Origin of the sequence: Amycolatopsis sp. NPDC059027, from assembly GCF_042739735.1 — a bacterium.
In the GTDB taxonomy this organism is placed as follows: domain Bacteria; phylum Actinomycetota; class Actinomycetes; order Mycobacteriales; family Pseudonocardiaceae; genus Amycolatopsis.
In genome coordinates this window covers 92,992-148,945 of sequence record NZ_JBHYIK010000005.1, presented here as the reverse complement: position 1 = coordinate 148,945, position 55,954 = coordinate 92,992, and the positions used below count along the sequence as shown (strand labels likewise).

The window sequence follows — 55,954 nt, the reverse complement described above, 5'->3', positions numbered from 1 at the left end:
GCGGTGTCACCGTGGTCCGGCGTCACCCGTACGGCTGACGCCGGACGAGGCTCAGCTCAGTTCCTGGATGCGGAGCAGGTTGCCCGACGGGTCGCGGAAGGCGCAGTCGCGAATCCCGTACGGCTGGTCGGTCGGCTCCTGGACGACCTCCGCGTCGCCGGACTGCAGCCGCTCGAAGAGGCCGTCGAGGTCCTTGGTGGCCAGGTTGACGCTGGCGTAGGTGCCCTTGGCCATCATCTCCGTGACGACACGGCGCTCGTCGTCGGTGAGCCCGGGGGTGGCGGCCGGCGGGTACAGGACGATGGACGTGTCGGGCTGGCCGGCGGGACCGACCGTGATCCAGTGCATCCCGCCGTACTCGACGTCCTTGCGGACCTCGAAACCGAGGGTGTCGCGATAGAACGCCAGCGAGGCGTCCGAGTCGTTGTGCGGAAGGAAACTCGCGTGAATGGTGATGTCCATGGCGGTCACGCTACGTGCGGCCCGAGGACGGCGCTTCTCGATTCCTGATCGGTCTGGTCACCTGCTTCGCGACGCACGGCGGCATCCCCTCCGTCGCGCCCGTCGCCTCGCGCCGATACGCGCTCGGCGGCATCCCGACCAGCTCGGTGAAGCGCGTGCTGAAGGTGCCCAGCGACGAGCAGCCCACCGCGAAGCAGACCTCGGTGACGCTGAGATCGCCCCGGCGCAGCAGCGCCATCGCGCGCTCGATGCGCCGTGTCATCAGGTAGGAATATGGTGACTCTCCGTAGGCACGGCGGAACTCGCGACTGAGGTGCCCTGCCGACATGTGCGCGTCGCGGGCCAGCGCCTCGACGTCCAGCGGCTGCGCGTACTCCCGGTCGATCCGGTCACGGACGCGGCGCAGCCGGGCGAGGTCGTTCAGGCGCTGCTCCGCGGCGGGTCTGCTGCTCACCTGCGAGATCGTACGTCGCGCGGGCCCGTTCGGACCTGATTGGACCCGCGGGCGCTCTTCGCAAGCCCTGCCCAGGGATAGGCCACGCAGCGGAACCCCTTGTGCCACAACGGCGGTGTCCGACAGGCCCTCGGGGCTGGATCCTTGTCTGGCGGCCTCTTGACAGCGATGGAGCCTCTAGCCGGGAGACTGGTGCGGCCCCGGGACGAAGGCCATCCGCCGGCGGCTCTCCGCCCGGAACGGGCCGCGACCAGTACGTCCGGCGATCGCGACGCCGGACGGTATCGCGCCGCCATCACCACGCCACCGACGTGGCCCCGCCATCGTGTGCCGAGCCACGCCTGTCCGCGAGTCCGTGCGAACGGGACAAGGAGTGATCACCATGAAAACCGCCCGAGCCTGGGCCGGAACCATCGCCGCCGCAGCGTCCGCTCTCGTTGTGCTGGCTCCCGCCGCCACAGCGGCCCCCAATGCGGCGACGCTGAGTATCACCGGCGCCGTCGTGGCTGCCAACGACACCGTCAACGTGGACGTCACCTACACCTGCGACGCGGGGTACGCCGGCACGCTCGTCGGCTACGTCAACGACACCACCGCGTCGGCGTTCGGCGTGAGCAATGACACCGCCGCCACGTGTGACGGCGCCAGCCACACCGCCGTTCTCAGTGTGGACAACGAAAACGAGGCCGCGGACTACAAGGCCGGGGATTCGGCGGTCGTAGCCGTGTCGCTCGACGCGACGAAGGCGGGATCGCCGGATCAGAACGCGGCACAGGATGTGACCCGCACCCTCGGCTGACCCCTCGCTCCTCGCCGGTGGCGGTGGGCGCGCGACCACCGCCACCCGCCGAGACGGCGTTTTCGCGTTCCCCAGCGGGAAATCCGCGAAGGAAGTCGGCTGCGGACGCCCAGTAGTCCGTGCTTGACTGGCCCCATGTTGCCCTGGGAAGCCGAACTCGCCGGCCGGCTCGACCGGCACATCCTCGACTCCGCGCTGCTGCGGGACAACCCGCTCGGCGATCCGCACCGGCGGCCGTTGTGGGTCTACGTCCCGCCCGGCTACGACGAAAGCCCGGATGTCCGATATCCCACGGTGTATGTCATCCAGGGGTACACCGGGCACCTGGCGATGTGGGCCAACCGCACGCCGTTCCGTCAGCCGTTTCCCGAGACCGCCGACGCCGTTTTCGCCGGCGGCACCGCACCCGGATGCGTCGTGGTCTACGTCGACACGTGGACCAGGTACGGCGGTTCGCAGTTCGTCGACTCGCCAGGCACCGGGCGGTATCACTCCTACCTCTGCGACGAGGTCGTGCCGTGGGTGGACGAGCACTACCGCACGATCCCGGACCGGGAATCCCGGGCGATCACCGGCAAGTCCTCCGGCGGCTTCGGCGCGATGATCACCCCGATGCTGCGCCCGGACGTCTTCGGCGCGCTGGCCACGCACGCCGGGGACACCCTCTACGAACTGTCCTACCTCGCCGACTTCGGCAAAGCCGCGCGAGCCCTGCGCGACTACGGCCAGGACATCACCCGCTGGTGGGCCGACTTCGAGTCGCGCACCGCGTTCACGAAGCCCGAAGATCCCTTGCTGCTGTCACTGCTCGGCGTCGCGGCCTGCTTCTCCGCGCGCGAAGACGGCACGCCCGAGCTGCCGTTCGACCCGCTGACCGGCGCGCCGCGTCCCGAGCAGTGGCAGCGCTGGCTCGACTGGGATCCGGTGCGGATGGCGCCGCGGTACGCGGAGGCCATCCGGTCGCTGCGGGCGGTGTGGATCGACGCGGGCACCCGTGACGAGTACTACCTCGATCTCGGCGCCGAGGCGTTCCGCGCCGAGATCGCGAAGATCGGCCTGCCGGACGACCGTGTCCACTTCGAACTCTTCGACGCCGGGCACGCGGCCATCGAATACCGCTACCCGCTCTCGCTCGCCTGGCTGGCCGACCGGCTGGCCCGTTGACTCCTTGCCACACAAGGGAAATCCTCGGCGTCACACCGGATAGCCGACTCCGGTGAGTTCACTGGAAACTTCCCACAGACGTTGCTGCACCACGACGTCGTGGGCACGGGCGCCGGCGTCCACCCGCTCCGGGTAGCCACGGATCTCGAACAGCCCACCGGGGCCGTAGTACTCGCCACCCTCGGCACCGGGATCCGTGGCCGCCCGGAGTGTGGGCAGCGCGCCCATCGCCGGTGTGCGCCCGAAAACGCGAGCGATCAGGAGGTTCGGCACGCGGAACCACGGCGAGGAGTAGCGGAAGATCTCGGTACTCGCGCCGCCGGGGTGAGCGGCCAGCGCGACGGTGTTCACGTCGCGCAGCCTCCGGTTCAGTTCGTGGGTGAACAGCAGATTGGCCAGCTTCGACCCGGCATAGGTGCCGGCGGAACGCAGATCGTCCGGATCCAGCCGGCCGAAGCGGTGCCCGATGCTGCTGACCGTGACCACCCGTGAGCCCGGCACCGGCACCATCCGATGGAGGAGCAGGCCCGTCAGCGCGAAGTGGCCGAGGTGGTTGACCCCGAACTGGATCTCGAAGCCGTCCTCGGTACGTCCGGTCAGACCGGTCACCCCGGCGTTGTTGATCAGCAGGTCGATCCGCTCGTAGCGCGCCGTCAGCTCTTCGGCCGCCGCTCGCACGGACGCCAGCGCCGCCAGATCCAGTCGCACCACGTCCACGTCCAGGCCGATCCGCCCGGCGGCGTCCTTCGCCTTGTCCCCATCACGACAGGCGAGCACGACTCGCGCGCCTCGCCGCGCCAGCGCACTGGCTGTTTCGAAGCCGATCCCGGTGTTGGCACCGGTGATCACCGCGACGCGGCCCCGCTGATCCGGAATGTCCGCCTCGGTCCAGTCACCCATGTTCACCCCCTAACATGAACCGCTCGTTCATGTTTTATAGTGAACCAGTAGTTCATCTTCTCGGCAAGGGGTGACATGACCAGGCGAACGGGCTTACGGGCGGACGCGGCGCGCAACCGGGAGGCGATCCTCGAAGCCGCACGGACCGTCTTCGTGGCGCACGGTCCGGAGGCGGGGATGGACGACATCGCGGCGAAGGCGGGCGTCGCGGTCGGCACGCTCTATCGCCATTTCCCGACCAAACAGGACCTGATCCAGACCATCGCGGAGGGCCTCGGCGCCGCGATCGCCGCGACGCTCGACGCCGCTGTGCTCAGGATCGCCGACGGCCACAGCACTGCCCTCGACGAAATCCTGGCCCTGATCCGGCGGGTGGTCGTCGAAATGGGGCACGAACGGCTCCTCCGCGCCGCGCTTTCCGAAGTGGCGCCGGATCCGTTCCAGGCGATGCGAGAGCAGGCGAAGGAGTCCGTCGAGCGCATGATCGCCATGGCGCATCAGGCGCGAGCCGTCCGGCCCGACCTCACGGTCGACGACGTGATCCTGCTCCTGAACAGCTCACCAGGCGTCGAGACCGCGAAGTCCGATCGGGAGCGTTGGCTGGAACTCGTCGAAGGCGCGTTGAGCGGTCAGACCCGGCGCCTGAGCGCCAAGACGCCGTAGGCCGCGAAACCGAGGGTACCCAGGCCGCCGACCGCGACGAAGATCCAGTTGCGGCCGGTGTTCTCCGACGCCTGCTCGTCCCTGCTCCGTGTGACGCCCGAGGAGGCGCACCGGTCTCCCACATGCATCGTCTTGCCACCGCAGGTCACGCCGTCGTCCGACGACGTCAGCGACAGGATGCCGAGGACGAGCAGGGCGAGACAACCAAGGCCCAGAAGCCACAACCGGATCTGCGGCCAGTACTCGCGCATCGAGACTCCTCTCCCTGTTCACCACCGAGTCAAACAGTCCGTTTCCCTTGCCAGGACGGGAAAACTGACCTCATCGCGCGACGGAACACACAGAAAACGGGCCCCTCCCGGCATTTCGCCGGAAGGGGCCCGCTCGGAATCCCCGGTCAGGATTCGCGACGCCTGCGCCGGATCGTCACCGCCACCAGGGCGCCACCGAGGGTCAGCAGGAAGACCCCGGCGACCAGCGTGCCGCGGATGTCGGTGCCGGTCGACGCCAGCGGCTGGTCACCGGACGGGCCACCGCCGGGCCCGGTTCCCGGCCCCACGCCCTGGTCCGGGGTGGTGCCGGTGGTCACCCCGGGGGCGGGCGTGGTGCTGGACGTACTGCTCGTGCCGGACGTCGTGGTGCCGCTGGTCGAGGTCGTGCTCGTCGTCGGACCGGTCGACGTCGTCGGCGTGGTGCTCGACGTGCTGGTGCTCGACGTCGGAGTCGTGCTCGACGTCGTCGAGGTTGTCGGGCTGGTGCTCGTCGTCGAGGTGGTCGACGTGGTCGAAGTCGTGCTCGTCGTCGAAGTCGTCGGACTGGTCGAGGTCGTGCTCGTCGTCGGACTGGTCGAGGTCGTGCTCGTCGTCGAGGTGGTCGACGTGGTGCTGGTGGTCGGGCTCGTCGACGTGGTGCTCGTCGTCGGGCTGGTCGATGTCGTCGAAGTGGTCGAAGTCGTGCTCGTCGTCGGCGTGGTGGGAGTCGTCGGGGTCGTGGTCGGCGCGGTGGCACAGTCGGGCAGGTCGCCGGTGAACGGGTAGTTGTGGAATTCCTGACCACCGCCGCCATTGGGCTCCGAGGTGTGCAGGAGCGATCCGGTGGTGAAGAAGCGGCCGTTCATACCGGACGGCGTGATCGTGGCGAGGCTGCCCGGATTGCCGATCAGCACACTGCCCTGGAACTGCGCGCCGCCGGCGATTCGCACGCTGGTGGCGTCCGGGAAGTTCCACAGCAGCCGCTGCCGCAGCTTGTTGATCGGGTCCTGGTCGCCGAGGTCACCGCTGTAGGTGTTGATCGTGCGGGCGCCGCCGGTCATGTTGACCAGCACGGTGGCGCCGTCGGGAATGCCCTCGAACGCGATGCCCTGCATTCCCCCGCCGCGCCCGGTGATGTCGAAGTCCACGTTGAACACCTGCAGCGTGGATTTCCCGTCGCCGGTGAACAACGTCTGATAACCCTGGTTGACCGCGGTGCCCGTGGCGGGCCTCGGGCGGGTGTCCTGGCGCGCGTAACACTGACTGGCCAGGCGCAGTTCGGTACGTAGATTCGCGTACGGCTTGGCAGCGTCAGGATCGGCCTTCGGCGTGCCGACGACGGTGCCGGTGAGCGTTCCCCCGTACCGGACTACGCCGCGCTCGGCAAGCAGCCGCTGACCATTGGCGATGCTCACGTTGCCGCCGGTGGTCAGGTAGTCCGCGCCGTCCGGCGGCGGCACTCGCGATCCCACTCCGGCCTCGCCGACGTTGTAGATGGAGGAGGCACCGGGCCGTTTCGCCATGTCGAAACCACCGAGGACCACGACGCGGCCCTCGGCCTCCGCGGCCGCCTCGCGCACCCGCATGTCCCCGCCGACGAAGACGTTGATGCCATTGTCGTGGCCGGAAATCCCGCCGTTGTGCACCGGCGGGAACGGATTGGGGCAGTCACTGCCGACACACGGGCCGAGCCCGCCCGGCAACGGCGCGGCGACCGCGCCACCAGGAGTGACCACAATGGCCACCGCGCACACCGCGGCGGCAACACTGGCTGAGATCGAAGCAAACCGCCGTGCGCGCATGCGGGAGATTCTTGTGCGGATCGGCGGCAAACACCCAATCGGACTGCGAAAATACCCCCGACCGGGCGAGATGGCCACCACAGCCTATTCGCCGGTATCCGCATTTCCGCCGAGAAGATTTCCGATTCCCGCGCAGAGCAGGCGAATGCTTCTGGCGAACATCTCGTCCTCTTCGTACATCGGCGCGCCCTCGACAGTCAAGGGAAAACGCTCACCCAGATCGGCGGAAACGGCACCGGCCGCCGGGACGGCGGACTCACTCTGTTCCTGCAGCACGAAACCAGTCACATAGCTGAGCACCGCGTCGGCCCCGATGATCCGCTCCCGCTCGGGCACCCCGGCGTCGGCCAGGGTCCGCAACAGCCGTTCCATCAGCGACAGCGCCCCGTCGCTGAGCACTTTCGGGCTGTCGGCGAGCAGGATCGCGCCGCCGGGATGGCGTTTGATGCTCTCGCGCAGCGTCCTCGCCTGCGCCTCGATCCGCTCCCGCCAGCCCGCGTCCTCAGGCAGGGCGGCGAGTGCGGCGGTCCCGGCGTCGTACGCCTGCCGGGTCACGCGGTCGGCCATCAACTGGAGCAGCGCGTGCTTGTTCCGCACGTGGTAGTAGAGGCTCCCGGCGTGCACGTCGAGCCGTTCGGCCACCTGCCGCATGGACAGCGCCTGGTATCCCACCTCCGCGAAGGTGGCCATACCCGCGTCGATGATCCGGTCCTTGGTGAGCTTCACGACCCCAGCGTAGCGCAGCTTTCAAACACTGTTTGAATCCGCCGGGCACACCTGCTACGGTCGACGGTGACCGGATTCAAACACTGTTCAAAACGGGGGCGACGATGGACGCGGTGCTGTTCAACCTGACGACGGCGGCGCTGATGATGCTGGTGTTCCTCAGCGGCCGGACGGTCGTCGGCGCCGACACGATCACCCGGCGGCGCCTCCCCTGGTTCGCGGCCGGGCTCACCGCCGTGGCGGTCGCCGGGGTCGTCACGCAGCTCTGCTGGAGCGGGGCGATGGACGCCTTCGACGCCGACCCGGCGAAAACGGGCTGGTGGCGCGTGCTCACTTCGGTGTTCATGCAGAATGGCGGCCCGATCGGAGCGGTCTACAACCTGGTCACCCTCGCCGTCATCGGCGCGCTGGCCGAGTGGTTCTGGGGCGGACCGCTGATGCTGGCGCTGTTCGCCGCGGGCATCTTCCTGCCCGAGCTCGTCGACGCACTGTTCGGCGCGACCGAAGGCAGCACCGATCCCCGCAACTTCGCCGGCAGCTCCGGCGCTACCTACTTCCTAGGTGCGACGCTGGCTGCCGTGCTCCTGGTGCGAAGCCGCGTCATCAAGGAGAAGCTGCTGGCGCTCAGCGTTCCCCTGCTCGGCCTGGCGCTGTGGTTCGCCCAGGAAAACGGGCACGGCCTGGTGGCGGCGTACGGTTTCGCGCTCGGCGCCGTCGTCTGGCTCGCCGGACGTCGTCTGATCGATCCCGAACGCGACCTCGCGAAGACGCCGCGCTGGTCCGTGGGTTCCGTACTCACCATCGTCCGGAAACCACGGACCGGCGCGAACGGTTGAGCACTCAGCTGCCGTCGGTGCTCAGGATCCGGTCGTCGGAGGACCCTGGCGAACCGCGGCCGTCCCGGTTGCTGGTGCTGAACCAGAGGGTGCCGTCCGGCGCCACGGCCGCGGCGCGCAGCCGGCCGTACTGCCCCTGGTAGAGCGACTGCGGCTGCCCGACGCCACCGTCTCCGGTGAGCTGGGCCCGCCAGAGCCGCTGGCCCGCGAGCGCGGCAAGATAGACGGATCCTTTGTAGACGGCGATGCCACTGGGGGACGCCTGCCTGGTCGGCCAGACCAGCAACGGGTCCACATAGGACGGATTACCGCACTTGCCCTCGCAGTTCGGCCAGCCGTAGTTCTTCCCGGCTTCGATCCGGTTGAGTTCGTCCCAGGTGTTCTCGCCGAACTCCGAGGCGTACATGCGCCCGTCCGGAGCCCAGGTCACGCCCTGCACGTTGCGGTGCCCATAGCTGTAGACGCGCGAATTGAACGGATTCCCGGGCGCCGCGGTCCCATCGGGCTTCAGCCGCAGGATCTTGCCGTTCAAGGAATTCAGGTTCTGCGCGTTGGCGCGAGCGCCCGCGTCCCCGGTGGTCGCGTAGAGCATCCGGTCCGGGCCGAACGCCAGCCCGCCGCCGTCGTGGAAGGAGTTCTTGGCGATCCCGGTCAGGATCGGCTGCGGCGCGGCGCCACCGAGTTTGAAGCGGGCGATCCGGTTGTCCGACGCCGCCGTGTAGTAGACGTACAGCCAGCCGTCGGTGGCGTAGTCCGGGGAAACGGCGATACCCAGCAACCCGCCTTCCCCGTTCGGCCGCACACCGGGGATCCTCGCGACCTCCGTCGCCGTCCCGCCCTTGATCGAGAGCACCCGGCCGGTGGTGCGTTCGGTGGTCAGCGCGGTCCCGTCGGGCAGGAACGCCAGCCCCCACGGCACCGACAGGTTGCCGACGACGGTCCGGACCGCTTGCGGCGCCGCCCCGGCGGGCGGGGGAACACCGAGCCCGGCGGCCAATACGCAGGCGGCGGCGACGAAAATCCGGCGTAGCTTCACAGCGTCCTCCCACGGTCACATCACGTGGTTGTCCGGTCGCAGCCATGGTGGCGCACTCGTCCGGCCGTGACCAGAAAGCAGTCGGAAATCCGCCATTCCGAAATCGTCAGGAACCGCTTGCCGCGTACGCCTTCAGCCGGTCGAGAATGTCCATGGGCGCGGGCATCGCGGTGATTTTCCCGGCGATCACCGCGGCCCGTTCCCGGAACGACGAATTCCCGAGAATCTCGAGGACCGCCGCGCGCACCGCTTCCTCCGACGGCGCCCCGGAACCCGCGAGCAGGCCGACACCCGCGTCGACGACCTGATCGGCCATGTCGAACTGATCGGTGCCCAGTGGCGAGACCACCAGTGGTACGCCGTGCGCGAGCGCGCCGAGAATCGTGCCCGCGCCGGCGTGGCACACCACGACGTCCACAAAGGACAGAAGCTGTTCCTGCGGCACGAAGTGCTCGATCCGGACGTGGTCCGGCTGCGCCCCGAACCGGGCGCGGTCGCCGTCGCGGCCGATGGTGACGATCACGTTGACCTCGACGCCGCGCAGCCCGGCGATCATCGCCTCCAGCACCCCGGGCCGGGTGTTGTGTGACGTGCCCGAAGTGACGTAAACCGTGCGCTCGTACGGCATTCCGGCCAGCACGGCGGGACGTTCCGCGTCGACGGGGACGACGTTCTCCGGACGCAGCGGCCAGCGCGTCGGGTATTCCCACGCGGTGTCGCGCGGACACAGGGCCTCGGGCCAGATGTCGAGATAGGGCACGCCTTCGCGCGACGGCAGGCGCTCGACGCCGTACGGCCGCACGAGTTCGTGCGCCACCTCCCAGGCCGCCGCCATGACCCCGGCCGGCTTGGGCGGGCCGATGGCGTGCATGACATACGGCACCCCGGCGAGGTCCGCGGCCAGCACCGAGGCGCGTTCGGCGAGATTGCCGACCACGAGGTCCGGCTCCCAGTCACGCACGAATGCCAGCATCTCGCCGAGCCTGCTGCCCGCGCCGACGCCGACCAGGTAGTACGCGATCATGGACGACAGCGCCTCGTCGCGCGGCAGCGTCCTGATGCGTTCGAGCGGATATTTCTCGGCGTATCGGGCGGACGCCTCATCGGCCGTCCCGTCGATCGCGACCGTGTGCAGTCCCGCCGCCTCCGGATAGCGCACCGCGCGCGAACCGGTCACGAACACCACGTCGTTCCCCGCGTCCCGCGCGGCGGTGGCCAGTGGCAGCATCGGCGCGATGTGGCTGTGCCCGGCGCCGGAGGAGAAGAGGAGACGCATTCGCCAGACCGTACGCACCCCGTCACGTGGGCGCGAGCAAAACGCGGAAGATCGTCCCCTTCCCCTGCCGCGTGTACACCTGGACCCGGCCGTTGTGTGCCTCGAGGATCGCCGCGGTGATCGCGAGGCCGAGCCCGGTGCCGCCACGAGAACGTGCCCGATCCACCCGGTAGAACCGGTCGAACACCCGGGAAGCGTCGCCGGGCGGGATCCCCTGCCCCTCGTCGCGGACCTCGAACACCGCGAGCGTCGACGTCCTCGGCGGCTGCCCGCCTGCTTCGGCCGTGGGCTTGCGCGACCGGCGGTTCGCCGGCTCGAAGCCGACCGACACGTGGATGCCCGCCGTGGCCGGGGTGTGCACCAGCGCGTTGCCGACCAGGTTCGTCATGACCTGCCGGACACGGTGCTCGTCACCGATCACCCGCACCGGCTTTTCCGGGCGGCACAAGGAGATCTCGCGTTCGGGAGCCCTCGCCCGCGCGTCGAGCACGACGTCCTCGGCGAGGACGGCCAGGTCGATCTCGGTGAGGTCCAGCGAGCGTTCCTGGTCGAGCCTCGCCAGCAGCAGGAGATCGTCGACGAGCTGGCCCATCCGGATCGCCTCGCTCTCGATGCGGCCCATCAACCGCTCGACGTCGGCTTCGTTCTCGGCGCCCCCTTTGCGATACAGCTCGGCGAAACCTCGGATGGACGTCAGGGGCGTACGCAGTTCGTGCGAGGCGTCGCCGACGAAACGCCGTAGCCGGTCTTCGGACTGTTCGCGCTGCTTCAGCGCCGAAGAGATCCGCGTGAGCATGACGTTGAACGCCGCGCCCAGCCTGCCGACCTCGGTGTTGCGATCGTCCTCGGCGACCCGGCGGTCCAGCTCGCCGTCCGCGATGGCCTTCGCGGTGTGCTCGATCCTGGTCAGCGGCCGCAGCCCCAGCCGGACCAGCCAGGTCGCGGTCAGGCCGATGATCACCAGCAGCACCGATCCCGCGGCCAGTTCGATGGTGCGGAGTTTGGCGGTGGTGGCGTTCACTGTGTCCAGCGACAGCGCGACGGCGGCGGTGCCGCCCCGGGGCTCGGCCGGAGTCGGCGCCTGGACCACGGTGCGCACCCGCCATTCGCCGGTACCACCGCGGTCCGGCACGGTCACCGGGGTGCCCGCCCGTTCCCGGACCGACGCCGCGTCCATCGGCGGCAGTTCCGGCGCGGAGGTGATCTTGCTGGTCACCCCGACCTGGTCGGTCAGTTCGCCCGCGGTCTGGAAGAAGAACACGCGGAAGTCCGTCGGCAGCCGTTCCGCGGAGTTCAGCTCCACCGGCGGACGCGGCGGCGGACGGTCCGGCGAGGCGACGTTCTCCGCCATCACCGCCAGCTGGCTGTCGACCCGGTCGAGCTGGGACCTGTCGAGCAGCGTCACGCTCAGCATCCCGAACGCGGCGAGCCCGATCCCGGTCAGCGCGAGCAGCGCCAGCAGCAGGCGCGTCCGCAGCGTCCAGCGGCGACGGCGGATCACGGTGCGGGCCGGTCGTCCGCCCGGCCCGGGGCGAGCCTGAGCGTGTAGCCGACGCCGCGGATGGTGTGGATCAGCGGCGGATCGTGCGCGTCGATCTTGCGCCGCAGGTAGCTGATGTAGGACTCGACGATCCTGCTGTCCCGGTCGAACTCCGAATGCCACACCCGATCGAGGATCTGTCCCTTGCTGACCACCTTCTCGGCGTTGAGCATGAGGTACCGCAGCAGGTTGAACTCCGTGGGCGACAACCGGATCGGCCGCGAGCCGCGGTGCACCTCGTGCGCGTCCTCGTCCAGCTCCAGATCCGCGTACCGCAGCCGCCCGGCGGACTCCTCGGTGCCTTCGGCGCTCTTGGTCCGGCGCAGGATCGCCCTCAGCCGTAGCACGACCTCGTCCAGGCTGAACGGTTTGCAGACGTAGTCGTCCCCGCCCGCGACCAGGCCGGCGATCCGGTCCTCGACGGCGTCGCGCGCGGTCAGGAACAGCACCGGCACCTGGTTCCCGGCCGCGCGGAGCATCGTGGCCACGGTGAACCCGTCGTAGTCCGGCAGCATCACGTCCAGCACGACGATGTCCGGGGCGGCGCGGGCGGCGATGGCCATCGCCTCGGTGCCGGTGTCCGCCGAATGCACCTCGAACCCGCTCAGCCGCAGCGCGGCGGAAAGCAGTTCGAGGATGTTCGGCTCGTCGTCGACCACCAGCACGGTGGCGGGCTGCGGGGTGGTCTCGTTCACCGGTTCAGGATGAGCGAGCCGCCGGGAAGTCCGCGTGAACCACGACGTCCTTCCCGGCGACTCACCCGTTCGAGTGACATCTACTTGCCCCGGCAGTCGTACAGCGTGTCCGATTCGCCACCCGGCAGCATCATCCGCTGCCCGGTCCGCGGCTCGGGCGCGGAACCGCCGTACGCGCTCGGCGGCACCGCCGTGCAGTGCTGCTGGACCCACGCGATACGCGCGGTCGACGCCTCGGACATCCCGAGCCCGCCGCGACGGCCCTGCTTGTTCGCGTCCTCCTTGGCGCTGCTGAGCACGAACCCGAGTGCGCCGTCGCGCTGCCACGCGGCCAGCTTGTCGACGCTGGGCGCGTCGTCACCGCCCATGAACCCGCCCATCCCGATGATCGTGGCGTCACTGTTGATGATGTAGCCCGCCGAGCCCATCGAGCCGCCCTCGACCGCGAGCTTGATCTTCGCGTCGCCACTGTGCGCGGTGACGTAGTCGAGGATTCCGCGCTGCTCCTCGGAAAGCTCGGCCCCGCCGATCCGGCGTCCGCCGGGCGTCTTGCCCGTGGTCATGATCTCCTCGAGTTCCTGAACGTTCGGCATGCCCGGCCCGCCGCCGCTCGCGATGTGGATCCCGCCCGGCATCCCGGTGTTCGGACCGGCGGACGGCAACGTGCCCCCACCGAGGCCGCCACCGGTGGACATCGCCGCCTTGGCGACCGACCAGGCCCCGGGCGTCACCAGCATCGTGACCACGCCGAGTACCGCGGCGACCCGCGCCCCGGCCCCGGTCTTGACCAGCCGGGCGACGACCAGCCCGGCCACCGCCAGCACCCCGGCGGCCGCGACGGCGTACCGCAGCCAGCCGTGCCACGACGTGTCGCGGGAGATCACCACCCACGCCCAGACCGCGGTCAGCGCGACCCCGGCGGGGAGCAGCAGCCACGAATACCCGGCGGGAGCGCGGTAGTAGCGCCAGAACACCGCGGCGCCGGCGGCGATCAGCGCGGCGATCGCGGGCGCGAGCTGCGTCGTGTAGTAGGAGTGGAAAATGCCCTCCTGGTAGCTGAACACGAGGCCGATCACGACCAGCCACGAACCCCACAGCCACCAGCCCGCGCGCCCGAAGTGATCCGCGGGTTCCTTGCGGCGCCACCGGAGCACGCCCGCGACCGCGACGGCGATCAGCACCAGCAGCGCGGCCGGGATCAGCCAGCTGATCTGCCCGCCGACCTCGCTGCCGAACAGCCGGGAAATCCCCGCGTCCCCGCCGAAACCGGCTCCCACGGTGAACTCGGGACCCGGCCCGCCACCGGGCCCGCCGGGTCCGCCCACCATGGCGCCCGGACCACCCGGACCGCCCATACTGCCGCCGTTCGGGCCGATCTTCTGGCCGAAGACCCGGCCGAGCCCGTTGTAGCCGATGATCAGGTCCCAGGCCGAACCGTCGGCGCTGCCACCGATGTAGGGCTTCTCGCCCGGCCACCAGGCCGTCAGCGCGACCCACCACAGCGAGCTGACGAGCAGGACGCCGGTCGCGATCAGCAGGTCGAGTGCCTTGCGCTGCCACGGCGCGTTCCGGCCGAACAGGTACGCGAGCCCGAGCGCCGGCACGATCATCCACCCGGCCAGCATCTTGGTGACGAAACAGCAGCCGCACCAGAAAGCGGCCTGCAGCAACCATTTCGTCGCGCTGCGGGAGGTGATCCCCGGTTCCACGGACCGCGTGAACGCGTACGCCGCGGCGACGCACAGCAGGACGAGCAGCGTGTCCGGGTTGTTGTCCCGGTTGATCGCGACCGTGATCGGGGTGAGCGCGAGGACCAGTGCGGCCAGCAACGCGACGTTCTCCCCCGCCCACCGGCGAACGGTGCGGTGCAACAGGAAAACCGCCGCACCGCCCTCGATCACCTGGGGCAGCAACAGCGACCAGCCGTGGAACCCGAAGATCCAGGTCGAGAACACCTGCGGCCACAACGCCATCGGCGGTTTGTCCACGGTGACCACGCCTGCCGGGTCGTAGGCGCCGAAGAGGAAGTTCGTCAGGCTCTGCCCCATCGACTTGACCGCGGCCGAATAGAACGTGTTCCCCCAGCCTTCCGAGCCGATTCCCCAGCCGTAGAGCAGCAGGGACAGCACCACGATCGCCGCCAGCGCGTACGGCTGCCATCTCGGACGGGTGGGTGCGGCCGTCGTTTCGCCGGGCGGCACGCTCGTGGTCTCGGCGGGCCGGGCTGCCGTCGTCATGCGGACGCCTTCCTTTCGGTGTGTTTGAAAACCCAGCCGCGGAGCAGCACGAACCGCCCGGCGGTGCCGATCGCCGAAGAAACCAGCAGTACGAACAGTTCCAGCGCGGTCGAAGGGTGTGCGACGAACGCGTGCAACGCGAGGAGCGCGCCGGAGGTGAACGCGTAATAGAGCGCGAAAACGAGCAGCCCCTGGCAATGCACGCGCCCGGTGGATCCCCGCGCGCCGAGGAACGTCAGCCGCCGGTTCGCCTCGGTGTTGAACAACGTCGTGATGGTCAACGCCGCGAAATTGGCCACCAGCAACGGCCACACCGTGCGGAACAACGCGTACAACGCGAGGTTCGCGGCAGTCGAGATCACCCCGATCAACGCGAACGACAGGACCTGCCACAACAGCCCTGTTTCCCGGCGCGCGAGTACGGCGTCCGGATGGATCGGTGCGGGATCGGGCCGTCGCGGCAACTCGGCCACCTTCGCCGCGCCACTCGCCTTGTTCCTGGCCACCCGGATCAGCCCGCGGACGTCGTCGAGCGCGGTACTCGCCACGTGGACGCGGGTGTCGGTGTCCTCGACCCAGTCGACCGGGACCTCGTGCACCCGCAGGCCGTTGTGCTCGGCGAGCAGGAGAAGCTCGGTGTCGAAGAACCAGGAATCGTCCTCGAGGTGCTCCAGCAGCGGCCGGACGACGTCGGTGCGCGCGGCCTTGAATCCGCACTGGGCGTCGGTGAACCCCGCCCCGTGCGACATGCGGATCAGCCAGTTGTAGCACCGTGAGATCAGCTCGCGCTTGGGCCCGCGTACCGTCCGCGACCCGGCCGCCAGCCGCGAGCCGATCGCGACGTCGGAATGCCCGTTGGTCAGCGGGGCCACCAGCGGCAGCAACGCGTCGAGCCCGGTGGACAGATCGACGTCCATGTAGACGACGATGTCGGCGTCGCTCCAGCCCCACGCCGTCCGCAGTGCCAGCCCCCGGCCCTTGCGGTCGAGGTGCAGCACCCGCACGCCCTCGATCTCGCCGGCGAGCGCGGTGGCGACCTGGTGGGTCGCGTCCGTGCTGGCGTTGTCCACCACGGTGATCGTCCACTCGAACGGGAACTGCTCGCTGAGATACTCGTGCAACACCCGGACACACCCCGGCAACGACCGTTCCTCGTTGTACACCGGGATCACGACGTCGACCGTCGCCGTCCGCCCCGCCGGGCCGCGAGCACCCCCGCCCCCGGCACGTTCCCCTGGCGCGATCACACCACTCAAGCCGACCACCCGTCCCGAATCCGTCCCCCGACCCGCCTGCCGGGCCTACTCCAGGTATGTCGAGCGGGTGCGGGAGAAGCCTGGGCACAACCTCAAAGGAACCTGTGAATCGGCAACCGGGTGGTGGTTTGGCGCCCGATGTCCTGATCTTCACCCCGTCGTGGGTTCAGCCGTCCAGTCCTTGGGACGCGGTTACAGCCGCGAGTTTGATTCGGAGCGAGCTAGTCGTGACCGGCGGCGTGGAAGGATGCGGGCAAAGTGAATGAGAATCCGGTGATACTGCTCCAAGGGCGTCAGCCGTGTGCCGCGCCCTGGCCGGAAACGCACCGGTCATACGGGTAGCTACCCGCACACCACCCCAGAACTCACCGTGCCCACCTTACCCCGTGCGGATACAAGATGAGCTAGAACCCTTACACAGCAAGGAAAATTGCGTGTCACAGGTTCACCCGATCGATAGCACACATGTTCGATCAGGCGGCGTATCGTTGATGTTGTGGCAGTCGACAGCAACACCTCCGCAACGCCCACCGAGTGGTGGCGCGTCGATGTCGACTGCCTGCTGACACGACTCCTCGAGTCCGAATCCGTGCAGCGGCGGGAAGCCGCCGTGCAGGGCGAGGTCATGGCCGAACTCGAACGACGCGGCATCCGCGATACCACCGGCTATGGAAGCCTCGTGCGACTGTTGCAGGAGACGCTGAACATCCCCTACGCCGAAGCGAAAGCACGCGCGCCACGGGCATTGGCGTTGAACGGCACCCGCGATCTCACCACCGGCGAACAGCCACCTACGGCACCCGCCACCGCGCAGGCCGCATCCGAGGGCGCGATCGGCGCCGCCCAGATCGACGAGATCCTGCGCGTGCTGGACACGCTTCCAAAGACGGTGCCGGTGGATCAGCGGGAGCAGGCGGAAAAGATCCTCGCCGAACTGGCCCGCGCCGCCGGGCCCCGGGAGATCCGTGCCGCCGGGCGGCGTTTGTTGAGTCAGCTTGATCCGGACGGTCGGGAACCGAAAACCCGGGAACCGAAACCCTTCCAGCCCGAGTTCTCCATCGCTCCACATCGGGATGGCGGGCACCAGATCAAGGCCCGGGTGGACGACGAGACCTCCGCCCGGCTTCAGGCGATGCTGGATCCGCTGGCGAAGCCCCGTCCGGCTACCGAAGAGGAGGGACGCGATACCCGAACCCAGTGGGAGCGGCGCGGGTGTGCGTTCTCGGAGCTGGTGCGGATGTGGGCCGAACATCCCGACCTGCCGACACAGGCCGGAGAAGCCACGCACATTGTCGTCACCGTCGGGCTCAAGGAACTACGGACCGGGATCGGGCAGGCGACTCTTGATCTGCTCGGCGAGATCACCGCCGCCGAAGCACGACGGCTGGCCTGTGACGCCAAGATCATTCCGATGGTGCTGGGCTCGCACAGCGAACCCCTCGATGTGGGACGGGCCCAACGCCTCGCCACTCCGGCGATCCGACGAGCCCTCACCCGTCGCGACGGCGGCTGCGCCTTCCCGGGATGCAATGTCCCCGCCTACCGTTGCACGCCGCACCACGTGACCTACTGGGCACACCACGGCGAGACCAAAGTGGACAATCTCGTCCTCCTCTGTTCCGTCCACCACAAGCTCATCCACCACTCCCCATGGGAAGTCCGCATCACCACCGACGGACTACCAGAATTCATCCCACCCGCCTGGCTCGACGCCACCCGCACACCACGACGAAACACCATCCACCTCAGAACCTAAGCCGCCCGGAGTGACTGCCCGAAGGTGACCGAGACCTCCCTGGTCCCGTGTCACGGTAGGCGTTGCCTCGCCCCATGCCCCACCCATAGAGCAGGTGGGATGAAAACGCGCTTTACACCAGGACTTTCGCCGTCCTCACGATGCACTGCTCGGGTACTTGCGGCCCGGCGACTCGGTTCCGTACACCGCCGTCCCCGACCATCCGTCGTCCCGGCACATCGGTCAGATAGCTGCTGGCCACTTCGTCACCATCCCGGAACTCGGCTGGCGAGCGTCCACCGGCCTCACGGCAGAAACACGTCGATGCTCGGCACTGCTATTCCCGGTCGGCCGCGAGCCACACTCGTTCAGCGGGCCGAACGCTCCAACGCGTCGAGCAGCCAGTGGTGGCTTGTCCCGACCGTCACCGGCTCACCCGTCACCTCACCGACGAGCGACCAGTACCGGCGCAGGCGCGGATCGCGGTCGGCGGCGGTGTGCGTCACCAGCTCGCGCCGGAACAGGGGCGTGTCCCGGGTTCGCCGGGCCGACGCGTAGGCCGCGACGAACCGGTCGAGAGCGGGGCCCGGCCCGGGACGCCGACCGGCGAGCACCAGCAGCCGGGCAAGTTCGCATGCCTCCCCGACGGCGGAGTGCAGCGCGGTCTCATCGGAGATCAGGTCCGCGAAGAGCCGCGCGCGGGTACGCAACTTCCCGCGCAACGCCGGGTCTCCGACCAGCGTGACCAACCCGGCGTAGGCGACCACCTGCGAGGGAGTCGGGTCCGACGGAGGCTGCGGCACGCTCACGGACAGGAACATGTCGACGGTGTCGGCGGGCACCGGGCCGAGGTAGAAGCGGCGCCAGAACGTCGCGAGCGTGTCGCGGGCGGCGGCGCCGTCCTGGACCGCGGCGAGCAGGTCGAGCCGAGCCGCCCGGTCGGCCGGTGCGGCTTCCTCGACGGCACGCAGCGAGGCACGACGCCAGGCGAGCGCCGCCAGCTCGACGTCGAGCGTGGCCCGCTCGGCGGCGACGGCCTCGGCGAGCGAACGCTGGCCGGTGAGCACCCGCGTGATCGACGGCAGCCCCAGCCCGAGCCCGCGCAGCCGCCGCACCAGGCCGAGGCGTTCGACGGCCGAGGCGTCGAACCTGCGGTGCCCGCCCGCGCTGCGCGCCGAGCCGACGATGCCCTCGTCGCAGTAGAACCGGATCGTGCGCACGGGAACGCCGGTCAGCCGCGCCAGCTCGCCGATACCCAGCGATGTGTCCTCGGTCACTTTTCGTCGAACCTCCACCCCAGTGGAATTCCTACCGTACGGACACGTCAGGAAGGGAGCAACGCCCATGGAAACTCTCGGATTCGACCGTCTCGCCGAGGGCCTGCGCGAACAGGCCGGCGCGGTCGCCGCCGTCGTCGAAGCCGTGCCTCCGGGCACCGCGGTGCCGACATGTCCACTGTGGACCATCAGGGAGCTGGTCGGCCACATCGGCCAGGCTCATCGCTGGGCAGCGGGCATCGTGCGCACTCGCACGGCCGCCGCGTTTCCCGATCCGCTGGTGGCCGAGCCCGGCGAGCCGCCGAGCTGGCCGCATTGGCTGTGCGACGGCGCCGCCGAACTCATCGACGCGGTAAGGGAGGCCGGTGCTTCAAGTCCTCTGTGGACACCTATCGGTGAACGTCCCGCCGCGTTCTGGTTGCGCCGGATGCTGGCCGAAACGGTCGTGCACCACGCCGACGCGGCACTCGCCACGGGAAAGCCGTACGAGATCGCCGCCGACCTCGCCGAGGACGTGATCAGCGAAGCCATGGACATCCTGTCAGCGCCGAACGCGACGTCGCTGAGAGCCTCGCTCGCCGCGCTGCGCGGCGACGGCCAGACCCTCCGCTGGCAGCCCCAGGACCTGCCTGCCGGGTGGCGGATCACCCGCACGCCGGACGGATTCAGCTGGGACCGCTCGGCGAACGGCGCCGACGTCACCGTGAACGGGCCGGTGCGGGACCTCATGCTGGTGTTCGCCCGCCGCCTGCCACCCACCGACCACCGAGTCGAGGTCACCGGCGATCGCGAGTTGCTGGACGACTGGTTGGCGGCCACCGCCCTGTGACGTCCGTGTTCCGACGTCAGCGATATCCGCTGTGCGCCAAGGCTGTCGGCGACAACTTGGCCGTATTCCCCGCACGGATGTCACCATCCGCACCGAAGACGGCGACCGCGCCGCCACCCTGCACACCCCGCAGGGTGGCGGCCGCGGCGTCCTTCCACGGCGGGAACCCCGCCGAACACGGATTCGCCGTTCCGGACAATCCGGCCTACGACGAAACCGCCGCGCAACGCCACTGGCAGGCATTGGCCGACCGCTACGGAACAACCCTCCGATTTCCGGCGGACAAGCCGCCACAGTAACGTCCGAAAACCGCCGGTCGAATCGGCCCGCATCGGCGACACTGTCCCCCATGGACCCGATCCTCGACCGGTTTCTCCTGTCCGGCAAGGACTTCGAACGACGCCTGCGGGAAGCCCGGCAGGACCAATGGACATGGCCGACGCCGTGCACAGCGTGGAACGTCCGCGCGCTGGTCAACCACATGACGCGCGGCAACCTCAACTACATCCGCCTCGCCGAGGGTGGCGACAGCGCGGACTTCGTCCGGCTCCGGGACGCCGACGCGCTCGGCGACGACCCGGCCGGCGCGTACGTCCGGTCCGTCGAACAGTGTGCCGAGGCGTTCGCCCGGCCCGGGGTGCTCGACCGGCTTCTCGACTACCCGCTGGGGAAAGTGCCCGGACGGCAGGCGCTCGCCGTGCGGACGACGGACAGCGTCATCCACACCTGGGACCTCGCGCGGGCCATCGGCGCGGACGAGAAGCTCGACGCCGAGCTGATCGCCTGGATCGGCGACAATCTGGAGACCATCTACAAAGGACTGGACGAAAGCCCGACGGCGAGCACGACCACACATCGCTTCTTCGCCGCCCCCGACGAAACACCGAGCGCGTCGCAGCAAGAGCGGCTGCTCCGGCTGATGGGCCGGAAACCCTAGAAGCGGTACCGCAGTACTCGCCCGCCCTGCCGCGAAATCGCGGTGCTGTGCGCCATCAGCCGGGTGAACGCACGCAACGGCTGGGGAAACGCGGCCACCTCTGGGACGCGGGTCAGCACCTGCTCCTCGGCCAGTGTGAGCCCGGCACCCCAGCCCTCCGGCTCCCGGGCATCGTCGAAGCCTTGCGCCGCCTTGATGTCCAGCGCCTTGATCGACGGGTGATACTTCATCGCCCATGCCGCGAATCGCGTGTAGCCATTGAGTACCAGCTCCCCGCTCGGAAAGTGACCGGTGAGTTCGCGGATCATCCGCGGGAACGAATCCCCCGGCATGAACGGCAGCAGACCTTCCGCGACGATCATCGCGGGCCGGTTACCCGGCAGTGCTGCCGCCCAGCCCGGCGTGCTCAGATCGGCGCCGATCAGCCGCGACCGGTCCGGGAGGAACCGTGGCCGGAACGCCACCACCTCCGGGAAGTCGACGTCGTACCAGTCGACGCCGCCGGGCGGATCGCAGCGGAAGACCCGGGTGTCGAGCCCACAGCCGAGGTCGAGCACGACTGCGTCCGGATGGGCGCCGACGAAGCGGCGGACGGCGTCGTCGAGTTTCCTGGCCCGCAGGGCGGTGCCGGTGATCAGGCTCGCCTTCACCTTGAGTTTGGCGAAGTCGTAGTCGATCCGCTCCTCGATCTCGGCGGAACGGACATCACCGAGGATCGGGGCGGGCGCCCGGCTGTCCAGCGCGCGGGCGTGCAGCGTGAGCAGCAGTGTTTCCTGAATCGGTCCGAGATCGAGCCGGACACTCATGGGATTTCCTAGGGTTTCAGGGGATTCCGGGCCGCGATGTCCCGCAGCCAGGTCAAGGATTCCTGGGCGGCCCGGATACGTTGAGTGCGGGACTTGTCCGTCCCGGCGATGGAGAGCCCTTCGTCGGCAATCTCGCCGAAGGCGCCGAGGCTGTCGAGCTTGCGCTGGACGACCTTCTGCCACGCGTCGTCCTCGATGCGGTAGTACGCGGTGCGGTCGCCGGGGCGGCGGACCTTGCGGACCAGCCCGATCACGGTCAGGAAGCGCATGTTGGAGGTGAGCGAGGCGCGGCTCGCCGAGATGACGTCGGCGATCTCGCCGGCGGACTGCTCGGGCGGGTCGCTGATCATCAGCCAGCCGAGGATCCGCCCGGTGATGGGCGGCAACCCCCACTCGTCGACGCAGAAGGTGGCCACCCGCTCCACCCATCGCGTGATGCGGTCCTCGTCAACCATGTCGCCCACTCCTCGCCCGTGTCCTCAGCCGATCACTGTTTCACAGCGGCCACCGTCTCGCGTGTCGGCGCCGGTGTGGCGGTGGCCAGGCGGGTCCGGCGCAGGTAGCGGTCGAACCAGTCGACGGCCAGCCCCATCGCCTCTTCCAGGCCGGGGCCGGTGTACAGCCCGAGGACGTCATACGGCAGGACTTCGAGCCGCTTCGGCTCGCCTGCCTTGGCGAACGCGCTCTGCGCCTCGTCGAGCAGGTGGTACGGGTCGTGCCCGCCGTTCGCGATCATCAGCAGCGGCGTCGGCGCGAGCCGGTGGATCAGGTTCTCCGGCGCGAAGGTCAGCAGGTGCTCGGTGGAGTCGAGTGTCTTTTCGTTGCGGTAGCTGGGAAACAACTGGGCGGACAGCTCCGGCCCGTGCTTGACGTTCTCGTGGTCCAGCGTCAGGTGCGGGACGCGGGCGCTTTCGCCCGTGCGGTACCGGCGTTCCCAGTCCTCGTCGAGCCGATCACGCAGCGCACGCAGTCCCTCGCTGCCGAGCAGCCGTTCCAGGTACCGCCAGCCGTCCCAGACACTCGGGCTCTGCACGACGACGCACTTCGCCCGCCGGTCGAGCGCCGCGGCCTGCACCGCGACGGAACCGCCGACGCTGACGCCCCACAGACCGATCCGCTCGGGCTCCACCTCGGACCGCGTCCGCAGGTACGAGATCGCGCTACGGAAGTCCTCGGCCTGCCGCTCCGGGTGGTCAAGCCCCCGAGGTTCCCCCTCGCTGGCCCCGACCGTGCGGTAGTCGATGGCCAGCACCACGAACCCCGCGCGCACGAAGTACGACGCGAAGACACTCAGCGCCTCCTTCACCATGACGCCACTGTGGCCGAGCACCAACGCCGGCGCCGGCGTCTCCTCGGGCAGGTACAGGTCACCGGCGCAGCACGTGCCGAGACTGGGGAACCGGACCTCTTCCGGCCGAACGATCATGAGCCTCACCTCTCAAGTGCTAGTCATTTCAGTATTGACTGAAATGACTAGCACTGTCAAGCCTCGGGACGGCCGGTTGACGCATGTCGCGAACGCGCCGTTCGCGACGCTCAACGTCCCCTACGGCGCGTTCGCGACACGGGCTTCACGATCGGCTGAGCAAGGCGGGTTTCGCCCTTGGCGGACAAGGGGTTTCTCGTGTCACCCCCGGTCTAGGGTGACAGAATCCGGACGACACAAGGGGGAACGCCATGAGCGAGCGCAGCGAACCGATCACCGGCACCGCCGCGGGAGTGCCCTTCACCGCACTGCCACCGGCGGGCGACGCCGCGAGCCCGGCCCCGCTCGTGATCACCTGGCACATGCTCGACGCGCCCCGCACGAACGCCGCCTTCGCCGCCGCGCTGCCGATGCACACGGTGCCCGCATGGCGGATCCACCTCGGCATGCCGCTGTCCGGGGCGCGAATGCCCGAGGGCGGTTCGGCCGCTGCCGCGGCGGTCATCAGGGAGGACGCGATGCTGTCCTTTGTGGACGCGTTCGTGCGCCAGGCCACCGATGAGTTCCCGGCCGCGCTGACCGAACTACGCGAACGGTTCCCGCTCGACGACGGCCCGATCGGGCTCGCCGGCGGTTCGCTCGGTGGTGCCGTCGTCCTGCGGCACCTGGTCGAAAACCGGTTCCCGGTCCGGGCCGCGGCGCTGGTCAACCCGGGCGTCCGCGCACGCTCGGTGGTGGGCCTGGTCGAACCGATGACCGGGCCGTACACATGGACGCCGGAAGCACACGCCGCCGCCGATCGGCTGGACTTCGTCGCGCTCGCCGACGAGCTCGCGGCCCGCACGCCGCAGGTCCCACTGCTGCTGGTCAGCGGCGAGGAGGACCACCCGTCGTTGCGGAAGGACGCCGTCGAGCTGGTCGATGCCCTGCGCGAGCGGTACACGCGGCCCGAGGACATCCGGCTGACGACCGTGCCCGGCCTCGCCCACCCTCTTGCCGACGAGCCGGGGCTGGAGCCAGCTCCCCAGTCGCCCGTGACCAAGGTGGTCGACGAGGAGATCTCGCGCTGGTTCGAGGATCATCTCACGCGACCGTGAACTTCCGGGAGGGCACGACCTCGTCGACGAGCCCGTACCGCAGGGCTTCGTCGGCGGTGAAGATGGCGGCGCGCTCGATGTCCTCGTGCACCTGATCCGCCGTTTTCCCGGTGTGCTCGGCGAAAGCGGACTCCATCAGGCTCCGCATCCGCTGCAGTTCGGCGGCCTGGATGAGCAGATCCGACGTGTGCCCGTACACGCTCTCGATCGCCGGCTGCTGGATCAGCACGCGTGCGTTGGGCAGGCAAAGCCGCATTCCCGGCGAACCCGCGGCGAGAATCAGCGCCGCGGCCGAAACCGCCTGGCCGAGGCAGACCGTGCGAATACGGGAACGGACGTACCGCATCGTGTCGTAAATGGCCATCATCGCGGTGAGCGAACCGCCGGGGGAATTGAGGTAGATTTCGATATCGCTGTCGGGATCGTCGCCCTCCAGCTGGAGCAATTGCGCCATGACGTCACTGGCGGACGCGTCGTCGATCGGGGTGCCGAGGAAGATGATCCTGTCCTCGTACAACCGGTTGTACGGGTTGCTCTCCTTCACGCCGTAACTCGTGTTCTCCACGTACGACGGCACAAACCGCCGCGCGTGCGGAACCTCGACCGTGCCCATCGACGCCTCCACCACTCGCGATCCGTTACTCGTTCGAAGCTAACGGAAAGCGGCGCGGAAATGACGCGTGTTCACGATCAGCGAATAACCGGCTGCCCGCGGTTCAGCGCACCACGGGCAGCCGTACGACGGTGTTCTGGAGCGTCATGATTCCGGGAATCCGGCTACCGTGCGCGAACGACAGATCGGAAATCGGTGACACGGTGAGGAAAAGCGACTGCCCCGCCGGGACGTCCACCGCGACCGACGGCAGCTCGACGCCGGACCGCTGTTCCGTGCCGCCGAGCTGGCGCAGCGGAAGCATGTTGTTCTGCACGATCTTCGCGTCCAGTGCACTGGTGCCGACCGACAACGCCATGAACAACCGGCCGTCCGGCGAGGTCGAAGTGACGCCGGCGTCCAGCGTCGGCGTTCCCGCGATCGTCACCGGGCCCCGCGCGAGCGGAATGGACTGTGGCAGGCCAAGGCCGACCGGGCTGCTGAGGGTGCCGACCGGAATCGCGGTATTGGCTGCCGTGGACTCGACGGTCTGACAGCGCCCGCCGAGCGTCGCCAGGTGGTAGGTCCCCTGCCCGCCGAGCCCGGTCGGCTTGCCCAGCAGCTGTTCAGTGAAGAACCGCAGGGACAGCGCGCGGAAGTCGCTACCACCGAGCTGCGCCGAACAAGGATCGCCTGTGGCCTGGGCCGAGGAGAAGACGTCGACAGCCCCCGGCGCGCCGGGCGGGAAAACGCTCGGCAGCGTGTGACCGCCGTTGTAGCCGACGAAGATGCTGTGCGAGCGTGCCTGTGGAGTCAACGCGTTCTGGAAGTTCTTCAGACCCTGTTCGAGCGGGAACAGGTTGTCGGTGATGCCCTGTCCGAAAAGGACGGGAATGTCGAGACGGCGGCCCTGACCGACATTCCACTGTGGACCATTGTGCGCCATGAACGCGGCGAGCGAATCCGGGAAGTTCCCGGTCGCCAGCGACTCGAGCAGGCCGGTGGTCACGACCGGCGGATTCGCGTTGGACGGGATCCCGGCCAGGTAGAGCAGCAGCGGCCATTCGCTGCGCGGAACCCCTTGCGGGGCAAGGCTTCCGGCGAGATCGTACCAGGTGATCTGCGGGGCGAGCGCGTCGAAGCGCGTCCTACCCCGATCACGGAGTTCGCTGAACGCCCCGACGAACTGGTAGCCACCGCCGTACGAACCGCCCATCGCGCCGAGCACCGGGTCGCCGGGCGCCTGCTTCGCCACCCAGTCCAGGCCCGCGACGAGGTCGACGAGGCGCTGCACGTCCTGGCCCTCGTAGTCCGGGTTCTCGAGCTGCGCCTGCCCGCCGCTCTGCCCGAAGCCCCGCTGGTCGAAGCTCAGCACCCCGAACCCCGCGCCGAGGAAGTCCGCGAAGGCGGACGCCGCCGTGGCGCGGCTGCCGCCCCAGCCGTGGCTGTCGAAGATCAGCGGCACCGGCTTGTCCGCCGAGGCGCCTGGCGGCCGGAAAACCGTGTAACAGATCGAAACCGGAGCGGTGGTGCCCGGATCGGGCACACTCGTCACACACCCGTTGACGACGGCGTCGTCGGCGCGGGCGACGCCGGTCAACCCGGCGGTGAGCACCGACACCGCGGCGACCAGCGCCCACCGGCGGGACCCGCGTACCCGGCGTCTCGGGGGCTTTTCGAGCTGACGAAGTCCGGACATGCGCCAGTGCCCCCGTTCGTTCGAGTGACCGTCAGGGAGCATGAGCCGATCACCGCGGAATGTCAACGCCGTCGTCGAGATTCGGCGATCACCAGGTCGAACTCGCTGAGCCGCGCGGGATCGGCGAGCATGTCGATCGCGACGATCCGGTCGTCCTCGATCGTGAAGGCGAACACGACGCGCGGCCGCCCGCCCGCTGACCACACCGCTCCGGCGGCGCCGTCGATGAAGGCGAGCTTCGCCGCGTGAGCGCGTCCTGCGAAGGTCTTCGCCACGGCGGCAGCGCCCGTTTCGCGAGGCACCCCCATCTCGACCGCGGCGGCGTCGGCGTGGAGCACGGCGTCCGGTGCCAGCAAGGAAAGCAGGGTCTGGAAGTCGCCACCCCGCGAAGCGGCGAGAAAGGCGACGACGATCTCACGTTGCCGGGCCGGATCGGGGGCGGCGCTGTCCGCACCCCGCACCCGGCGCCGCGCGCGGCTGGCGAGCTGCCGGGCCGCGGCGGGCGAGCGGTCCACCATGGCGGCGATCTCGTCGAAGGGCACGCCGAACAGGTCGTGCAACACGAACGCGAGCCGCTCCGGCGGCGCCAGCGTGTCGAGGACGACCAGCAGCGCGAGCCCGACCGAGTCGGCCAGCACGGCCTCCTGCTCGGGATCGTCGCCGTCCGCGGGACTCGCGACAGCCTCGTCCGGCCGTACTCCGGTGGGCTCCTCCCGCCGCGACTTGCGCGCCTGGAGCATGTTCAGGCAGATGCGCCCGATGACGGTCGTCAGCCAGCCGCCGAGGTTCGCCACCTCGCTGGTGTCGGCCCGATCGAGCTTCAGCCAGGCCTCCTGGACGGCGTCCTCGGCCTCGGCCACCGAACCCAGCATCCGGTAGGCCACCGCCTTCAGCTGCGGGCGGTGCTCCTCGAATCGCGAGGTCAGCCGGTCGTGGTCGGTCATGGTCACATTCCTTCGTCGCGGGCTGTCATACCACTGACCGGCGAAATCGCGCCGATGTGACAAACCGTTCGAGGAGTACGCCATGCCCGAAGGCATCACGACGATCATCTACCCCGTCAAGGACCTCGCGAAAGCCAAAGAGCGGTTCAGCGGGCTGCTCGGCGCTCCGCCCGAAATGGACGAGCCCTATTACGTCAGCTTCACCGCCGGGGGCCTGCACATCGGGCTCAATCCCCACGGACACGCGCAGGGTATGACGATGCCGGTCGGCTACTACCGGGTCGACGACCTCAAGAGCAGCCTCCAGGAGCTGCTCGACGGCGGTGCCCAGCCCCAGCAGGACGTCAAGGACGTCGGCGGCGGCAAGCTCGTGGCGTCGGTGACCGACGCCGACGGCAACGCCATCGGCCTCATCCAGGAGCCGTGACATGGTCAAGGCGACGCGGATCCTCTACTGGCTGACGACCGCCGTCATCGTGTTCACCTGGGTGTCCGGCGGCCTGGCCGATCTCATGCGCTGGCCGGGCACCCTCGCAGGCATGGTGAAGATCGGCTACCCGCCCTACGTCCTGACGATCCTCGGGATCTGGAAGATCCTGGGTGCCGTGGCGATCGCGGTGCCGCGATTCCCCCGGCTCAAGGAATGGGCCTACGCCGGGACTTTCTTCGAGCTGACCGGCGCCGTCGCGTCCCACGCGGCGGCCGGCTCCAGCGCGAGCCATCTCTTCTGGCCAGGGCTGTTCGCGGTCTGCGCGCTGGTTTCCTGGGCGCTCCGGCCGGAAAGCCGCGTGCTGGGGACGCTCGGGATTCAGGACGGCCGGGCCATGAGGGTCCGCAGTTCGGACCGGCTGGCGACGCCGAGGGTGTCGTAGAGCCGCCGCACCCGGCGGTACATGGAGCGTTCGGAACAGTAGAACCGGCGGGCGATGGCCGCGATGGTGTTCGAACCGCAGAGCAGCCTCACGAGCAGCTCGGAGTGGTCCGTCCTGGCCTCGCCCGCCGGCGGCTGCCGGTCGTGCCGGCCCAGCCGACATCGCTCGCCCGCCCGTGGCACCGGGCGGAGCCGGGCGCCCTCGGCCCCCGGGTAGCTCTCGAACAACGCCTGCAGCACCGATTCCTGTTTGCCCACGGGAAGTTCGAGGTTGAGCACCGCGGTGGCGCCGCCCATCATCGCCCGGTAGGTCTGATGCCCGCTCAGATCGTCGACGATCGCGAGGATCGGCGCCAGGCACAGGCGATCACGCAGCTGCGCCAGGAACTGCGCCTGCGCCTCGTTCACCGCGGGCACGATCATCGGGACGTCGTCTCTGCCCTCGGCGATCAGCCGATCCGGCGCCAGGAAACCGATGTCGATTCCGTGCGGTCCGGTCCAGTGCGCGTTATCGGCAAGAAGGTTTCTCAACCCCCAGTGCGCGAGTGCGTACCGACATTCCTGCCTGTTCGCGAGCATGGTCGTCAATGCCACTTCCCCCAAAGCTTGGCTGCCGACTGCGCGGATTACTCTACCTGGCGGCATCACTGCGTGCAACCGTCCTACGAATGTGTGACCGCCGATCTCACCCCGGCGGAATAGCGTCATGACCGAACGTGAACAAGGGTCGCGTATTCCCGGGCCGATGACTGACAGGACTGCCAAACTCGCGATAACCGGCCACTGCGCCGCGCGGAACGCGATACACCTTTTCCGTGCCGCAGGCACTCGTTATCGGAAGTCCCTACCCTGGGGAGGAAAAATGCAGAAGTTCGTCCGGTTCCTCGCACCGATCGCACTGGTGTTCGCCACGTTCTTCACGGTCGTGCCCGCCGCGTCCGCGCTGGCAGCCGAGCCTGCCGCCGTCGCGGCCCCGTTCGGCGAGCAGCTCGACTGCGTTGCGGGAAACAACCACGCGGAGATCGCGGCGAAGTTCATTTCCCGCTGCAAGAAGGGCTCGATCCGGCGCGAGTTCCCGAGCGACCGCCTTTCCCGCAGCCTCGGCCAGATCTACGCGGGCAAGCAGGCGGGCGACCGGGACGACGTGAAGGCGTGGAAGTTGCTCAACGACAAGCGTTTCGACAAGTAGCACCCGTGGCCGGGGTTCCCCGGGTGGGAGCCCCGGCCATTGTGGTAGAGAGGAAGCATGGCCATCGAAAAGCCCTTTGTCGCCGTCGTGCTCTACGAATCGACCAGCGACTCGCCCGATTACCGGACGCTGTATCGCGAAGACTTCGTCCTCGTCTTCGCGCGTGACGAGGAAGAAGCACGCGAAACGGCGCGACAGCGCGCCGAGCGGGAATCGGGCAGCCACCACAACGAACGCGGCGAGCTGATCACGCTGTCGCTCAAGCACATCGTCGACGTCGCGCCCGCGCTGGACGACGACCTCGGCCGCGGTGGCGACCTCTACGCCCGCCACTTCACCGACATCGACGCCTACCGCCGCTTCGAGCCGCTTCTGTCCGAAAAGGACTGATCGGTCACGGCGCCGCCGCCTGCCGCGCCGAGCGCAGCAGCGCGACGTAGCCGTCGTCCAGCGTCGGCGCGACCGGGCGCGCACCGGGCGGCGGGACCGGGCCGACGACGCGGTATTCGGTGCCCTCGGCGGTGTTCGTCGCGTTCACCACGGTGAAGTCGCCGGCAGGCTGGGCCGCCGCGCGGACGAGATGGGTCTGCCCCTCGGCCGCGCCGACCAGGCCGCTCGTCGTGCCGTGGTAGGCCACCCGGCCGGTGGCGAGCACGGCGACCTGCGCGCAGCTCTGCGCGACGTCGTCGAGGATGTGCGTGCTCAGGATGACGATCCGGTGCCCGCCCAGCCCCGCCAGCAGCGCGCGGAAGCGCATCCGCTCCTCGGGGTCCAGCCCGGCCGTCGGCTCGTCGACGATGACCAGCCGGGGATCGCCCAGCAGTACCTGCGCGATCCCGAGCCGCCGCTTCATCCCGCCGGAGTACCGGCTGATCCGTTGTGTGGCAACGCTTTCCAGACCGACCCTGGCGAGCAGGCTGTCGATCTGCGCGCGCCTCGCCCGCTTGTCGTCGATGCCCTTGAGCAGCGCGACGTAGTCGAGGAACTCCCGGCCGTTCAGATCCGGGTAGAGCGAGAGTTCCTGCGGCAGGTAGCCCAGCAGGCGTTTCACCGCCGTCCGCCCGGCGCTCGTGGCCAGATCGTGCCCGCCGACGACGACGCTGCCCGACGTCGGCCGGATGGTGCCGGTGAGGATGCGCATGAGCGTCGTCTTGCCCGCGCCGTTGGTGCCGAGCAGGCCGGTCATGCCCTCGCCGATGGTCAGGCCGACGCCGTCGAGCGCCGCGGTCGAACCGCGGTAGACCTTCGTCAGGTTCTCGATCGTGATGTTCACCGGGTGGTCTCCGTCCTGGTGCGCGGGTTACCAATGCTCATCGGCGCACCGTCAGGATCGGGCGGGAGAGCAGGAAGAACAGCGACGCCATCGCCAGCGTGACGCCGATGGCGAGCACGGCGACGCCCGGGCTCGCGGCCGGATGCAGCCAGCCACCCTCGTCCGGCGGCGGCAGCGTCCCCAGCCACACCGCCGACTGGTACGAGCCGAGCGGCGACAGCAGCGTGCCGGTGATGGTCGGGACCGGGATGAGCGGGCTCAGCGCCGTCGCCCAGTACCAGAGCGGGATGACCAGTATCCGTGCCGCGGCGACGGGCAGGATCAGCCCGAGCAGGGTGGCGATCGTGGTGAGCAGCAGCGATCCGGGCAGCACGATGGTGACGAGCCCGATCAGCGCGCCCAGCAGCGGCCGCGCGGACCCGGCGGAGGCCGACACGATGGCGCCGAGCGCGAGCAGCACGAGCGCGACGGGCACCAGCGCGACCAGCCACGGCCCGAGCAGAACGCCCGCCGCTCGCCCGACCGGCCCCGCCGGGGTCGCGCCGAGCAGCTCTCGCAGCCCGGGACGCCGTTGCGCGGCCAGCCGATCGGCCAGCGCGATGGCGACCCCGATCGAGCCGAGCGCGTTGACCATCATCGCCGTCGCACCCATGCGGGCCATCGGGTCGGTGTACGACGTCAGTCCCTGCGAGCCGAGACCGAGCAGCAAAGCCAGCAGGCACAAGGGAACCAGCGACAACCAGGCGGCGCGGCGGCGCAGCGCGAGCGTCGCCTCGTAGCGGACCGTACCGCTCAACGCCGGGGAAAGCACTCCGCTCATGCCTCCTCCGTAGCTCGCAACAGGGCCTCGATATCACCGAGCCGCCGCGCGGCCAGGCGCAGCAGCACCACACCGGCCGCGAGCAACAGCACCACCTGCACCGGGACCGAACGGATCGCCTGGTCGAAGACCAGCACCTTGGCCAGCCAGGCGGCGAACACCACCGCCGACGCCCCGGCCGCCGACCGCACCCTCGCCGCGGCGTACGCCGCCACGCCGAGGAGCGCCGCGGTGAACGCGACAACCCCGGCCAGCGCCCCGGCGGCGCCGGAAAGCACCCCGGCCGCCGCGGGCACGGCCACCAGCACGACCGCACCGGCCAGTGCCGACACCGCGAGCCAGGCGAGCCTGCGCGCGACCGTCGCCGGATACGGCGCCGGCAGCGTCAGGTGCAGCTCGACCAGCCGTTCCCCGGTCAGCACCGACGCCGCCGCGAGCCCCGCCACGACCGGCAGCGCGTCCGCCACCAGCGTCCTGGTGACGATGCCCGCGCCCAGCGACGGCACGAGCCCGCCCAGCACGACCGCCGCCGCCAGTGGCAACGCCAGCACGAGACGTCCGCCACGGCGGACCTCGTGCAGCCAAAGTCCATTCACGACAGGTACGTAGCCGGCGGGCGCGGATCGGTTCACGCCGTCGGCACGCCGTAGCGGGGCCTGCCCATGCCGGGCACGGCGGCCAGCAGCAGGAGCAGCGCGACCAGCAGCGTCGTCGGCGCGGTGGACCACAGCGGCGCGATGACCGACCCCAGCCGGTGCGCGAACCCGCTGCCCAAGACCGTCCCCATGAGGCCGAGGAGCCAGACGACGAACCCGGCCACCGCGCCGGTCGCCGTCGACCGCCACACCGCGCACACCACGCCGACGGCGGAGGCGAACATCGCCTGGCCGAGCCAGCCCGCGATCAGGTCCGGCACCCCCGCCGGGGCCCCGAGCGCCGACGCCGCCGCGGACGCCGCGAGCGCGAGCAGCGTGTCCAGCGCGAGCACGACGAAGATCCGGTTCGCGAACACCATGGCCGGGGTCACCGGCATGGTCGCCATCAGCTCGATCCGCGGATCGCTGCGCGCGGAGCAGGCCGTCAGCGTGCCGAGCTGGATCACCAGCGTCACGGCCAGCCCGAAGAACACGGTCGACAGCCCCGTCCGCGCCGTGAGCACGGCCAGCAGCACGCTGCCCGCGAAGCCGAGGAGGGTGAGCGGGGCGAGCGAACGGGGAAGCAGCCGCAGCTGGGCGAGGGTGAGCATCGCGACCAGCCGCCAGGACGTGCGCAGCCCGGGGCTGACCACCTCGACCGGTGGCGCGGGCTCCGGCTGGGGCAGCACCGGCCCGAGCAGACTGTCGAAGGTGGGTGTGCTGAACTCACCGGTCAGCTCGTGCGAGACCGCGCGGGCCGCGCCTGCCATGTTCTGCCATCCGGCCAGCCGGGCCCGGCAGTCCGCACAGTCCGCGAGGTGACCCGTCGCCGGGCGAGCGACGGCCGCGACCAGCTGATCGTCCGTCAGATGCGTGCTCATGCGGTCGCTCATTCCTGCCTCCCTGCCACCGGGTTCGCCGTGGCCGTCGCCAGCGCCGCGGCGAGCCGCTTGCGGGCGTGGGACATCCGGCTCTTCACCGTGCCGACGGGGATGTCCAGCACCGCCGCCACGTCCGGGTAGGCCATGTCGTCGACGAGCACGAGCAGCAGCACCTCCCGCAGGTGCTCCGGCAGGTCCCGGATGCCCGCCGCCAGCTCCGCGCGCGCCGCCCTGGCGAACACCGCCGTCTCGACGTCGCCCGCCGGATCGGGCACGGCGCCCGCCTCCTCCAGCTCGACGACCGGCAGCACTGCCTTGCGCAGGTGGTTGTGCGCCTGCCGCTTGGCCACGCCGAACAGCCAGCCGCGCGCCGAGGAGTCACCGCGGAAACTGCCCGCCGAGCGCCAGATGGCGAGCCAGGCCTCCTGCAGGATCTCCTCCGCGACCCCGGCCTGCGACGTCATCCGGCGCACCAGCCGCAGCATGGCGGTGGCGTGCCGGTCGTAGAGCGCGCGCAGGGCGTCCTGCTCGCCACCGGCCACCGCGGCCAGGAGCGCCTCGTCGGAGTCCACACACCCTTGTGTAGCGGGTGGCCCCGGAACGGTTCAAATCGAGCCGTCGCGGCTGGTCCGTTCGTGCCGCGCCGACGCCGCGCCCACCAGGATCCCCGGGTTGGCAGTCCGGCACTGACGTCTCTGCCAGATCGCGCCCGAAGCGTTGTAGCGCCCGATCCCGCCTGCTTGTCTCGAACCGCGGCCGGGGCTGTCGAACAGGCGGTCCGGGTCGTGGGTATCGCCGTCCGTTGGGGGCGGTTCACGCGATGGAGGAGGAACCATGAGCTCGCTTGTGGAGCACAAGACCGAGACTCCGGAGACGGTCGACCTGTTCGACCTGGACCTGCGGGTCGGCGTCGGCAACGTCTCGGCCGGTCCGGCGGTGACGAGCTACTCGTACTGCACGCCGGGCTGCACCAGCGATGGCGGCGGCAGCGGCTGCAGCCACTGCTGCTGACACCGGTCCCGGCCGGGGCGGTTCGCCGTCCCGGCCGGGCGCCGTCCACCGAGGACATCCATCTGGGGGTGCACGCTGATGCCGGACTCACTCTTCCGCGCCTGGGACGTCTTCCTGGTGCGCGCGCCGCTCGCCGCGGGCCGCGCCGCACTGCCCTCGGGTTGCGACCAGCTCGCGCTGCTGCGTGCCGCGGCGGCCGATCCCCTGCTGAGCGAGGCGATCGCACTCGCGACGCCCAGTCTCAGCCGTCTGCTCGACCGCGTCGCCGCCGGCCGCGTCAGGGGGCTCAAGGCCTCGCAGCTCCGCCGGGCCGCGCTCGCCGTGCTGCGGTACGACATCCGCATGCGCACCCGCCCGACCCCGTTCGGCGTGTTCTCCGGTGTCGCATGTGGACGGTTCGACACGTCCGCGAAGACGCGCCGGAGCGAGGCGCACCGCACCCGCACGCACGTCGACATGCAGTGGCTGCTCGGCGTGCTCCACGAACTCGAAGCCGACGGCGAACTGCTGCGGTCGCTGCCCGTCCGCGCCCACCCGGCGCTGACCACGCGCGGTGACCGCGTCGTGCTGGACTGTCCTTCTTCGCTGGGTGCCCCACCCGGCGGCACGGCGCGGGCGACGGTGTCCGTGCGGAATTCGCCGGTCGTCACGGCGGTGCTCGACGAGGCGGCGGAGACGGTCCTCTTCGACACGCTCGCCGAGCGCGTCGGCGCCCGCTTCGGCGTACCAGCCGATCGAGCCGCCGGAATGCTCGGCGTCCTGGTCGGCGAGGAACTCCTGATCACCGGTCTCCGCCCGCCGCTGGACGGCGGCGATCCACTGCGCCACGTCATCGAGATCCTCGAAACCACATCGCTCAGCGCCAAGAGCATGGACGCCCTGGCGGCGTTGCGCGAGATCGACAAGGGCCGCGCGCGATACGACGCGCTGCCGGTCGGCGAAGGCCGCGACGAACTGGCCAAGACGATCGACATCGCCCACAACCTCAACGACTACGCGACTCCGCTGCACGTCGACACCGTTCTCGACGTCGAAACCCGCCTGCCGTACGAAGTGCGTGCCGAAGTCGAACAGGCCGTCGAGCTGATGTGGCGGATGTCGCGGGACAAACTCGGTCTGCTCGCCCTGCGCGGCTACCACGCGCGGTTCCTCGAACGTTACGGCGCCGACCGCGTCGTCCCGATACTCGAACTGCTGGACGAGGCACGCGGCCTCGGCGCACCCGCCGGATACGGCTGGCCCGCGGCCGAAACCGCCGCCGAGGTTTCACCATCCACTTCGGACTCCGAGCGTGTCAGGCTGATCCACCGGCTCGTCGCCGAAGCCGTCCGAAGTGGACAGCGCGAGGTCGAGCTGACCGACGAGCTGGTGGCCGCGTTCACCACCGAAACGGATCCCACGACGGCGCCGAACTCGTGCGAGGTCACGGTCCACCTCGTGGCGGCCTCGCCGGATGCCTTGTCCTCCGGCGATTTCCGGATCGTGCTTTCGCCGAGCCCCGGCTCCCATCAGGCGGGTGCCACCTTCGCCCGGTTCGCCGACCTGCTGCCCGGTGACGCGCTCGGCGAGGAGATCACCCGGCTGCCCTGCCACGTCGAGGACGCGATCCGCGCGGACCTCGCCTTCCTGCCGCGCTCGGGCAAGGCCGCGAACCTCGCGCACACGGTCCCGCACAGCGGCAGGCGGATCAGCGTCGGCCTGCCCGACGCACCCGGTGCCGACGAAATCCGCCTGTCCGACGTCGGCATCGGCGCGACCCTCGACCGGCTGTGCGCGGTGCACCTGCCGACCGGCCGCGAGATCGTCCCGTCGCTCGGCAACATGGTCAGCCCGACCGCGCAGGCGCCCAACGCGGCGAGGCTGCTGTGGGAAATCGGCCTCGAAGGACAGCGACTGTGGGAGCCGTGGAACTGGGGCCCGCTCGCGGACGCGCCATATGTGCCGCGGATCCGCCGCGGCCGGTTCGTGCTCGCCCCCGCCGTCTGGCGGCTCGACTCGCTGCGCGACGCCGACGACTTCCCCGCCGCGGTGGCGGACTGGCGCCGGAAATGGGACGTGCCGGAGCAGGTCCTCGTGGTCAGCAACGACCAGCGGCTGCTGCTCGACCTCACCGACCCGTGGCATCTCGAACTCCTCCGCGACGAAATCCGCAAGGACGCGACACTGGTCGCACAGGAGGTCCCCGGCGCCGGCGCGGACGGGATCGGCGGCCACATCACCGAACTCGTCGTCCCACTGTCCAGAAGGGACACAACATCGACGCGGCGGCGGCACGTCGCCTACGCCGATCCGGCCCGCGGGGACTCCGGTCTCGGCGGGGATTGGCTCTACCTCAAGCTTTACGGCCCCTCACGCGGCCAGGACGACCTTCTGCGCACCCAGCTTCCCGCGCTCGTCGAGCAGGCTCGCGGACACGGCGCCGACCGGTGGTTCTTCATCCGCTACACCGATCCGGAGGGGCATCACCTGCGCGTGCGCTTCCACGGCGAGCCAAGCGCATTGTGGGGCGATGTCGCCCGCGCGGTCGGTGGCACGCTGACCGAATGGCAACGGCACGGACTGATCAGGACCCACCGCGTCGATCAGTACGACCCCGAGGCCGAACGGTACGGCGGCGTGGCGGCGCTGGCGGCCGCCGAGCGAGTGTTCGAAGCGGACAGTCAGGCCGCGATCCGGCTGCTCGAACTCACCGAGCACCCCGATTGCCCGTACTCGCTCGACGCACTCACCGCCGTCTCGGTGGCGAGTCTCGCCGACGCGTTCGGCGTGCCCGCACCGGGAACCCCGCGAGCTCCTGCCGACTGCGGTGACGACGCGGCGGCCGCGTGGTTGTCGATGACCGGTGTCCGCCGCGCGCTCCCCGAGCTGTACCGCAAGGACGCCGCGCGATGGCGTCGCATCATCGATCCCCACGGCGGTTGGTCGCAGCTCGCCGACGATCCCTTCGGTAAAGCCGCGCTCGACACACTGTCCACACGAGACGACGCGGTGCGCCGCCTTCGGTCCGAAGTGGAGGGATCACGGACACCACACGGACGACTGATCGGCAGTCTGATGCACATGACCTGCAACCGGCTCTTCGGCGGCGACACCGACCGCGAGGTCGCCGTGGTCGCTATCGCCAGGGGTGCGGTGCAGGACAATCTCAACCGCAGGAGGCACGTCGGATGATCAGCACTGTGTCCATAGTGGACAAATCTACCGAGATCGTCGGCCTGGTCGCGGATCGCCTCGCGGATCCGGTGGCCGTCGCGGAGGTCGCGAGCCATCCGGACAACTGGGATCCGATCTACGACGCGCTGATGTGGGGACCGCTGACGCTGTCCAACGGCCTTCCCGGCGTCGCGCTGCTCTACGCCGAACTCGCGCGGTCCGATCAGCGCTGGCTCGCCATCGCCCACCGGCACATCCAAGCCGCGGGCGAGGCGATGACTACTCAGCCGAGCCGCGGCCTGCACGCCGGACCGGCCGCGCTGCTCGCGGCCACTCAGACCTGCGGCGGCCAGTACCCCGGCCTGCGCCGCAACCTCGCCGCGTGGGTGGCGGCGGATCAGCTGACCCGGCTCGAAGCGTGCCGCGCGCACGGCGATTCCGGAGTCTCGTGGGAGACCTACGACGTCATCAACGGCCTGTCCGGCACGGCACGCCTGCTGCTGGACGCCGTCGAAGACCCCGCAGAAACGGGCCCCGACGTCGAACGCGCGCTCGACGGGACCCTGCGCCATCTCGTCACGGTGACCCGGCCGATCGAGGCCGACGGGCACCGTGTGCCTGGCTGGTGGGTCCCGCCGCAACTGCAGGTCAGCGATCGCGACCGGGCCGACTACCCGCGCGGAGACTTCAACCTCGGCCTGGCACACGGGATTCCGGGGCCGCTCATGGTGTTGTCGCTCGCACTGCGCCGCGGTCACGACGTCCCGGGTCTCCGCGACGCGATCAGGCGGATCGCGGAGTGGCTCATGGGCTGGATCCGCACCGACGAGCACGGCACATACTGGCCGTGCCGGGTGAGCTTCGCCGAAGAGATCGCCGAAACGCGCCCGGACGGCCTTTTCACCAGGACGGCATGGTGTTACGGCGCACCGGGCGTGGCCTCGGCGCTGCACCACGCGGGAGCCACACTGGACGTCCTCTCCTGGCGGACGGCGGCAGTCCAGGCGCTGCGGGACGCGCTGAGCCGTGACGAAAACCGGTGGGCGATCAGCGGGCCGACGATCTGCCACGGCTACGCCGGCCTGCTCCAGGTCCTGCACCGCGTCGGCTCGGCCGAGGACGACGCCGAGTTGCTCGACGGCCGGGATCGCCTGGCCCGCAAGGTACTCGACCACGCCGATCCGGACGCGCCCTTCGTGTTCCGGCACCTGATGCGCTACCCGCGCACCGCGCCGGGTCCCACGGAGTTCAAGGCACTCGACGTCGCCGGAGTGCTCGAAGGCGCCGCCGGAGTGGCGTGCGCGCTGCTGTCGGTGACGGACCAACCCGGCGAGCAGCGGTCGTGGGACCGCTGCCTCGCTCTGAGCTGAGGAGTCACCGTGCCGGCCGACCTGCTCGCCTTCGACCTCTCCGACATCGTGGTGCGTTACGGCTCGACACTCGCGGTCGACCACGTGTCGGTCAATTCCGTGCCCGGCAGGCTCACCGCGCTGCTCGGGCCGAACGGCGCCGGAAAGTCCAGTCTGCTCAAGGCGTTGTCCACCGCGGAGCGGCCGGAGTCGGGGCGCATCGGCATCTTCGGCCACGACGTCCGCGCCGAGCCGAAGCTCGCGCGACGGCGGCTCGGGCTGGTGTTCCAGGAACGCACGCTGGACAAGGAACTCTCGGTCGAGCGGAACCTGTGGTTCCACGCACGGCTGTTCGGAATGCGCCGCGCCGACGCGGCAACGCAGATCGACCGCCTGCTGAACATGTTCGGGCTGACCGAGCACCGCGGCAAGGCCGTCGAGAAACTCTCCGGCGGGCTGGCACGGCGCGTCGAACTGGTGCGGGCGTTGCTGCACCGGCCCGGCCTGCTCATCCTCGACGAACCGACCACCGGCCTCGACCCGCATTCGCGCCGCGTGGTGTGGGACGACCTGCTGCGGATGCGGGACGAACTCGGTGTCACCACGCTGTATTCCACGCATTACATGGAAGAGGCCGAGCACGCCGACACGATCGTGATCATGTCGGGCGGGCGCGTCGGCCGCCGTGGTTCGCCGGAAGAACTCAAAGACGAACTCGACGCGTCCCGCGTGCTGTTGAGCACCTATGACGACGTGGCCGCGGCGGCGCGTCTTCGGGCAGCCGGATTCGACGTCGTGACCGGCTTCGGCGAACTCGCCGTGCGCTGCGGCGATCCGGACCGGCGGATCGCCGAGATCGTGGGGGCTGTCGGCGTTCCCGTGCTGAGTGTCTCCGCGCATCGGCCCTCGATGGACGACGTCTACCTCGCGGCGACCGCGGGCTAGGAGGCTCACCGTGACGACTTTCGCCCCCGGTCAGGACCGGATGATCGGCAGCCTGCGTGCGGTGCTGGTGATCGCCGCGCGCGATCTGCAGCGTCAGGTGCGCCGCCCCGGGCTGCTCGTCAGCAACGCCGCCCAGGTGCTGTTCTTCGTGGTGATCTACGCCGTCGGATTCGACACGATGGTCGGGACGGTCGACGGCGTGCCGTTCAGCGCGTACGTGCTGCCCGGGATCATTTCGATCCAGGTGGCCACGGTCGGGATCACCACCGGGCTTTCGTACGCGTGGGACCGGGAGTACGGCGTGCTGCGGGAAATGCTGGTCGCGCCGGTGCCCCGGATGTGCCTTCCGGCGGGGAAAGTCGTCGGCACGACCGCGATCGTTTCGGTGCAGAGCCTGGTGTTGCTGGTGTGCGCGCCCGTGTTCGGGCTGAGGCCGCCGGCCGGGACGATCGCGCTCGCGGCGTCGGTCTACGTGCTCGGCGCGGTCGTGTTCAGCCTGCTCGGCCTGTTCCTCGCCACGGTGCTGCGGCGCGTGCAGACCTTGCAGGCAAGCGTGCAGCTGGCGATGTTCCCGATGTTGTTCCTGTCCGGTTCGGTGTTCCGGCCGGGCGGGGTGCCGGGCTGGCTCGCCGCGCTGATCCACGTGAACCCGTTGACCTACCTGGTCGATCTCGCCCGCCAGGTGCTCATCGGCCCCGCCGCCGCGGTCGCCCCGATCGGCCTCGACCTCGCCGTGCTGGCGGGCCTCGTGTGCGGGTTCGCCGGGTGCATCCGCGCCAAGATCGGCCGGTGAGCGCGATGCCGCTGCTCGACGACGCCGTCGGCTGGCTCACCGATCGGCTGCGATGGTTCGATCCAGCCGAATGGGACCGCTTCCTGCCGCCGCGGCCGTTCCCCGGCGGGACGGCGCTGGAGCTGCTGGTGCTGTGCCGGGTGCTGCGCCGCGGCCGGTTCAGGGACCACCCGCTGCCGGACAAGGCACTCGACCTCGCTTCGTCCATTGTGGAGTCGCGGTCGTTCCTCTCCGGTTTGTGCCGCGCCGACCAGGCTTTTCCTTATCACGCCTATCTGGTCGCGCTGCTGGAAGACGCCGGACGCCCGGCCCCCTTGGCTCGCGAGCGAATCCTGGACGTCCTCGCCGCCGAGTCGGGGGATCACGAAGGCGCTTGGCGTCCGGTGCAGCATCGATGTGAACTCCGGTACGTTCTGGAACTCGGCGGTTTCCCCACCCGGATTCCGGACCTCGTCGGACAGTCCATTGTGGCCGGTTCGCCGGATCCACTGTTCCTGCGGGACGACGAGGCCTACGCGCTCACCCACGTCGTCTTCTACGCCACCGACTTCGGCACCCGCCCGATGCCGGGGATTCGGGGGCTCACCGACCTGCTGCGGGTGCTGGCCGGTTCCTACCTGGCGGCGGGGAATCTCGACCTGGCAGGGGAACTCCTGCTGTGTCTCACGACGCTGGGCGCTTCTTGTCCCGTGACCACACACGGATTCCGGGTACTGTCCGACACCCAGCGCCCGGACGGTGCCGTGCCCGGCCCGCTGCACGATCCGGCACGCTGGTCGGCTCTGCGGGGCGACGCGGCGGAGGCCTACCTGTTCGGGACCTGCCACCACACGACGATGGTCGCCGCCATGGCCGCCGCGGAACGCGAACGCGTCGGTGGAACCTCTTCCGCGTCGCCTGAACCGCTGGGCCTATTGCACCCTTCGCGTCCGCCGCTTCCTGATGTGGTGCCGGATTCTCCTTGGTGGGGAACGGTGTTGTCGTCGCTGGCGGTGCATGCGGTGCGCACCTACGACCTGGACACCTTACGCACGGTGTTGCGTCATGCCGAGGCTCTCGACCTGGCCGACGAGCCCGTCCTGCGCCGAGCCGCCGCCTACCTGCGCCTCGCGTCGAAGCCTCCTCGGCGGTAGCACGGCCCGCCCCGGCAGGCCACTTGCTCAAGTTTGAGTAATCACGTATGAATAAGTGGTGAGCTCAGCAAGACTCTTCGTGCTTGGCGAACTGGCGCGTCGTGGCCCCATGCACGGACACCAGATCCGCCGCGCGGCACAGCTGGACCATGTCGACCGGTGGACGAACATCAAGCCGGGATCGCTGTACGGCGCGTTGCAACGAATGGAGACCGAAGGCCTCGTCCGCCGGGTCCGTACCGAACAGGCAGGGGGCAGGCCACCCCGCACGGTTTACGAGATCACCGAGGAAGGCCGCCACGAGTTGGTGGTTCAGCGCGCCTCGGCTCTGCGTGACGCGAAGCTGAGTCCCGACCCGATCGACCTGGCACTCGGCCACGTCACCGGCATGACCGAAGAAGCGGTCCGGTCGGCCATCGAGGATCGCCGAGCGTCGCTCACCCATCAGCATCAGGAGATGTCCCACCTCCGCGAGGAGGCCGGCCCGTACCTCAGCGCGATGGAGAAGATGATCTTCGAGCACACGATGCGCAGGCTGCGCCTCGAAATCGACTGGCACAACGAACTTCTCGACCAGCTTCCCACGCTGATGGCCGCCCCTCCCCTCGAGACCGAGGAGTGAACGTTGACCGGACAAGTCATCATGACCGGCGCGACCGGACTGGTCGGCAAAGCCGTCGCCGCGGCGTTGATCGCCCGTCGGTACGAGGTCGTGGTACTGGCGAGAGACCCCGGACGTGCCCGGGTCCTCGTGCCGGACGCCGCCCGGTACCTCACCTATCGCCAGGGAGAGAACGGCGACTGGGAGGCCGCGGTCACCGGCGCCGACCACGTAGTGAACTTGGCGGGCGCTCCGCTGTTCAAGCCCTTCACGGGCCCGAGATACCTGCGGAAAGCCACCGGGCAACGTATCGCGGGTGCCCGGCACCTCGTCGCCGCGATGGACCACGCATCGCCCGGCCCCCGGACTCTGATCAACGCGTCCTCGGTCGGTGTCTACGGATTCGGCTCCCCCACGGACGAACTGGTCGACGAGTACACCGCGTCCCTGCCAGGGGAGTACGCGCGGGGATCACGCGAGTGGGAGGCCGCCGCGATCGCGGGGCCGGCGGCGCGGACCGTGCTCCTGCGCCTCGGATTCGTGCTGACCGCGAAGGGCGGCGGTCTGGCGTGGCAGCTCGACAACGCTCGCAAGGGCAAGGTCTCGTACTTCGCGCCGGGCTCGCAGTGGCTGCCCTGGATCCACCTCGACGACGTCGTCGCGTTCATCCTGCGGGCGATGGCCGAAGACGGCTGGCACGGGGCCTACAACCTGGTCGCGCCCGAACAGGTCCGGAGCCGGGAGTTCGCCGAAACGCTGGCGCGGGTGGCCTCGGCCGATCGACCGCGCAAGTCGCCGGCACTGCTCGCCCGGCTCTTCGTCGGAGCGGGCGCCGCCATCGTGCTCGGCGGCCGCCGTGTCGCACCGGCCCGCCTGCTCGAATCGGGCTTCGAGTTCCAGTACCCCCACCTCGAAGGTGCCCTCCGGGAATGTGCCGGAGCAACGGCATGAGCAGACGCCGGATCATTGCTTGGAAACTCGAGCTTCAGACGATCCACCACCGCCTCGAGCGCGAACTCAAACGTGCGCGCAACGCCACGAAGACGGCTTCGCTCTCCGCCGACCTTCTCACGCACTGTCACAGATTCTGCTCCGCGCTGACCGACCACCACGTGCGCGAGGACAAGGGCCTTCGTACGCCTGCTCGCCGAGCATCCCGATCTGCAGCCCACGATCGAGCAGCTCAAAGCCGACCATGTCGTGCTCGCCGGCCTGATCACCGAATTCGAACAGGCCCTCGGTGCCTGGTCGTCGAGCGGCGAGACGCCGAAAGACGACGTCCGTGCACACCTCGACCACCTGCACCGGCGCATGAGCGAGCACTTCGGCCGGGAAGAAGCCACGCTCAACGCCGCGCTCGACAAGCTCGTGACCACCCGCGACGAAGCCCGCGAACTGGCGGGAGACGGACGTCCGGCCAAACCGCGCATGTCTCCTGAGCCGGGGCAATGACCAGCACGGCAAAAGGGAGCCGCTGTGGGTGATCGCTGGGGGCCGATCACCCACAGCGGCGGGTGAGGGGAGTCAGCGGACGCCGGAGCCGCAGGTTTCCAGGATCCGGAAGAATCCGGCCTCCAGGTCGCCGTTCACGGCCAGCCCCCGCAGCTCCCCCTGGTATCGCGTCCGGCCGGCGACCAGCACCCCGATCCGGTCGCAGACCTGCGCGATCTCCGGCAGCTGATGGCTGGAGATCAGCACCGTGGTGCCGCCGTCGGCCAGTGCCCGGATGATGCCGCGCATCTCCCGGATGCCCACCGGGTCGAGGCCGTTGGTCGGCTCGTCGAGCAGGATCAGCCGCGGCCGGGCGAGCAACGCGATCGCGATGCCGAGCCGCCAGCGCATCCCGAGCGAGTACGCGCGGACCTTGCGCTCCCGGACGTCGCCCATCTTGACGACGTCGAGCACGTGGGAGATCCAGCTCTCCGGCACGCCACGCAGCCGCGCGTGGATCCGCAGGTGCGCGACGGCGTCCAGCTGCGGCCACAGCCCCGGCGTCTCGATCAGCGCGCCGACATCGGCGAGCAACGCCCGATCGTACGGTTTCCCGAAGAGCCGGATTTCCCCGCTGGTGGGGCGTTGCAGGCCGAGCACGGTCTTCATCAGCGTCGACTTCCCGGCGCCGTTGGGGCCGAGCAGGCCGTACACCTCGCCCGCCCGCACCTCCAGCTCGGCGCCGTCGAGCGCGCGGTGAGCGCCGTAATGCTTGTGGAGCGCGGAAACCTCGAGGGCGTGCACGTCAGATCTCCTTCCGTCGCATGTGGACACTGCCTGCCGCGAGCAGCACGGCGAGCAAGACCGCCGAGAGGGCGACGGCGGGCAGGATGACGCCGTGGTCGCGCAGCGGGCTGTCCGCCCGCAGCGGGACACCGTTGGGCCCGATCCCGGCCAGCGGAAGGATGACCCGCATCGGCCAGGCGAACGGGATCGCGTACCACCAGTCCTTGTCGGAGACCAGCATTCCGCTCAGCATCCCGGCGACGCCGACCGCGATCGTCGGCCCGAGCCCCCACATGACCGCGACCACCAGCGCCAGCGCTGTCGTGGCCAGCCCGGCGAGCCAGGGCAGGAAACACGCGGCGACGATCGTGCCGAAGCTGGCGCCGAGCTGCCCGTTGAGCGCGGCGCCGCCGGACAGCAGCACCGCGAGGATCACCGTGGACACGCCGGTGAGCACGGCCAGCGCGGCGAACTTGCCGAGCAGGTAACGCGGGCGCGGCACGGCGTAGGACAGCAACAGCCGCCAGGCGTCCTGATCCGCGCGGACCGACAGCGCCGAGAGCAGCGCCGCGGTCATCGGGATGAGGACGCCCCAGCCTTCGAGCGAGACGTCCCGGAACACCTGCCAGGTCTTGCCGGAACGCGCTTCGGGCGAGAACAACGACGTGACGTACAGCGGGACGGTGATGACGACGGGCGCCAGCAGCACGTACCAGCCGACGAAACCCCGGCGCATCCTGATCAGTTCGGTGCCGGTGACGGTCCACAGGGACGGCCGGTCCCGCCGGGCGCCTGCCTCGGCCGCCCTGGCCGGTGCGGTGGTAGCCACAATTCACTCCTCAGCGTCGGACTACCGGGTACGTAGCGGCCGGCGCCGGAGCGGTTCACGCCCCGTCCGGGTGACTTTCGCGGAGTTTTTCGCGCAGCCCGTTCGCCAGCTCGACGACGCTCTCGCCGCTGAGCATCCGGGTGATCGGCAGCAACACACCGAGGCCCTGCTTGACCTTGCCCCGCACCTGCCCGGCCATCAGCGAGTCGAAACCCTGCCGGTTCAGCGGCTGTCCGAGGTCGAGCCGGTCGACCGGCAGACCCATCACCCCGGCGATCTCGGCGGCGAGATACGCCGTCAGATCACTGACCGGAGCAGCGGGCTCAGGCTCAGCGATCGGGGCGGGCTCGGGAACCGGCTCGGACGTAACCGAACCGACGAGTTCCCGCAGCAGCGGATCACTCGCCGCCTCGGGATAGGCGGCGGCCCAGCGCGGCCAGTCCGCGGCGAGCACCGCGGCCTGCGTGACGTCGCGGTCGAGCAGCTCACCCAGCACGGCCATCCCGGTCTCCGGCCCGAAGCTGGCGAACCCCTTCGGCGTGAGTCCGCGCGCGTGCTCACGCTCGTATCGCGCGACCATGCCGGTCCCCGACCAGAATCCCCAGTTCACACTCGTCGCGGGTAATCCGGCCAGCCGCCGGTGCGCGGCGAGCCCGTCGAGGAAGGCGTTGGCCGCCGCGTAGGCACCCAGCCGCGGTGAGCCGAGGATCGACGAGCCGGACGAGAACAGCACGAAGAAGTCCAGCGACCTGCCGAGCAGCACCCGGTGCAGTGCCCAGCCGCCCGCGACCTTGGGCCGCAGTACGTCCGCGAACTTCGCCGGAGTCACCTCGTCGAGCGCGGCGTAGTCGACCGCCCCGGCCGCGTGCACGACCCCACGAGGCACCGGCAGCCCGGCCTCCTCCCGGCGACGCAGCACGGCACGTAACGCGGCCTCGTCGGCGACGTCGGCCTGCTCGTGGACGATGCGGGGATCGCCGGTGTCCGCGACCGCCGAACGCCCCAGCGAAAGGACATGTGTGGCTCCGTTGTCCAGCAGCCATTCGCAGACGACACGGCCGAGGCCGCCCTGCCCGCCCGTGACGATGTACGTCGCGTCCGGCCGGATCTCCGTCTGTCCGGTTTGGACACCGGTGAAATCGAGGACGAGCTTGCCGGTGTGCCGTGCCGACGCCATCCGCCGGAACGCCGCGGCCGCGTCGGTCGCCGGGTAGGTCTCGTGCGGCAGCGGGTCGAGCAGTCCGGCATCGACAAGACCGAGGACGTGCTCGAGCGCGGCCGCCGCCTCCTCCGGCCGCTCACGCAGGAGATCCGTGACGTCGAAGGCCGAGTACGTCAGGTTCTTGCCGAACGGGCCGAGCCCGACCGGCGTGTTCCCGATGACGTCCCGTTTACTGATGTCGACATAACGACCATAGGGCGCCAGTGCGCGGAGATTCGCCTCGATCGCGGGCCCGGTCAGCGTGTTGAGTACGACGTCGACGCCGCGCCCGCGCGTCGCCGCCAGCACGTCGTCGGCGAAATCGACCGACCGGGAATCGCTCACGTGCCGGACGCCGAGTGTGCGCAGCAACGCGCGCTTCCCCGTGCTCCCCGCCGTCGCGAAGACCTCGGCGCCTTTCCACTGCGCGTAACGAACAGCCGCTATCCCGACACCGCCGGTCGCCGAGTGGACCAGCACCCGCTCACCTTCCCGCAAACGGCCCAGAACCTGAAGGCCGTAGTACGCCGTCAGATAGGCGATCGGCAGCGTCGCGGCCTCCGCCTCGGTAAGCCGCGCGGGCATCGGGAGCACGAGACGCGCGTCGGCGAGGACGTGCGTCCCCATCGCCGAACCCGTCGCCGCCACGACACTGTCCCCTATGGACAGTCCAGCCACACCGGGACCGATCTCGGCGACGGTCCCGGCGCATTCCCAGCCGAGCTCGATTTCGGCGCCCTGCCCCGGGTAAGTGCCGGTCGCCATCAGAACGTCCCGGTAGTTCACACCGGTGTGGCCGACCCGGATCAGCACCTCACCGTGGCCGGGATCGACGGCGAAAGCGGGCCGTGGCGCGAGTTCGTCGAGCAGACCGGGCGCGGAGGGCCGGATCTCGGACGGGCCCGAGACCGCTTCCGGGACACCACGGACCAGCCGGGCGACGTACCGGCCGTCGGCACGGAGCGCGATCTGGTTCTCGCCGTCGTCGGCCGCCCGGATCTCACGCGTCAGATCGACCGGCGCGTCCTCGGGCAGATCGACGAGCACCCGGCGGTCGCGCTGCTCCCGCGCCAGCGTCCGGCCGAGGCCCCACAACGCGGTCTGCTCCTGCCGCACCACCCGATCACCGCCGATCCGGTGCGCGCCCCGGGTGACCAGCCACAGCCCGGCGTGTCCGTCGAGCGACCTGGCGAGGTGCGGCACCCTCCGGCAGGCCGCGACGTCGTCGGGGCCGGACGCGTCCAGGCTCCACAGGTACACGACACCCCGGCAAGTGACACCAGGGTTCTCACCCCGGACGGAGCGGAAGACCGCCTGGTAGTCCGCTTCGGCGTCCGGGTCGATCCGGTAGCGGCCGGGCGCTTCGACGCGGAATTCCTCGCCCGGGAGAACGATCGCGACGCGGGACCCCAGCCGCGCGGCCAGGTCGGCGCCCACACCGGCACCGTCGGCGAACACGACCCAGTAGCCGGACGACTCCACCGGTTCCGGCGCGGGCACCCGTCGCCAGCACACCTCGTGGAACAGGTCCGCGGGCTCGGCTTCCGGCACGGGGTCGAGGTATTGCAGGCGCAGGCCGGTGAACTCGGCGAGGACCTTTCCGTCCTCGTCGGTCACCGTGACGTCGCCGGTGAACGAATCGTCTCGCTCGTCGCGGGTCCGGATCGCGTGCGACCACACCGTTCCGCGCGGCCGCTCGTGAACGCGGAGCGCGTCGATGCCGCCGAGGACGAACGTGGCGCCGTGCCCGGCGTGTTCGGCAGCGTCCACAGTGGCCGCGAGCACCTGACCGCAGGCGTCCAGGACCGCCGGATGGAAGACGTGCGTGCCGATGGTGTCCACAATGGAGGAAGGAATTTCGATCTTCGCCACGGCTTCGTCATCACGACGCCACAGATCGGCGATCCCCCGGAACGAGCCGAGCCATTGGTTGCCGGACGCGGTGAACCGTTCGTAGAACTGCTCGCCGCTCAAATGTTCCGTGGCTCCGCCGTGGAGTTCGGCGGGCGCCATCCGCGGGCGCGACGCCGGGACAGTATGTACCGAGCCGGACGCGCAGGTGTCCCAAGTGGACTCGCCAGAGCGGGACGACACGATGAACCGGCCGTCGGCGACCTCCAGCCCCAGCTGCGGTTCCGCGTCGAGGTAGATCGCACGGTGGTAAGTGATGTCGCACAGCTCGACCGGTCCCTTGGCCGCCGCGAGCACGAGTTCCGCGTACGCCGTCCCTGGCAGCACCACGGTGTCCTGCACCTGGTGTCCGGTGAGGTAGGCGTTGACGGACAGGTCGATCCTGCCCTCCCACCGGCCGTCGGCCGTCTTGGTGAAGCCTCGCAGCAGCGGATGCGCCACGGGCGCGGATTCCTCGATGTACCAATGCCGTTCCCGCTGCCAGGGGTAGCCGGGCAGCCGAACCGTGCGGCCGGGGCACACCGCTGCCCAGTCCACTCGCCCACCCGCGCGGTGCACCGCACCGAGGGAGTCCAGCAGCGTCGCGAGTTCCGGCTCGTCACGGCGCGTCGACGCCACGACGGCACCCGATCCGACAGCGTCGAGCGTTTCCCGCACCGCGGACACCAGCAACGGATGCGGGCTCATCTCGACGAAGATCGTCGGAGCTTCCTCGGCGAGCGCACGTGTCACGGCACCGAATCGCACCGGTTCACGCAGGTTGCGCGCCCAGTAGTCCGCCGTCAGCTCGGTTCCGCCGAGGTCGGTACCATCCACAGTGGACACCATGCGCACATCGCCCGGAGCCGGTTCCATTCCGGTGATCGCGGTGAGCAGTTCCGGACGCAGTGCGTCCATCTGCGGGCTGTGCGACGCGACGTCGACCTTGATCTTGCGGTGGAAGATCTCGCGTTCGTCGAGCCGGGCGAGGACCTCGTCGAGCGTCACCGGGTCGCCGGCCAGCACTGTCGAGCTTTCGCTGTTGCTCACGGCCACCGACACCCGATCCGAGCACGGCGCGATCTCCGCCTCGGCCTGTTCCACGGTCAGCTCCACCGAGGCCATCGCACCCTTGCCCGCGACTCCGGCGAGCACTGCGCTGCGGCGGCAGATCACGGCGGCGCCGTCGGCGAGGGACAACGATCCCGCAACACATGCCGCCGCGACCTCGCCCATGCTGTGTCCCACCACGGCGTCCGGCAGCACGCCCCAGAAACGCCACTGTGCGGCCAAAGCGACCTCGACGGCCCACAACGTCGGCTGCACGTAAGCGATCCCGGTGAGCCCGCCGTCGGTCAGCAGCTCGATCGGCGACCATCCGGCTTCGGCCCGCACGGCCGCGTCGCATTCGGCGAGCGCGGCGGCGAAGGCGGGAGCCGAGCGCAGCAGCTCACGCGCCATTCCGGACCACTGGGAACCCTGACCGGGGAAGACGAACACGATCCTCGGTGTCCCCGTCGCTTCGCCGATCCCGGCGCCACGAGCCGGACGACCGTCCACAAAGGCACGTAGTTTTTCGGCCATCTCGCCGCGGGAAGCGCCGACAACGGTCATGCGGTGTTCGTGGTGATCACGACACGCACCCGCGGTGAAGCAAATGTCCGCAAGTGCCGCGCCACTGCCGGTTTCGAGGTAGTCCACAGAGGACATGGCGAGGTCGAGCAGCGCCGGACGACTGCGTGCGGAGAGGGCGAGCAGCCGCGACGCCCTCGGCTCGGTCTCGGGCGGAACGGGGTCCGGAACGTGTTCGGCGACCACGCAATGCGCACTCGTGCCGGAGATCCCGATAGACGTGACCCCGGCGATCGCCCGGCCGGAACTCGGCCACGGACGGGCCTCGCGCACGATCTCGACCGGCAGCGTCGACCAGTCGACGGCCGGAGTCAGCGCACCGGCGTGCAGGCTTGCCGGGATCCGCCGATGCCGGAGGCAGAGCACCGCCTTGACCAGCCCGGCGATCCCCGCCGCCGACTCGGCGTGCCCGATGTTGGTCTTGACCGAGCCCACCGGCAATCGCCGCGAGTCACCGAAAACCCTTGCCATGGCACGGAGTTCGACCGGGTCTCCGACCGGTGTCCCGGTACCGTGCGCCTCGACGTAGCCGACCTCCGCGGGATCGACACCGGCGTCCGCGTAGGCCGCCCGCAGCGTCTCGACCTGCCCCTCCTCGGCGGGCGTCATCATCGAACCGCCGCTCTCGCCATCGTTGCGGACCGCGGAGCCGAGCACCAGGGCGTGCACGGGGTCGCCGTCGGCGAGGGCGCGGGAAAGCGGTTTCAGCACCACCACGCCGACGCCTTCGCTGCGGACGAACCCGTCCGCAGCGGCAGCGCCGAACTTGCACCGGCCATCCGGGGACAGCATGTTCGCCTGGGAGAACGTGATGCCCTCGTCAGCGCTGAGGATGACGTTCACCCCGGCCGCGAGCGCGACCTCCGACTCACCGGAACGCAGGCTCTGGCACGCCAGATGTACCGCGACCAGACCCGACGAACACGCCGTGTCGACCGAAACGCTCGGCCCGCGCAGATCGAAGGCGTGCGACAGCCGCCCCGACTGACTGCTGCGCGCGGTGCCGAGATTGGCGTAGATGTCGAGGATTCCGCGCCTGCTCAGGTGTTCCCAGTAGTTCGTGGTCAGCTGGCCGACGAACACCCCGGCGCGGCCGCCCGCGAGCCGCTCGGCGGTGAGTCCCGCGTCGTGCAGCGCGTCGGCGGCGGTCTCCAGCAGCAACCGCTGTTGCGGGTCCAGGTGCGCGGCCTCACGGGGTGAGATCCCGAAGTACGCGGCGTCGAACCGATCGATGTCGTCGAGGAAACCACCGTACCGCGACACGGTTTTGCCGGGCGTCGCCGGTTGCGGGTCGTATACCGCGCCGACGTCGAACCGGCTGGCGGGGATCTCCTCGATGGCGTCCACTTCGGACTCCAGCAGCCGCCAAAGGCCGTCAAGGCCCTGTGCTCCGGGGAAACGGCAGCCGATGCCGATGATCGCGATCGGGTCACGCATGGTCACTCCCTTCCGGCCCAGGCCGGTCGGTCGGTGATGGTCAGCACCGCCGCCGACACGGAATACCCCGGCGCGCCCCCGGCGAGCAGGACATGGTCGCCCGGCGCGAGTTCACCGGTTTCCAGCAGGTGATTCAACGCGACGACGTGATCGCTCGCGCCGAGATGGCCGACGGTCCTGCCGAACTCCCAGGCCGACCGCGACATCGGCAGCCCGAGCGGCCGCATGATCCACTGGTCGACCATGTACCCGGCGCAGTGCGTGAACAACACCCGCGCGAGCTGCGACGGCGCGATCCCGGCCTCGTTCAGCGACCGGTGCACGACTTCCAGCTGCCATTTGACCGCGTGGTCGTTCGCGCCGGGCACCGTCTGTCCGGAGTGGACGAACCACAGCGCCCGCGCGGTCATGTCGATGGGCCGGTCGGCCTCGGGACTGTACAAGGGTTCCTGACCGCGGTGCAGCCCTTCCAGCTCCGGCACGGTCGCGGAGTTCACCGAACGGACGGCGGCGAATCCGCTGGTGCTGTTCAGCAGCAACGAACTGGCGGCGTCGCCGACGACGAACCCTGGCCCGCCGCCGCGCCAGCGATCGAACACCGGCGAGGTGAAGTTGTCCGCGGCGGTGAGCAGCGCGGTGCCCGGCGCGAGCGCGAACTGCCCGGCGGCGATCTCCAGCGCCCGCATCATGCCGTTGCAGCCCTGGCGGATCTCGAACGCGGGCGGATAGCCGCAGCCCAGTTCGCGCACCAGGTAACCGGTCGCGGCCCACATCTCCGGGCCCTGCCGGAAAACGCTGCTGTGGACGAGCAGATCGACGTCGCCCGCGTGGATACCGGCACGCGTCAACGCCTGTTCCGCCGCCGAAACGGCCATGTCGACCGGTGCCGCGTCACCCGCGACCAGTGCGCCGTCGAGACCGCTGTCGATCAGGTCGTCCTGCTCGTACTGGCCGAGCGCGACGGCGTCGGCCCCGGACATCCGCCGGGGCAGCCACACCCCTGCCGACGCGAGATACACGTTGTCGATCCGCATTGTTCCCCTCCGAAACCGGGTCAGCCGTGAAGCAGCGCACGCAAGTGCGCCCGTTGCCCGGGATAGCGCGTGAACATGACGTCACCGATGTCGCGCACGTGGTCGGCGGACATGCACCACAGCGGCAGGAAGATCGCGACGCTGTCGCCGACCGGCGCGTACACCAGCTGTTCGAGCAGGCTCGGCTTGTCCGCGCCGAGGAACTCGTCGTGCAGGTGGGCGCCGATCCGCTCGACCGTGGTCCCGGGCGGTGCGTGGTAGCGGCCGGTGCCCGCCAGTTCCGCGTACCAGCGGCAGAGTTCGCCGATGAACCGCTCCCGCAGTGCGAACCGCTGCTCGTCGATCGCGGCCATCGCGACCCGCGCGGTCTCCTCGTCGTCGGCGCGTCCGAGTACGACGGCGTGCTGGGCGCGCAGCTCGTTGCGACGGGTGCCCGCCCCGAGCACCTGGACCGACGTGCGTTCTTCGGCGAGGGTGAAGTCGTGGCCCGCGCGGGTCAGGCGGAACCACAGGTCCCAGTCCTCGAACCCCGCCCGCGTGGTGGACCAGCCACCCGCCTCGGCGAGCAACGGCCGCGCGTGCCCGACGCGGGAGGGTTCGAACATGACGTTGACGGTCTGGATCTCCGGATGCCAGATCAGGTCGGTGAGCCCGGTGCGCTCGCGTTCGACGCCGTCCTCGTCGACGCGGACGCAGCCGGTGGCCACCAGCTCGGCACCGGATTCGAGGCGGCCTAGCAGCACTTCGAGGTGTTCGGGCAACCAGACGTCGTCGTGGTCGAGATAGCAGACGTACGGCGCCTTCGCCGCCGCTACGCCGACGTTGCGCGGCCCGCCGGGGTGGCCGTAGGGCTCGACGCGGATCAGCCGGATCCTCGGGTCGGAGTAGGAGCGGACGACGTCGTCGGTGTCGTCGGTGGATCCGTCGGACACGACGATGAGGGACCAGTCCTCGACGGTCTGGGCCAGCACGCTGTCGATGGTCGGCCGGATCGCGTCCGAACGGTTGAACGCGGTGCAGACGACGTCGATCCTCGGCGCAAACGCCATGAATTCCCCCGGTGTCTCCTCGAGCGAAAGGCTCCACCAGGGAATGTAACCGCGCCGGGACTGCCAATCCTGCCGTCTTGGCGCCGCGGTGAACCGCTCGGCGGCAGCACGCTACGTACCTGCCACGACGACCGTCCGTCCTTAGGGAGAACCATGAACGCGCAGCTCCTCCGCTGGATCGCCGGCACCGTCGCGGCACTCGGCCTCGTGCTGACGGCCGCTTGTGGCGGCTCCGGCGCGAACAATCCGCCGAACAGCGCACCCGTGCCGTTGCCGAAGCCGACCTCGAACCGCCAGGAGGTGTCACGGCAGAACCTCGCGTACATGTGGCCGCTCACCGTCGACCACGGCACGATGGAATGCCGTCCCGGGCCGCAGGCGGTGTTCGTCGCGCCGGACGGAAAGGCGTACGCACTCAACGACAAGGCGGCCGAAGCGGGGATCGCGAGCATCGAGCCGCTGCGTGCCACCGGGGCGGACAACGACAAGATCAGCCTCGGCTCGCTGATCGGCAAGACGCTCGGCCTGTGCAAGGCGGGAGAGTGACGGCGACAGCGGAACTGTCACGGAAGATGTGAGCGCACTGCCAAACGGATGACACCGTCTTGTTCCCGGGCCACGTTTCTCGCGATCATCGAAGAATGACACGGGTGGCTGGGGAAACTCGCGTGGCAATCACACGGCTCGTTTCGGCGGCGGGTGGTCCGCTGGAGGGGGTGATCGCGACCATCGACGACCTGGGCGCGCCAGTGGTCGCGGACATCGTGCTCGGCGAGCTGCGGCACCGGGCCGATATCGGTGCGGACACCGAAGCGGAGGTGCGGTTCGTGCTGCGGCACGGCGGGGACGCCGTCTCGGTGCACCTGCCCGGCGAGCCATCGGGGGCGGCGCCGGACGCCGTCGTCGAACAGTCGCTGGCCGAGGTCGTGCAAGGGTTGTTCGGGCCACGCGGTCCGCGTCCGGCAGCGACCCGGGTCCTGCGCTGGCGGGACCTGGACTCGCGGGAGTTCATCGCCGACCCGCCGCCAACGTTCGCCGTGGTGCGCCGCCTGCTCGACGCCATCGACCGGCCGTACGCGACGGGGCTGTCCGAGCTGTGCGTGCGCTATGGCTCCGACAAATGGGGCATCCACCAGTATCCCCGGCATTACGAACGCCATTTCGACGCGATCCGGGATCGCCCGCTGACGATCCTCGAGATCGGTGTCGGCGGCTACGCGGACCCCGGCCAGGGCGGTGCTTCTTTGCACGTGTGGAAACGATACTTCCCGCGGGCGTCGGTCTTCGGGCTGGACATCACCGACAAGTCCGCCCTGTCCGAACAACGCCTCACCGTGCTCGCCGGCGACCAGTCATCACCCGCCGACCTCTCGGACGTCGTCGCGGAGACCGGGCCGCCGGACATCGTCATCGACGACGGCAGCCACGTGAGCGCGCATCTGCTGGCCTCCTTCGAGGCGCTCTTCCCCGTACTGCGCGACGGCGGCCTCTACGTACTGGAAGATCTGCAGACCTCGTACTGGCCGAACTTCGGCGGCCGGGCCGACGTGTTCGACGACCCGGTGACGAGCGTCGGTTTCCTCAAACAGCTCGTGGACGGGCTGAACCACGAGGACATCGACGGACGGCGGCCGCGCGCGACGGACGCCACGATCGGTGGGCTGCACTTCTACCACAACCTGTGTTTCGTCGAGAAGGCCACGAATCTGGACGGCGCTCCGCCGTCCTGGATCCCACGCTCCTGAACTCCGCTTCCCGCTATGTCCTTTGTGGATTGTTGCGTCACGGGGCCGCACGCGGCGGCAACGCGCGACGCGAACGCTCCGTTCGGGACACTCACCGTCCTCAACGACGCGTTCGGGACGCGGGAGCGGCAACCTTCCCTGCCACCACCTGGGTATCCCCCACCCTCCCTGGGGGACGACCCCGCAACCATCCTACCGCCGAGGCACGACAGAACCCCGTCCACGATCGAAAACCCCACCGGTTGTCCACACCGCCGAACCCCCTGTGGACACCTTCGAAAACCCCAGGTCGGAGCCCACTTCCGGACAAAGCGATTCCTTCACTCCGCCAACCCGGTCTATACAGGGAGAGCAGGCACACGAACCAGGGAGTCGCGATGGCACAGCGCGTCGAAACCGCGCCGGACCACGAGGATTTCGCCCGGCACACCGAGCAGTTCCGGCGCGAGCTGCTGGCGCACTGCTACCGCGTCCTCGGCACACTGGACGAGGCCGAGGATCTCGTCCAGGAGACCTACCTCCGCGCCTGGCGCGCCTACGACCGCTTCGAAGGCCGCTCGTCGATCCGCACCTGGCTGTACCGCATCGCGACCAACGCCTGCCTCACCGCACTGGAGCACCGCGGCCGCCGTCCCCTTCCCTCCGGCCTCGGCGCCCCCGCGACCGACCCGGACACGGAGCCGGAACTCGCTCCCGGCATCGTCTGGTTGCAGCCGATCCCGGCCGACCCCGCCACCGTCGTCGCGGAGCGCGACACTCTGCGGCTCGCGCTCGTCGCCAGCCTGCAGCATCTTCCCGCTCGCCAGCGTGTAGTGCTGATCCTGCGC

Annotated in this window: 55 protein-coding genes (1 of these 55 cut by a window edge); 25 read left to right on the top strand and 30 right to left on the bottom strand. The window is 69.8% G+C overall.

Going from position 1 to position 55,954, the window contains the following annotated elements; translation table 11 throughout:
* Window positions 1–51: 51 nt before the first annotated feature.
* Together ACFWY9_RS05475 and ACFWY9_RS05470 are read right to left on the bottom strand one after the other, a co-directional pair.
* The gene (locus tag ACFWY9_RS05475) at window positions 52–462 is read right to left on the bottom strand and encodes a VOC family protein (protein ID WP_378325130.1); all 411 of its coding nucleotides are present in this window, start codon (window positions 460–462) and stop codon (window positions 52–54) included.
* A gap of 10 nt (window positions 463–472) precedes the next feature.
* Window positions 473–916 carry a helix-turn-helix transcriptional regulator gene (locus ACFWY9_RS05470; protein ID WP_378325129.1) on the bottom strand — a complete coding sequence of 148 codons (444 nt, stop codon included), beginning with the start codon at window positions 914–916 and terminating at the stop codon, window positions 473–475.
* Window positions 917–1,298: 382 nt separating this feature from the next.
* Here ACFWY9_RS05470 and ACFWY9_RS05465 point away from each other — a divergent pair, with 382 nt between their 5' ends.
* Together ACFWY9_RS05465 and ACFWY9_RS05460 are read left to right on the top strand one after the other, a co-directional pair.
* Window positions 1,299–1,715 carry a hypothetical protein gene (locus tag ACFWY9_RS05465; protein WP_378338238.1) on the top strand — a complete coding sequence of 139 codons (417 nt, stop codon included), beginning with the start codon at window positions 1,299–1,301 and terminating at the stop codon, window positions 1,713–1,715.
* Between the two features lie 135 nt (window positions 1,716–1,850).
* Entirely contained in the window at window positions 1,851–2,879 is a 1,029-nt protein-coding gene (locus tag ACFWY9_RS05460) for an alpha/beta hydrolase-fold protein (protein ID WP_378338237.1), read from the top strand.
* Window positions 2,880–2,909: 30 nt separating this feature from the next.
* Here the strand turns inward: ACFWY9_RS05460 and ACFWY9_RS05455 are convergent, their stop codons facing one another.
* Entirely contained in the window at window positions 2,910–3,779 is an 870-nt protein-coding gene (locus ACFWY9_RS05455; protein ID WP_378338236.1) for an oxidoreductase, read from the bottom strand.
* 75 nt (window positions 3,780–3,854) lie between these two features.
* Between ACFWY9_RS05455 and ACFWY9_RS05450 the strand changes: the two genes are divergently transcribed.
* The gene (locus tag ACFWY9_RS05450) at window positions 3,855–4,442 is read left to right on the top strand and encodes a TetR/AcrR family transcriptional regulator (protein WP_378338235.1); all 588 of its coding nucleotides are present in this window, start codon (window positions 3,855–3,857) and stop codon (window positions 4,440–4,442) included.
* On the opposite strand, the gene ACFWY9_RS05445 is transcribed toward ACFWY9_RS05450, so the two are convergent.
* The 3 genes from ACFWY9_RS05445 to ACFWY9_RS05435 form a co-directional block, all read right to left on the bottom strand.
* Entirely contained in the window at window positions 4,409–4,693 is a 285-nt protein-coding gene (locus ACFWY9_RS05445; protein ID WP_378325124.1) for a hypothetical protein, read from the bottom strand. The genes ACFWY9_RS05450 and ACFWY9_RS05445 overlap by 34 nt on opposite strands.
* Window positions 4,694–4,839: 146 nt before the next feature.
* Window positions 4,840–6,438 carry a choice-of-anchor A family protein gene (locus tag ACFWY9_RS05440; RefSeq protein ID WP_378338234.1) on the bottom strand — a complete coding sequence of 533 codons (1,599 nt, stop codon included), beginning with the start codon at window positions 6,436–6,438 and terminating at the stop codon, window positions 4,840–4,842.
* 141 nt (window positions 6,439–6,579) lie between these two features.
* Window positions 6,580–7,221, bottom strand: a complete 642-nt coding sequence (locus tag ACFWY9_RS05435) for a TetR/AcrR family transcriptional regulator (RefSeq protein WP_378325121.1) — start codon at window positions 7,219–7,221, stop codon at window positions 6,580–6,582.
* A gap of 104 nt (window positions 7,222–7,325) precedes the next feature.
* On the opposite strand from ACFWY9_RS05435, the gene ACFWY9_RS05430 reads away from it, so the two are divergent.
* Complete coding sequence (locus ACFWY9_RS05430; RefSeq protein WP_378325120.1) at window positions 7,326–8,057, top strand: hypothetical protein; 732 nt, start codon at window positions 7,326–7,328, stop codon at window positions 8,055–8,057.
* A gap of 4 nt (window positions 8,058–8,061) precedes the next feature.
* On the opposite strand, the gene ACFWY9_RS05425 is transcribed toward ACFWY9_RS05430, so the two are convergent.
* The 6 genes from ACFWY9_RS05425 to ACFWY9_RS05400 form a co-directional block, all read right to left on the bottom strand.
* The gene (locus ACFWY9_RS05425; RefSeq protein ID WP_378338233.1) at window positions 8,062–9,093 is read right to left on the bottom strand and encodes a PQQ-dependent sugar dehydrogenase; all 1,032 of its coding nucleotides are present in this window, start codon (window positions 9,091–9,093) and stop codon (window positions 8,062–8,064) included.
* 106 nt (window positions 9,094–9,199) lie between these two features.
* A complete protein-coding gene (locus ACFWY9_RS05420; protein WP_378338232.1) occupies window positions 9,200–10,369 on the bottom strand; it encodes a glycosyltransferase in 1,170 nt (389 codons plus the stop codon).
* A gap of 22 nt (window positions 10,370–10,391) precedes the next feature.
* A complete protein-coding gene (locus ACFWY9_RS05415; protein ID WP_378325116.1) occupies window positions 10,392–11,870 on the bottom strand; it encodes a sensor histidine kinase in 1,479 nt (492 codons plus the stop codon).
* A complete protein-coding gene (locus tag ACFWY9_RS05410; protein ID WP_378338231.1) occupies window positions 11,867–12,604 on the bottom strand; it encodes a response regulator transcription factor in 738 nt (245 codons plus the stop codon). The genes ACFWY9_RS05415 and ACFWY9_RS05410 overlap by 4 nt, the downstream gene beginning before the upstream one ends.
* An 80-nt stretch (window positions 12,605–12,684) precedes the next feature.
* Window positions 12,685–14,841, bottom strand: coding sequence for an ArnT family glycosyltransferase (locus tag ACFWY9_RS05405; protein WP_378338230.1), 2,157 nt, complete (start codon window positions 14,839–14,841; stop codon window positions 12,685–12,687).
* Window positions 14,838–16,088 (bottom strand): glycosyltransferase, encoded by a 1,251-nt coding sequence (locus ACFWY9_RS05400; RefSeq protein ID WP_378338251.1) that lies wholly within the window; start codon window positions 16,086–16,088, stop codon window positions 14,838–14,840. The genes ACFWY9_RS05405 and ACFWY9_RS05400 overlap by 4 nt, the downstream gene beginning before the upstream one ends.
* 505 nt (window positions 16,089–16,593) lie before the next feature.
* Between ACFWY9_RS05400 and ACFWY9_RS05395 the strand changes: the two genes are divergently transcribed.
* A complete protein-coding gene (locus ACFWY9_RS05395) occupies window positions 16,594–17,853 on the top strand; it encodes a DUF222 domain-containing protein (protein WP_378338229.1) in 1,260 nt (419 codons plus the stop codon).
* Window positions 17,854–18,200: 347 nt separating this feature from the next.
* On the opposite strand, the gene ACFWY9_RS05390 is transcribed toward ACFWY9_RS05395, so the two are convergent.
* Window positions 18,201–19,109, bottom strand: coding sequence for a MerR family transcriptional regulator (locus tag ACFWY9_RS05390; RefSeq protein ID WP_378325111.1), 909 nt, complete (start codon window positions 19,107–19,109; stop codon window positions 18,201–18,203).
* Between the two features lie 67 nt (window positions 19,110–19,176).
* On the opposite strand from ACFWY9_RS05390, the gene ACFWY9_RS05385 reads away from it, so the two are divergent.
* The 3 genes from ACFWY9_RS05385 (at window position 19,177) to ACFWY9_RS05375 (ending at window position 20,875) form a co-directional block, all read left to right on the top strand.
* Window positions 19,177–19,938 (top strand): maleylpyruvate isomerase family mycothiol-dependent enzyme, encoded by a 762-nt coding sequence (locus tag ACFWY9_RS05385; protein ID WP_378338228.1) that lies wholly within the window; start codon window positions 19,177–19,179, stop codon window positions 19,936–19,938.
* Between the two features lie 77 nt (window positions 19,939–20,015).
* Entirely contained in the window at window positions 20,016–20,237 is a 222-nt protein-coding gene (locus tag ACFWY9_RS05380; protein WP_378338227.1) for a hypothetical protein, read from the top strand.
* A 50-nt stretch (window positions 20,238–20,287) separates the two neighbouring features.
* Window positions 20,288–20,875, top strand: coding sequence for a TIGR03086 family metal-binding protein (locus tag ACFWY9_RS05375; protein WP_378338226.1), 588 nt, complete (start codon window positions 20,288–20,290; stop codon window positions 20,873–20,875).
* Here the strand turns inward: ACFWY9_RS05375 and ACFWY9_RS05370 are convergent.
* The 3 genes from ACFWY9_RS05370 to ACFWY9_RS05360 are packed head-to-tail and all read right to left on the bottom strand — an operon-like array spanning window position 20,872 to window position 23,107.
* Window positions 20,872–21,681, bottom strand: coding sequence for a class I SAM-dependent methyltransferase (locus ACFWY9_RS05370; RefSeq protein ID WP_378338225.1), 810 nt, complete (start codon window positions 21,679–21,681; stop codon window positions 20,872–20,874). The genes ACFWY9_RS05375 and ACFWY9_RS05370 overlap by 4 nt on opposite strands.
* Window positions 21,682–21,689: 8 nt before the next feature.
* Window positions 21,690–22,136: a GbsR/MarR family transcriptional regulator gene (locus ACFWY9_RS05365; RefSeq protein ID WP_378325104.1), complete on the bottom strand. Its 447-nt coding sequence runs from the start codon at window positions 22,134–22,136 to the stop codon at window positions 21,690–21,692.
* A 32-nt stretch (window positions 22,137–22,168) separates the two neighbouring features.
* A complete protein-coding gene (locus tag ACFWY9_RS05360; RefSeq protein ID WP_378338224.1) occupies window positions 22,169–23,107 on the bottom strand; it encodes an alpha/beta hydrolase in 939 nt (312 codons plus the stop codon).
* Window positions 23,108–23,358: 251 nt separating this feature from the next.
* Here ACFWY9_RS05360 and ACFWY9_RS05355 point away from each other — a divergent pair, with 251 nt between their 5' ends.
* Complete coding sequence (locus tag ACFWY9_RS05355) at window positions 23,359–24,204, top strand: prolyl oligopeptidase family serine peptidase (RefSeq protein WP_378338223.1); 846 nt, start codon at window positions 23,359–23,361, stop codon at window positions 24,202–24,204.
* Here ACFWY9_RS05355 and ACFWY9_RS05350 read toward each other — a convergent pair.
* From ACFWY9_RS05350 to ACFWY9_RS05340, 3 genes are all read right to left on the bottom strand, one after another.
* Window positions 24,191–24,817 carry an ATP-dependent Clp protease proteolytic subunit gene (locus ACFWY9_RS05350; RefSeq protein ID WP_378325099.1) on the bottom strand — a complete coding sequence of 209 codons (627 nt, stop codon included), beginning with the start codon at window positions 24,815–24,817 and terminating at the stop codon, window positions 24,191–24,193. The genes ACFWY9_RS05355 and ACFWY9_RS05350 overlap by 14 nt on opposite strands.
* A gap of 103 nt (window positions 24,818–24,920) precedes the next feature.
* Entirely contained in the window at window positions 24,921–26,495 is a 1,575-nt protein-coding gene (locus tag ACFWY9_RS05345) for a CocE/NonD family hydrolase (RefSeq protein ID WP_378338222.1), read from the bottom strand.
* Window positions 26,496–26,557: 62 nt separating this feature from the next.
* Window positions 26,558–27,439: a sigma-70 family RNA polymerase sigma factor gene (locus ACFWY9_RS05340; RefSeq protein ID WP_378325097.1), complete on the bottom strand. Its 882-nt coding sequence runs from the start codon at window positions 27,437–27,439 to the stop codon at window positions 26,558–26,560.
* 82 nt (window positions 27,440–27,521) lie between these two features.
* Between ACFWY9_RS05340 and ACFWY9_RS05335 the strand changes: the two genes are divergently transcribed.
* Together ACFWY9_RS05335 and ACFWY9_RS05330 are read left to right on the top strand one after the other, a co-directional pair.
* Window positions 27,522–27,866 carry a VOC family protein gene (locus ACFWY9_RS05335; protein ID WP_378325096.1) on the top strand — a complete coding sequence of 115 codons (345 nt, stop codon included), beginning with the start codon at window positions 27,522–27,524 and terminating at the stop codon, window positions 27,864–27,866.
* 1 nt (window position 27,867) lies between these two features.
* Entirely contained in the window at window positions 27,868–28,311 is a 444-nt protein-coding gene (locus ACFWY9_RS05330; protein WP_378338221.1) for a DoxX family protein, read from the top strand.
* Here ACFWY9_RS05330 and ACFWY9_RS05325 read toward each other — a convergent pair.
* Window positions 28,248–28,904 carry a hypothetical protein gene (locus ACFWY9_RS05325; protein ID WP_378338220.1) on the bottom strand — a complete coding sequence of 219 codons (657 nt, stop codon included), beginning with the start codon at window positions 28,902–28,904 and terminating at the stop codon, window positions 28,248–28,250. The two genes, ACFWY9_RS05330 and ACFWY9_RS05325, sit on opposite strands and share 64 nt — an antisense overlap.
* Before the next feature lie 268 nt (window positions 28,905–29,172).
* On the opposite strand from ACFWY9_RS05325, the gene ACFWY9_RS05320 reads away from it, so the two are divergent.
* Both ACFWY9_RS05320 and ACFWY9_RS05315 read left to right on the top strand, forming a co-directional pair.
* The gene (locus ACFWY9_RS05320) at window positions 29,173–29,499 is read left to right on the top strand and encodes a hypothetical protein (RefSeq protein ID WP_378338219.1); all 327 of its coding nucleotides are present in this window, start codon (window positions 29,173–29,175) and stop codon (window positions 29,497–29,499) included.
* A 57-nt stretch (window positions 29,500–29,556) separates the two neighbouring features.
* Window positions 29,557–29,889, top strand: a complete 333-nt coding sequence (locus ACFWY9_RS05315) for a DUF4288 domain-containing protein (RefSeq protein WP_378325092.1) — start codon at window positions 29,557–29,559, stop codon at window positions 29,887–29,889.
* A 4-nt stretch (window positions 29,890–29,893) separates the two neighbouring features.
* On the opposite strand, the gene ACFWY9_RS05310 is transcribed toward ACFWY9_RS05315, so the two are convergent.
* Genes ACFWY9_RS05310 through ACFWY9_RS05290 form a run of 5 tightly spaced genes read right to left on the bottom strand, consistent with a single transcriptional unit; the run spans window position 29,894 to window position 33,680 of the window.
* Window positions 29,894–30,772, bottom strand: a complete 879-nt coding sequence (locus ACFWY9_RS05310; protein ID WP_378338218.1) for an ABC transporter ATP-binding protein — start codon at window positions 30,770–30,772, stop codon at window positions 29,894–29,896.
* A 37-nt stretch (window positions 30,773–30,809) separates the two neighbouring features.
* The gene (locus ACFWY9_RS05305) at window positions 30,810–31,592 is read right to left on the bottom strand and encodes a hypothetical protein (RefSeq protein WP_378325090.1); all 783 of its coding nucleotides are present in this window, start codon (window positions 31,590–31,592) and stop codon (window positions 30,810–30,812) included.
* Window positions 31,589–32,188, bottom strand: coding sequence for a hypothetical protein (locus tag ACFWY9_RS05300; RefSeq protein ID WP_378338217.1), 600 nt, complete (start codon window positions 32,186–32,188; stop codon window positions 31,589–31,591). Before ACFWY9_RS05300 ends, ACFWY9_RS05305 begins: the two co-directional genes overlap by 4 nt.
* Before the next feature lie 32 nt (window positions 32,189–32,220).
* A complete protein-coding gene (locus ACFWY9_RS05295) occupies window positions 32,221–33,120 on the bottom strand; it encodes a hypothetical protein (RefSeq protein ID WP_378338216.1) in 900 nt (299 codons plus the stop codon).
* A complete protein-coding gene (locus ACFWY9_RS05290; RefSeq protein WP_378325085.1) occupies window positions 33,117–33,680 on the bottom strand; it encodes an RNA polymerase sigma factor in 564 nt (187 codons plus the stop codon). The genes ACFWY9_RS05295 and ACFWY9_RS05290 overlap by 4 nt, the downstream gene beginning before the upstream one ends.
* A gap of 262 nt (window positions 33,681–33,942) precedes the next feature.
* Here ACFWY9_RS05290 and ACFWY9_RS05285 point away from each other — a divergent pair, with 262 nt between their 5' ends.
* The 9 genes from ACFWY9_RS05285 (at window position 33,943) to ACFWY9_RS05245 (ending at window position 43,545) form a co-directional block, all read left to right on the top strand.
* The gene (locus ACFWY9_RS05285; protein ID WP_378325083.1) at window positions 33,943–34,119 is read left to right on the top strand and encodes a gallidermin/nisin family lantibiotic; all 177 of its coding nucleotides are present in this window, start codon (window positions 33,943–33,945) and stop codon (window positions 34,117–34,119) included.
* Window positions 34,120–34,197: 78 nt separating this feature from the next.
* Entirely contained in the window at window positions 34,198–37,290 is a 3,093-nt protein-coding gene (locus ACFWY9_RS05280) for a lantibiotic dehydratase (protein ID WP_378338215.1), read from the top strand.
* On the top strand, window positions 37,287–38,642 hold the full coding sequence (locus ACFWY9_RS05275; protein ID WP_378325080.1) for a lanthionine synthetase C family protein: 1,356 nt from the start codon (window positions 37,287–37,289) through the stop codon (window positions 38,640–38,642). The genes ACFWY9_RS05280 and ACFWY9_RS05275 overlap by 4 nt, the downstream gene beginning before the upstream one ends.
* A 9-nt stretch (window positions 38,643–38,651) precedes the next feature.
* Entirely contained in the window at window positions 38,652–39,566 is a 915-nt protein-coding gene (locus ACFWY9_RS05270) for an ATP-binding cassette domain-containing protein (protein ID WP_378325079.1), read from the top strand.
* Between the two features lie 10 nt (window positions 39,567–39,576).
* Window positions 39,577–40,359: an ABC transporter permease gene (locus tag ACFWY9_RS05265; RefSeq protein ID WP_378325078.1), complete on the top strand. Its 783-nt coding sequence runs from the start codon at window positions 39,577–39,579 to the stop codon at window positions 40,357–40,359.
* A 5-nt stretch (window positions 40,360–40,364) separates the two neighbouring features.
* Window positions 40,365–41,492, top strand: coding sequence for a DUF6895 family protein (locus ACFWY9_RS05260; RefSeq protein ID WP_378325205.1), 1,128 nt, complete (start codon window positions 40,365–40,367; stop codon window positions 41,490–41,492).
* Window positions 41,493–41,550: 58 nt separating this feature from the next.
* Complete coding sequence (locus tag ACFWY9_RS05255) at window positions 41,551–42,114, top strand: PadR family transcriptional regulator (RefSeq protein ID WP_378325077.1); 564 nt, start codon at window positions 41,551–41,553, stop codon at window positions 42,112–42,114.
* Window positions 42,115–42,117: 3 nt separating this feature from the next.
* Entirely contained in the window at window positions 42,118–43,044 is a 927-nt protein-coding gene (locus tag ACFWY9_RS05250; RefSeq protein WP_378325076.1) for a TIGR01777 family oxidoreductase, read from the top strand.
* 189 nt (window positions 43,045–43,233) lie between these two features.
* Window positions 43,234–43,545, top strand: a complete 312-nt coding sequence (locus ACFWY9_RS05245; protein ID WP_378325204.1) for a hemerythrin domain-containing protein — start codon at window positions 43,234–43,236, stop codon at window positions 43,543–43,545.
* Window positions 43,546–43,617: 72 nt separating this feature from the next.
* On the opposite strand, the gene ACFWY9_RS05240 is transcribed toward ACFWY9_RS05245, so the two are convergent.
* Genes ACFWY9_RS05240 through ACFWY9_RS05220 form a run of 5 tightly spaced genes read right to left on the bottom strand, consistent with a single transcriptional unit; the run spans window position 43,618 to window position 53,382 of the window.
* Window positions 43,618–44,328 carry an ABC transporter ATP-binding protein gene (locus ACFWY9_RS05240; protein WP_378325075.1) on the bottom strand — a complete coding sequence of 237 codons (711 nt, stop codon included), beginning with the start codon at window positions 44,326–44,328 and terminating at the stop codon, window positions 43,618–43,620.
* 1 nt (window position 44,329) lies between these two features.
* Window positions 44,330–45,139 (bottom strand): ABC transporter permease subunit, encoded by an 810-nt coding sequence (locus ACFWY9_RS05235; RefSeq protein WP_378338214.1) that lies wholly within the window; start codon window positions 45,137–45,139, stop codon window positions 44,330–44,332.
* 55 nt (window positions 45,140–45,194) lie between these two features.
* The gene (locus ACFWY9_RS05230; RefSeq protein ID WP_378338213.1) at window positions 45,195–51,299 is read right to left on the bottom strand and encodes a beta-ketoacyl synthase N-terminal-like domain-containing protein; all 6,105 of its coding nucleotides are present in this window, start codon (window positions 51,297–51,299) and stop codon (window positions 45,195–45,197) included.
* 2 nt (window positions 51,300–51,301) lie between these two features.
* Window positions 51,302–52,333 carry a ketoacyl-ACP synthase III family protein gene (locus ACFWY9_RS05225; RefSeq protein ID WP_378325072.1) on the bottom strand — a complete coding sequence of 344 codons (1,032 nt, stop codon included), beginning with the start codon at window positions 52,331–52,333 and terminating at the stop codon, window positions 51,302–51,304.
* Window positions 52,334–52,353: 20 nt separating this feature from the next.
* Window positions 52,354–53,382 (bottom strand): glycosyltransferase family 2 protein, encoded by a 1,029-nt coding sequence (locus ACFWY9_RS05220; protein WP_378325071.1) that lies wholly within the window; start codon window positions 53,380–53,382, stop codon window positions 52,354–52,356.
* Window positions 53,383–53,535: 153 nt separating this feature from the next.
* On the opposite strand from ACFWY9_RS05220, the gene ACFWY9_RS05215 reads away from it, so the two are divergent.
* The 3 genes from ACFWY9_RS05215 to ACFWY9_RS05205 all read left to right on the top strand — a co-directional run.
* Window positions 53,536–53,928, top strand: a complete 393-nt coding sequence (locus tag ACFWY9_RS05215) for a DUF2511 domain-containing protein (RefSeq protein ID WP_378325070.1) — start codon at window positions 53,536–53,538, stop codon at window positions 53,926–53,928.
* 122 nt (window positions 53,929–54,050) lie between these two features.
* Entirely contained in the window at window positions 54,051–55,127 is a 1,077-nt protein-coding gene (locus ACFWY9_RS05210; protein WP_378338212.1) for a class I SAM-dependent methyltransferase, read from the top strand.
* A gap of 377 nt (window positions 55,128–55,504) precedes the next feature.
* Window positions 55,505–55,954, top strand: the beginning of a protein-coding gene (locus ACFWY9_RS05205) for a sigma-70 family RNA polymerase sigma factor (RefSeq protein ID WP_378338211.1). The gene runs 516 nt beyond the window's last position; 450 of the gene's 966 nt are visible here — the first part of the coding sequence; its start codon is at window positions 55,505–55,507; the stop codon falls past the right edge of the window.

What these genes read in the sequence shown, in the direction of transcription:
- ACFWY9_RS05475 (WP_378325130.1), bottom strand. Translation starts at nt 462, where the DNA reads ATGGACATCACCATTCACGCGAGTTTCCTTCCGCACAACGACTCGGAC.
- ACFWY9_RS05465 (WP_378338238.1), top strand. Translation starts at nt 1,299, where the DNA reads ATGAAAACCGCCCGAGCCTGGGCCGGAACCATCGCCGCCGCAGCGTCC.
- ACFWY9_RS05460 (WP_378338237.1), top strand. Translation starts at nt 1,851, where the DNA reads ATGTTGCCCTGGGAAGCCGAACTCGCCGGCCGGCTCGACCGGCACATC.
- ACFWY9_RS05455 (WP_378338236.1), bottom strand. Translation starts at nt 3,779, where the DNA reads ATGGGTGACTGGACCGAGGCGGACATTCCGGATCAGCGGGGCCGCGTC.
- ACFWY9_RS05450 (WP_378338235.1), top strand. Translation starts at nt 3,855, where the DNA reads ATGACCAGGCGAACGGGCTTACGGGCGGACGCGGCGCGCAACCGGGAG.
- ACFWY9_RS05445 (WP_378325124.1), bottom strand. Translation starts at nt 4,693, where the DNA reads ATGCGCGAGTACTGGCCGCAGATCCGGTTGTGGCTTCTGGGCCTTGGT.
- ACFWY9_RS05430 (WP_378325120.1), top strand. Translation starts at nt 7,326, where the DNA reads ATGGACGCGGTGCTGTTCAACCTGACGACGGCGGCGCTGATGATGCTG.
- ACFWY9_RS05420 (WP_378338232.1), bottom strand. Translation starts at nt 10,369, where the DNA reads ATGCGTCTCCTCTTCTCCTCCGGCGCCGGGCACAGCCACATCGCGCCG.
- ACFWY9_RS05405 (WP_378338230.1), bottom strand. Translation starts at nt 14,841, where the DNA reads ATGACGACGGCAGCCCGGCCCGCCGAGACCACGAGCGTGCCGCCCGGC.
- ACFWY9_RS05385 (WP_378338228.1), top strand. Translation starts at nt 19,177, where the DNA reads ATGGAAACTCTCGGATTCGACCGTCTCGCCGAGGGCCTGCGCGAACAG.
- ACFWY9_RS05380 (WP_378338227.1), top strand. Translation starts at nt 20,016, where the DNA reads ATGTCACCATCCGCACCGAAGACGGCGACCGCGCCGCCACCCTGCACA.
- ACFWY9_RS05375 (WP_378338226.1), top strand. Translation starts at nt 20,288, where the DNA reads ATGGACCCGATCCTCGACCGGTTTCTCCTGTCCGGCAAGGACTTCGAA.
- ACFWY9_RS05370 (WP_378338225.1), bottom strand. Translation starts at nt 21,681, where the DNA reads ATGAGTGTCCGGCTCGATCTCGGACCGATTCAGGAAACACTGCTGCTC.
- ACFWY9_RS05365 (WP_378325104.1), bottom strand. Translation starts at nt 22,136, where the DNA reads ATGGTTGACGAGGACCGCATCACGCGATGGGTGGAGCGGGTGGCCACC.
- ACFWY9_RS05360 (WP_378338224.1), bottom strand. Translation starts at nt 23,107, where the DNA reads ATGATCGTTCGGCCGGAAGAGGTCCGGTTCCCCAGTCTCGGCACGTGC.
- ACFWY9_RS05355 (WP_378338223.1), top strand. Translation starts at nt 23,359, where the DNA reads ATGAGCGAGCGCAGCGAACCGATCACCGGCACCGCCGCGGGAGTGCCC.
- ACFWY9_RS05350 (WP_378325099.1), bottom strand. Translation starts at nt 24,817, where the DNA reads ATGGGCACGGTCGAGGTTCCGCACGCGCGGCGGTTTGTGCCGTCGTAC.
- ACFWY9_RS05345 (WP_378338222.1), bottom strand. Translation starts at nt 26,495, where the DNA reads ATGTCCGGACTTCGTCAGCTCGAAAAGCCCCCGAGACGCCGGGTACGC.
- ACFWY9_RS05340 (WP_378325097.1), bottom strand. Translation starts at nt 27,439, where the DNA reads ATGACCGACCACGACCGGCTGACCTCGCGATTCGAGGAGCACCGCCCG.
- ACFWY9_RS05335 (WP_378325096.1), top strand. Translation starts at nt 27,522, where the DNA reads ATGCCCGAAGGCATCACGACGATCATCTACCCCGTCAAGGACCTCGCG.
- ACFWY9_RS05330 (WP_378338221.1), top strand. Translation starts at nt 27,868, where the DNA reads ATGGTCAAGGCGACGCGGATCCTCTACTGGCTGACGACCGCCGTCATC.
- ACFWY9_RS05320 (WP_378338219.1), top strand. Translation starts at nt 29,173, where the DNA reads ATGCAGAAGTTCGTCCGGTTCCTCGCACCGATCGCACTGGTGTTCGCC.
- ACFWY9_RS05315 (WP_378325092.1), top strand. Translation starts at nt 29,557, where the DNA reads ATGGCCATCGAAAAGCCCTTTGTCGCCGTCGTGCTCTACGAATCGACC.
- ACFWY9_RS05305 (WP_378325090.1), bottom strand. Translation starts at nt 31,592, where the DNA reads ATGAGCGGAGTGCTTTCCCCGGCGTTGAGCGGTACGGTCCGCTACGAG.
- ACFWY9_RS05295 (WP_378338216.1), bottom strand. Translation starts at nt 33,120, where the DNA reads ATGAGCGACCGCATGAGCACGCATCTGACGGACGATCAGCTGGTCGCG.
- ACFWY9_RS05285 (WP_378325083.1), top strand. Translation starts at nt 33,943, where the DNA reads ATGAGCTCGCTTGTGGAGCACAAGACCGAGACTCCGGAGACGGTCGAC.
- ACFWY9_RS05280 (WP_378338215.1), top strand. Translation starts at nt 34,198, where the DNA reads ATGCCGGACTCACTCTTCCGCGCCTGGGACGTCTTCCTGGTGCGCGCG.
- ACFWY9_RS05275 (WP_378325080.1), top strand. Translation starts at nt 37,287, where the DNA reads ATGATCAGCACTGTGTCCATAGTGGACAAATCTACCGAGATCGTCGGC.
- ACFWY9_RS05260 (WP_378325205.1), top strand. Translation starts at nt 40,365, where the DNA reads ATGCCGCTGCTCGACGACGCCGTCGGCTGGCTCACCGATCGGCTGCGA.
- ACFWY9_RS05230 (WP_378338213.1), bottom strand. Translation starts at nt 51,299, where the DNA reads ATGCGTGACCCGATCGCGATCATCGGCATCGGCTGCCGTTTCCCCGGA.
- ACFWY9_RS05225 (WP_378325072.1), bottom strand. Translation starts at nt 52,333, where the DNA reads ATGCGGATCGACAACGTGTATCTCGCGTCGGCAGGGGTGTGGCTGCCC.
- ACFWY9_RS05220 (WP_378325071.1), bottom strand. Translation starts at nt 53,382, where the DNA reads ATGGCGTTTGCGCCGAGGATCGACGTCGTCTGCACCGCGTTCAACCGT.
- ACFWY9_RS05215 (WP_378325070.1), top strand. Translation starts at nt 53,536, where the DNA reads ATGAACGCGCAGCTCCTCCGCTGGATCGCCGGCACCGTCGCGGCACTC.